This window comes from Streptomyces sp. NPDC005866, from assembly GCF_040629895.1.
Lineage (GTDB): Bacteria > Actinomycetota > Actinomycetes > Streptomycetales > Streptomycetaceae > Streptomyces.
The window spans coordinates 395,128-451,925 of sequence record NZ_JBEXWP010000003.1; the positions used below are offsets into that span (position 1 = coordinate 395,128).

At 70.7% G+C, this 56,798-nt stretch carries 45 protein-coding genes, 1 tRNA gene and 6 pseudogenes (2 of these 52 only partly in view); 26 read left to right on the forward strand and 26 right to left on the reverse strand.

The annotated features are described in order from the left end of the window. Together ABZ396_RS06605 and ABZ396_RS06610 are read right to left on the reverse strand one after the other, a co-directional pair. Position 1, reverse strand: partial view of a Bro-N domain-containing protein gene (locus ABZ396_RS06605; protein ID WP_358921684.1) — a 1-nt sliver only. 977 nt of this gene lie to the left of the window's left edge; only 1 of the gene's 978 nt is visible here; only part of the start codon is in view: it crosses the left edge, with 1 base visible at position 1; the stop codon falls past the left edge of the window. Positions 2–178: 177 nt separating this feature from the next. After that, positions 179–1,078, reverse strand: coding sequence for a D-alanyl-D-alanine carboxypeptidase (locus ABZ396_RS06610; protein WP_358921686.1), 900 nt, complete (start codon positions 1,076–1,078; stop codon positions 179–181). A 193-nt stretch (positions 1,079–1,271) separates the two neighbouring features. On the opposite strand from ABZ396_RS06610, the gene ABZ396_RS06615 reads away from it, so the two are divergent. Further along, the gene (locus ABZ396_RS06615; protein WP_358921688.1) at positions 1,272–1,922 is read left to right on the forward strand and encodes a GntR family transcriptional regulator; all 651 of its coding nucleotides are present in this window, start codon (positions 1,272–1,274) and stop codon (positions 1,920–1,922) included. Then, positions 1,919–3,220 carry an MFS transporter gene (locus tag ABZ396_RS06620; protein WP_358921690.1) on the forward strand — a complete coding sequence of 434 codons (1,302 nt, stop codon included), beginning with the start codon at positions 1,919–1,921 and terminating at the stop codon, positions 3,218–3,220. Before ABZ396_RS06615 ends, ABZ396_RS06620 begins: the two co-directional genes overlap by 4 nt. A 123-nt stretch (positions 3,221–3,343) precedes the next feature. Here ABZ396_RS06620 and ABZ396_RS06625 read toward each other — a convergent pair whose 3' ends face one another. Together ABZ396_RS06625 and ABZ396_RS06630 are read right to left on the reverse strand one after the other, a co-directional pair. Then, positions 3,344–4,108, reverse strand: a complete 765-nt coding sequence (locus tag ABZ396_RS06625; RefSeq protein ID WP_358921692.1) for a class I SAM-dependent methyltransferase — start codon at positions 4,106–4,108, stop codon at positions 3,344–3,346. Positions 4,109–4,195: 87 nt separating this feature from the next. Continuing rightward, entirely contained in the window at positions 4,196–5,020 is an 825-nt protein-coding gene (locus ABZ396_RS06630; protein ID WP_358921694.1) for a maleylpyruvate isomerase family mycothiol-dependent enzyme, read from the reverse strand. Positions 5,021–5,202: 182 nt separating this feature from the next. Here ABZ396_RS06630 and ABZ396_RS06635 point away from each other — a divergent pair, with 182 nt between their 5' ends. After that, positions 5,203–5,997 carry a carbon-nitrogen family hydrolase gene (locus tag ABZ396_RS06635; protein WP_358921696.1) on the forward strand — a complete coding sequence of 265 codons (795 nt, stop codon included), beginning with the start codon at positions 5,203–5,205 and terminating at the stop codon, positions 5,995–5,997. An 84-nt stretch (positions 5,998–6,081) separates the two neighbouring features. Here the strand turns inward: ABZ396_RS06635 and ABZ396_RS06640 are convergent, their stop codons facing one another. Both ABZ396_RS06640 and ABZ396_RS06645 read right to left on the reverse strand, forming a co-directional pair. Next, complete coding sequence (locus ABZ396_RS06640; protein ID WP_358921698.1) at positions 6,082–6,576, reverse strand: LURP-one-related family protein; 495 nt, start codon at positions 6,574–6,576, stop codon at positions 6,082–6,084. After that, a complete protein-coding gene (locus tag ABZ396_RS06645; protein ID WP_358921700.1) occupies positions 6,573–7,571 on the reverse strand; it encodes a helix-turn-helix domain-containing protein in 999 nt (332 codons plus the stop codon). The genes ABZ396_RS06640 and ABZ396_RS06645 overlap by 4 nt, the downstream gene beginning before the upstream one ends. A gap of 53 nt (positions 7,572–7,624) precedes the next feature. On the opposite strand from ABZ396_RS06645, the gene ABZ396_RS06650 reads away from it, so the two are divergent. After that, a complete protein-coding gene (locus ABZ396_RS06650) occupies positions 7,625–8,017 on the forward strand; it encodes a cupin domain-containing protein (RefSeq protein WP_358921702.1) in 393 nt (130 codons plus the stop codon). A 66-nt stretch (positions 8,018–8,083) separates the two neighbouring features. Continuing rightward, complete coding sequence (locus ABZ396_RS06655) at positions 8,084–9,919, forward strand: NHL domain-containing thioredoxin family protein (protein ID WP_358921704.1); 1,836 nt, start codon at positions 8,084–8,086, stop codon at positions 9,917–9,919. An 18-nt stretch (positions 9,920–9,937) separates the two neighbouring features. Here ABZ396_RS06655 and ABZ396_RS06660 read toward each other — a convergent pair whose 3' ends face one another. The 3 genes from ABZ396_RS06660 to ABZ396_RS06670 form a co-directional block, all read right to left on the reverse strand. Next, positions 9,938–10,186 carry a DUF6458 family protein gene (locus ABZ396_RS06660; RefSeq protein WP_358921706.1) on the reverse strand — a complete coding sequence of 83 codons (249 nt, stop codon included), beginning with the start codon at positions 10,184–10,186 and terminating at the stop codon, positions 9,938–9,940. Positions 10,187–10,260: 74 nt separating this feature from the next. Beyond that, a complete protein-coding gene (locus tag ABZ396_RS06665) occupies positions 10,261–11,559 on the reverse strand; it encodes a M18 family aminopeptidase (RefSeq protein WP_358921708.1) in 1,299 nt (432 codons plus the stop codon). A 74-nt stretch (positions 11,560–11,633) separates the two neighbouring features. Beyond that, a complete protein-coding gene (locus ABZ396_RS06670) occupies positions 11,634–13,475 on the reverse strand; it encodes an acyl-CoA dehydrogenase (protein WP_358921710.1) in 1,842 nt (613 codons plus the stop codon). A 177-nt stretch (positions 13,476–13,652) separates the two neighbouring features. On the opposite strand from ABZ396_RS06670, the gene ABZ396_RS06675 reads away from it, so the two are divergent. The 4 genes from ABZ396_RS06675 (at position 13,653) to ABZ396_RS06690 (ending at position 17,063) form a co-directional block, all read left to right on the forward strand. Beyond that, a complete protein-coding gene (locus tag ABZ396_RS06675; RefSeq protein WP_358921712.1) occupies positions 13,653–14,132 on the forward strand; it encodes an SseB family protein in 480 nt (159 codons plus the stop codon). Positions 14,133–14,346: 214 nt separating this feature from the next. Next, entirely contained in the window at positions 14,347–14,559 is a 213-nt protein-coding gene (locus tag ABZ396_RS06680) for a hypothetical protein (protein ID WP_358921714.1), read from the forward strand. 368 nt (positions 14,560–14,927) lie between these two features. Then, positions 14,928–15,905, forward strand: a complete 978-nt coding sequence (locus ABZ396_RS06685; RefSeq protein ID WP_358921716.1) for a pirin family protein — start codon at positions 14,928–14,930, stop codon at positions 15,903–15,905. Positions 15,906–16,016: 111 nt separating this feature from the next. Continuing rightward, entirely contained in the window at positions 16,017–17,063 is a 1,047-nt protein-coding gene (locus ABZ396_RS06690; protein ID WP_358921718.1) for an AI-2E family transporter, read from the forward strand. Here the strand turns inward: ABZ396_RS06690 and ABZ396_RS06695 are convergent. Beyond that, positions 17,060–19,165: a SpoIIE family protein phosphatase gene (locus ABZ396_RS06695; RefSeq protein ID WP_358921719.1), complete on the reverse strand. Its 2,106-nt coding sequence runs from the start codon at positions 19,163–19,165 to the stop codon at positions 17,060–17,062. The two genes, ABZ396_RS06690 and ABZ396_RS06695, sit on opposite strands and share 4 nt — an antisense overlap. A 225-nt stretch (positions 19,166–19,390) precedes the next feature. On the opposite strand from ABZ396_RS06695, the gene aspS reads away from it, so the two are divergent. Beyond that, positions 19,391–21,154 (forward strand): aspartate--tRNA ligase, encoded by a 1,764-nt coding sequence (gene aspS / locus ABZ396_RS06700; protein ID WP_358921720.1) that lies wholly within the window; start codon positions 19,391–19,393, stop codon positions 21,152–21,154. A gap of 105 nt (positions 21,155–21,259) precedes the next feature. On the opposite strand, the gene ABZ396_RS06705 is transcribed toward aspS, so the two are convergent. Then, positions 21,260–21,733, reverse strand: coding sequence for a hypothetical protein (locus ABZ396_RS06705; RefSeq protein ID WP_358921722.1), 474 nt, complete (start codon positions 21,731–21,733; stop codon positions 21,260–21,262). Positions 21,734–21,905: 172 nt separating this feature from the next. Between ABZ396_RS06705 and ABZ396_RS06710 the strand changes: the two are divergent. Both ABZ396_RS06710 and ABZ396_RS06715 read left to right on the forward strand, forming a co-directional pair. After that, a pseudogene (locus ABZ396_RS06710) lies at positions 21,906–22,142 on the forward strand (pectate lyase); the annotation flags it as partial. Between the two features lie 150 nt (positions 22,143–22,292). Beyond that, a pseudogene (locus ABZ396_RS06715) lies at positions 22,293–22,424 on the forward strand (DUF397 domain-containing protein); the annotation flags it as partial. Positions 22,425–22,520: 96 nt separating this feature from the next. On the opposite strand, the gene ABZ396_RS06720 reads toward ABZ396_RS06715, so the two are convergent. Both ABZ396_RS06720 and ABZ396_RS06725 read right to left on the reverse strand, forming a co-directional pair. Beyond that, a complete protein-coding gene (locus tag ABZ396_RS06720) occupies positions 22,521–25,211 on the reverse strand; it encodes an ATP-binding protein (protein WP_358921724.1) in 2,691 nt (896 codons plus the stop codon). 9 nt (positions 25,212–25,220) lie between these two features. Beyond that, positions 25,221–25,706, reverse strand: coding sequence for a hypothetical protein (locus tag ABZ396_RS06725; RefSeq protein WP_358921726.1), 486 nt, complete (start codon positions 25,704–25,706; stop codon positions 25,221–25,223). A gap of 283 nt (positions 25,707–25,989) precedes the next feature. Here ABZ396_RS06725 and ABZ396_RS06730 point away from each other — a divergent pair, with 283 nt between their 5' ends. Continuing rightward, the gene (locus ABZ396_RS06730; protein ID WP_358921728.1) at positions 25,990–26,337 is read left to right on the forward strand and encodes a DoxX family protein; all 348 of its coding nucleotides are present in this window, start codon (positions 25,990–25,992) and stop codon (positions 26,335–26,337) included. 70 nt (positions 26,338–26,407) lie between these two features. Here ABZ396_RS06730 and metG read toward each other — a convergent pair whose 3' ends face one another. Then, positions 26,408–28,123, reverse strand: coding sequence for a methionine--tRNA ligase (metG, locus tag ABZ396_RS06735; RefSeq protein ID WP_358921730.1), 1,716 nt, complete (start codon positions 28,121–28,123; stop codon positions 26,408–26,410). Positions 28,124–28,248: 125 nt separating this feature from the next. Continuing rightward, complete coding sequence (locus ABZ396_RS06740; protein WP_358921732.1) at positions 28,249–30,126, reverse strand: VWA domain-containing protein; 1,878 nt, start codon at positions 30,124–30,126, stop codon at positions 28,249–28,251. 254 nt (positions 30,127–30,380) lie between these two features. Here ABZ396_RS06740 and ABZ396_RS06745 point away from each other — a divergent pair, with 254 nt between their 5' ends. Further along, on the forward strand, positions 30,381–32,453 hold the full coding sequence (locus tag ABZ396_RS06745; protein WP_358921734.1) for a PhoX family protein: 2,073 nt from the start codon (positions 30,381–30,383) through the stop codon (positions 32,451–32,453). Between the two features lie 10 nt (positions 32,454–32,463). Here ABZ396_RS06745 and ABZ396_RS06750 read toward each other — a convergent pair whose 3' ends face one another. From ABZ396_RS06750 to ABZ396_RS06760, 3 genes are read right to left on the reverse strand one after another with little or no spacing between them, the layout of a single operon-like run. Beyond that, complete coding sequence (locus ABZ396_RS06750; RefSeq protein WP_358921735.1) at positions 32,464–34,410, reverse strand: FUSC family protein; 1,947 nt, start codon at positions 34,408–34,410, stop codon at positions 32,464–32,466. Positions 34,411–34,418: 8 nt separating this feature from the next. Continuing rightward, on the reverse strand, positions 34,419–35,384 hold the full coding sequence (locus ABZ396_RS06755) for an endonuclease/exonuclease/phosphatase family protein (protein WP_358921736.1): 966 nt from the start codon (positions 35,382–35,384) through the stop codon (positions 34,419–34,421). Between the two features lie 10 nt (positions 35,385–35,394). Further along, a complete protein-coding gene (locus tag ABZ396_RS06760) occupies positions 35,395–36,183 on the reverse strand; it encodes an alpha/beta hydrolase (protein WP_358921738.1) in 789 nt (262 codons plus the stop codon). A gap of 71 nt (positions 36,184–36,254) precedes the next feature. Between ABZ396_RS06760 and ABZ396_RS06765 the strand changes: the two are divergent. Beyond that, positions 36,255–36,573: pseudogene (locus tag ABZ396_RS06765) on the forward strand (PLP-dependent aminotransferase family protein); the annotation flags it as partial. A gap of 113 nt (positions 36,574–36,686) precedes the next feature. Here the strand turns inward: ABZ396_RS06765 and ABZ396_RS06770 are convergent. Together ABZ396_RS06770 and ABZ396_RS06775 are read right to left on the reverse strand one after the other, a co-directional pair. Then, positions 36,687–37,655 carry a hypothetical protein gene (locus ABZ396_RS06770; protein WP_358921762.1) on the reverse strand — a complete coding sequence of 323 codons (969 nt, stop codon included), beginning with the start codon at positions 37,653–37,655 and terminating at the stop codon, positions 36,687–36,689. A gap of 356 nt (positions 37,656–38,011) precedes the next feature. Then, complete coding sequence (locus tag ABZ396_RS06775) at positions 38,012–38,452, reverse strand: hypothetical protein (protein WP_358921739.1); 441 nt, start codon at positions 38,450–38,452, stop codon at positions 38,012–38,014. 171 nt (positions 38,453–38,623) lie between these two features. On the opposite strand from ABZ396_RS06775, the pseudogene ABZ396_RS06780 reads away from it, so the two are divergent. The 5 genes and pseudogenes from ABZ396_RS06780 to ABZ396_RS06800 all read left to right on the forward strand — a co-directional run. Then, a pseudogene (locus ABZ396_RS06780) lies at positions 38,624–38,881 on the forward strand (serine/threonine-protein phosphatase); the annotation flags it as partial. A 327-nt stretch (positions 38,882–39,208) separates the two neighbouring features. Beyond that, complete coding sequence (locus ABZ396_RS06785; RefSeq protein WP_358921740.1) at positions 39,209–40,264, forward strand: hypothetical protein; 1,056 nt, start codon at positions 39,209–39,211, stop codon at positions 40,262–40,264. 345 nt (positions 40,265–40,609) lie between these two features. Next, on the forward strand, positions 40,610–41,953 hold the full coding sequence (locus tag ABZ396_RS06790; RefSeq protein WP_358921741.1) for a tetratricopeptide repeat protein: 1,344 nt from the start codon (positions 40,610–40,612) through the stop codon (positions 41,951–41,953). Between the two features lie 129 nt (positions 41,954–42,082). Then, positions 42,083–42,805 carry a TIGR03943 family protein gene (locus ABZ396_RS06795; protein WP_358921763.1) on the forward strand — a complete coding sequence of 241 codons (723 nt, stop codon included), beginning with the start codon at positions 42,083–42,085 and terminating at the stop codon, positions 42,803–42,805. Between the two features lie 117 nt (positions 42,806–42,922). Then, complete coding sequence (locus ABZ396_RS06800) at positions 42,923–43,717, forward strand: SDR family oxidoreductase (RefSeq protein ID WP_358921742.1); 795 nt, start codon at positions 42,923–42,925, stop codon at positions 43,715–43,717. Positions 43,718–43,732: 15 nt separating this feature from the next. Here the strand turns inward: ABZ396_RS06800 and ABZ396_RS06805 are convergent, their stop codons facing one another. Together ABZ396_RS06805 and ABZ396_RS06810 are read right to left on the reverse strand one after the other, a co-directional pair. Continuing rightward, the gene (locus tag ABZ396_RS06805; protein WP_358921744.1) at positions 43,733–44,512 is read right to left on the reverse strand and encodes a hypothetical protein; all 780 of its coding nucleotides are present in this window, start codon (positions 44,510–44,512) and stop codon (positions 43,733–43,735) included. 192 nt (positions 44,513–44,704) lie between these two features. After that, a complete protein-coding gene (locus tag ABZ396_RS06810) occupies positions 44,705–45,349 on the reverse strand; it encodes a dihydrofolate reductase family protein (RefSeq protein WP_358921746.1) in 645 nt (214 codons plus the stop codon). A 240-nt stretch (positions 45,350–45,589) separates the two neighbouring features. Between ABZ396_RS06810 and ABZ396_RS06815 the strand changes: the two are divergent. Continuing rightward, positions 45,590–45,754 (forward strand): annotated as a pseudogene (locus ABZ396_RS06815) (GNAT family N-acetyltransferase); the annotation flags it as partial. 138 nt (positions 45,755–45,892) lie between these two features. Here ABZ396_RS06815 and ABZ396_RS06820 read toward each other — a convergent pair. Then, on the reverse strand, positions 45,893–46,768 hold the full coding sequence (locus tag ABZ396_RS06820; RefSeq protein WP_358921748.1) for a bifunctional DNA primase/polymerase: 876 nt from the start codon (positions 46,766–46,768) through the stop codon (positions 45,893–45,895). A gap of 358 nt (positions 46,769–47,126) precedes the next feature. On the opposite strand from ABZ396_RS06820, the gene ABZ396_RS06825 reads away from it, so the two are divergent. The 4 genes and pseudogenes from ABZ396_RS06825 (at position 47,127) to ABZ396_RS06840 (ending at position 50,790) form a co-directional block, all read left to right on the forward strand. Further along, a complete protein-coding gene (locus ABZ396_RS06825; RefSeq protein ID WP_358921750.1) occupies positions 47,127–47,444 on the forward strand; it encodes a hypothetical protein in 318 nt (105 codons plus the stop codon). Positions 47,445–47,655: 211 nt separating this feature from the next. Beyond that, positions 47,656–48,093 (forward strand): annotated as a pseudogene (locus ABZ396_RS06830) (acyl-CoA dehydrogenase family protein); the annotation flags it as partial. A 357-nt stretch (positions 48,094–48,450) separates the two neighbouring features. Further along, positions 48,451–49,008 carry a SigE family RNA polymerase sigma factor gene (locus ABZ396_RS06835; protein WP_358921752.1) on the forward strand — a complete coding sequence of 186 codons (558 nt, stop codon included), beginning with the start codon at positions 48,451–48,453 and terminating at the stop codon, positions 49,006–49,008. Between the two features lie 102 nt (positions 49,009–49,110). After that, positions 49,111–50,790, forward strand: coding sequence for a long-chain fatty acid--CoA ligase (locus tag ABZ396_RS06840; protein ID WP_358921754.1), 1,680 nt, complete (start codon positions 49,111–49,113; stop codon positions 50,788–50,790). Between the two features lie 52 nt (positions 50,791–50,842). Here the strand turns inward: ABZ396_RS06840 and ABZ396_RS06845 are convergent, their stop codons facing one another. Further along, positions 50,843–54,922 (reverse strand): PAS domain-containing protein, encoded by a 4,080-nt coding sequence (locus tag ABZ396_RS06845; RefSeq protein ID WP_359184007.1) that lies wholly within the window; start codon positions 54,920–54,922, stop codon positions 50,843–50,845. A 329-nt stretch (positions 54,923–55,251) separates the two neighbouring features. After that, positions 55,252–55,668, reverse strand: a complete 417-nt coding sequence (locus tag ABZ396_RS06850) for an SSI family serine proteinase inhibitor (protein ID WP_358926955.1) — start codon at positions 55,666–55,668, stop codon at positions 55,252–55,254. Positions 55,669–55,837: 169 nt separating this feature from the next. Between ABZ396_RS06850 and ABZ396_RS06855 the strand changes: the two genes are divergently transcribed. Next, a tRNA-Ser gene (locus ABZ396_RS06855) sits at positions 55,838–55,931 on the forward strand. Positions 55,932–55,991: 60 nt separating this feature from the next. On the opposite strand, the gene ABZ396_RS06860 is transcribed toward ABZ396_RS06855, so the two are convergent. Then, positions 55,992–56,798, reverse strand: the 3' portion of a protein-coding gene (locus ABZ396_RS06860; protein WP_358926956.1) for a site-specific integrase. Its footprint extends 702 nt past the window's final position; 807 of the gene's 1,509 nt are visible here — the last part of the coding sequence; the start codon falls outside the window, past its right edge — the gene reads right to left on this strand; it ends in the stop codon at positions 55,992–55,994.

Here is a 56,798-nt window from a genome sequence, read left to right on the forward strand (position 1 = left end):
CGGGAACCACCTCCGTCGCGGAACTTAGGGCGCAGAAAATCGAATATGCCAGTCAAATACTTCGATGTTCATGAATGCGAGGGAAGAACGCGCATTCTGCTGCGCTGGACCGTTTGGGTATGGCAAAGGCCCGCCGCAGTTGCTGTGGCGGGCCTTCGTCGGCTGTGCGTGGGGCGTGTCAGATCTTCGAGAAGCCGTAGTTCAGGAGCTTCGTGGCGTCGGTCGCGCGCTGGGTGATCGAGGAGGAGGCGAGGACGGTGCCGATGACCGTCTTGCCGTTGCGGGTCGCGGCGAAGACCAGGCAGTACTTGGCCTCGGGGCCGGAGCCGGTCTTCACACCGATCGCGCCGCTGTAGCTGCTGAGCAGGGTGTTGGTGTTGGTCCAGGCACTCATGGTGCGGGTGGAACCCGTCTTGGTGATCGTCTTCGCCGTGTACTTCTTCGTGTTGACGACCGTGCGGAACGTGGAGTTCTTCATCGCGCTGCTGGTGATCTTCGTCAGGTCGCGCGGGGTGGAGTAGTTGCTGCCGTTGCCGATACCGTCGAAGGAGTCGAAGTGGGTGTTCGTCAGGCCCAGGTTCTTCGCGGCGGTGTTCATCTTGGAGATGAAGTTGGCGACACGATTGGCGCGGGTGGAGCCCGTGCCGTACTTGTCGGCGAGCGCGTACGCGGCGTCGCAGCCCGAGGGCAGCATCAGCCCGTAGAGGAGCTGGCGGACGGTGACCTTGTCGCCCACGATCAGGTGCGCCTGAGAGGCGTTGTTGGCGACGACGTAGTCGCTGTACGCCTTCTGGATCGTGACCTTGGCGTCCAGGTTCAGGTTCGACTGCGCGAGCACGACCTTCGCGGTCATGATCTTCGTCGTCGAGCCGGTCGAACGCTTGGTGTCGGCTGCCTTGGTGTACAGCGTCTTCGCGTTCGAGTTGTTCATGACGTAGCCGCCCTGGGCCACGATCGAGGGCGTGCTGACGGCCTGCGCGGGCGCCGCGGTGAGGGCCCCGGTGGCGAGCATCGCGCCGGACGTGATGGCGACGGCGGCAGCTCTGCGGAGACGGGTGCCCTTAATACCGGTAATCAAGTTAAATAACCCCGAGTCGAGTCGTAATGCCTCTGAAGTGCGGCCGAGTTGGGGGTGCCAAAGCAGGTAAGGCCGCAAGTGTGTGACACGTAAGTAGCACACATGGTTGTGCGGTTGCTGGCGGCGACTTGTGTCACGTCCGGATGGTGGACGACGCAGGCACTTGCGTACGTGTTGTATCTATGCTGTAGGCATGAGCCTGGCCGTCAAGCAGCCCCCCGCCGCCGACCGTGTCTACTCCCATGTCAAGCAAGGCGTCCTGGACCGCCACTACGAGGGCGGCACGCTCCTCACCGAGGGCGAGCTGGCCGAGGCCGTAGGGGTCTCCCGCACCCCGGTCCGCGAGGCGCTGCTGCGCCTCGAAGTCGAGGGCCTGATCAGGCTCTACCCGAAGAAGGGCGCCATGGTGCTGCCCGTCTCCGCGCAGGAGATCGCGGACGTGGTGGAGACCCGGATGCTGGTAGAGGAGCACGCGGCCCGCAAGGCCGTACCGCCGTCGGCGGCGCTCGTGGCCCGCCTGGAGGAACTGCTGGACCGGCAGAAGGCCGAGGCCGCAGCAGGCGACCTGGCCGCCGCGGCCGTCACGGACCGCTGCTTCCACGCCGAGATCGTCCGCGACGGCGGCAACGAGATCGTCTCCCGCCTCTACGACCAGCTCCGCGACCGCCAGCTGCGCATGGGTGTCGCGATCATGCACGCCCACCCCGACCGGATCGCCAAGTCGCTGACCGAGCACGAGGAGATCCTGGACGCGCTGCGCGCCGGGGACGCCGACCGCGCGGTCGAGCTGGTGCACCGGCACGTCGACTGGTTCGCGCACCTGGCGCGGGGTGAGGTCCGATGAGCCGCAGCAGCGTCTCGTTGCCCGGTGATCCGCCGGGCGGCCGCCGGGCCGTCGCGGTGTGGTCCATAGGCGTCTCGGTCTACTTCGTCGCCGTCATCTTCCGTACCTCCCTCGGTGTCGCCGGTCTCGACGCGGCCGACCGCTTCCATGTCAACGCCTCGGCCCTGTCCACCTTCTCGATACTCCAGCTGCTGGTCTACGCCGGCATGCAGATACCCGTCGGCCTGCTGGTCGACAGCCTCGGCACGAAGAAGGTGCTGTCCATCGGCGCGGTGCTGTTCACGGCCGGCCAGCTGGGCTTCGCGTTCTCCCCGTCGTACGGCACCGCGCTGGCCTCGCGTGCGCTGCTCGGCTGCGGCGACGCCATGACGTTCATCAGCGTGCTGCGGCTCGGCACCCGCTGGTTCCCGGTGCGGCGCGGGCCGCTCGTCGCACAGCTCGCCGGTCTGGTCGGCATGGCGGGCAACCTCGTCTCCACGCTGGTCCTGGCCCGGCTGCTGCACGGCATCGGGTGGACCCCGGCGTTCGCGGGCAGCGCGCTGGCCGGTGTGGTCGTGCTGGTCCTCGTACTGCTCTTCCTGAAGGACCACCCCGAGGGGCACGAGCCGGAGCCCTTCCCGCACCAGGGCGCGGCGTACGTCCGGAAGCAGATCGCCGCGTCCTGGCGGGAGCCGGGGACACGGCTCGGCCTGTGGGTGCACTTCACCACCCAGTTCCCGGCGATGGTGTTCCTGCTGCTGTGGGGGCTGCCGTTCCTGGTCCAGGCGCAGGGGCTGTCCCGTGCCATGGCCGGTGAGATGCTGACGCTGGTCGTTCTCTCCAACATGGTGATCGGTCTGGTCTACGGCCAGATCGTCGCCCGCCATCACGCGGCGCGGCTGCCGCTGGCGCTGGGCACGGTCGGCGCGACGGCCGTCGTGTGGGCGGCGACGCTGGCGTATCCGGCCGACCATGCGCCGTTGTGGCTGCTGCTGGTGCTGTGTGCGGTGCTGGGGGCGTGCGGGCCGGCGTCGATGCTCGGCTTCGACTTCGCGCGGCCCGCGAACCCGCCCGAGCGGCAGGGGACGGCGTCCGGGATCACCAATATGGGCGGTTTCGTGGCCTCGATGACGACACTGTTCGCGGTGGGTGTGCTGTTGGACGCGACCGGTGACAACTACTCGGTGGCGTTCTCGTGTGTGTTCGTGCTCCAGGCGCTCGGGGTGAGCCAGATCCTGCGGTTGCGGGGGCGGGCGGCTCGGCGGGAGCGGGAACGGTTGGTGGCGAGCCGGGTGGAGACGGTCCACGTGCCTGCGTGATTATTTCTCCCACCTGCGCGCAGTGCCCGTTTCGGGTTGGCAGAAGGATTGCCCGGACCTGTGGGGGCGACCGCCGCCGGCGGCTTTCCATGCGTGTGATCGGCCGGCGGTGTGGGGTTTCGGTTATCGCGGCGCCGGTACGAGGGTGAGGTAGGCCAGGCCCAGTACGCCCCGGTATGTCAGCCAGGCCGCGCGGTGGGTGTCCAGGCGGGCCCGGGTCTCCGTGGCCAGGGGGTGGCCGGGGCTGGTCGCCAGCCACACCTCCTGGTCCGCCTGGTACGCCGACTCGAACTCCTCCCATTCCTCCAGGCTCGCCGTCTCGGTCCACTCCGGCCGGAAGCCGGCCGCCACCGCCAGGCCGACCAGGGTCGCCAGGTCGTGGTGGTCGGCGCTCGATGCGCCCGGCCACATCCCGGAGAGCTCCGCCTCGGTCGGGGGGCGCTGCCAGAAGCCCTCACCGAGCAGGACCCGCCCGCCGTCGGCCACCAGCCGGCGCAGCTCCCGCAGGGCCGTCACGAGGTCGTCGCTCAGCGCGTGGCTCGCCCCGAGGCACAGCACCACGTCGGCCGGGCCACGACCGGTGCCCGCCGCCGACTCCTCGGCGAACTCCACCCGGCCGGCCAGCCCGCGCGCCTCGGCGGCCTGCCGTCCCCGGGCCAGATCCCCGGCGTTCACATCCATGCCGACCCCACGCGCTCGTGGTACGGCGTCCAGCAGCCGGAGCATCAACTCGCCCCAGCCGCAGCCGATGTCGAGCACGCTGGCCGGGCGGGACGCGGCGAGCCGCCGTACCATTGCCGCCGCGCGGGCCTCGGAGAGGGGACCGTGGAAGGTGAGTCGGGTGAGGCGGGGCGGGAGGTCGTCGTGCGGTGTGGTGTCAACTGTCATGGTGGGCAAAGTAGACGCCGACGGCCACCGCGGGACACCGAATTACCGGCGCCCGCCTTTTGACGCTTCTTGCTGCTCCTACTGTTCTTACTGTGTGACCGCGAAGTTCCGCAGGATCGCGGCCGTCAGTTCCGGGTCGCCCTCCGCCTTCACCCGGTCCGCGACCGCGTCCGGAGTGGTACGGCCGCAGGCCAGGCGGACGTAGGTCTCCCAGTCGAGGGTGAGGATGGCGGCGGGGCCGAGGGCGGGGGTGGTCTCCAGGGTGCCGCGGCCCTGGATGTCGATGCGGATGGTGCGCAGGAACTCCACCGGCCCGTGCACATCGAAGATGACGGCGGAACTGCGCGGCGCGTGCGCGTCGTCGGCGACCACCCGCGGCAGCTCGCCGAGCAGCACGTCCCGGGCGATCTGCGCGCCCGGTGAGTCGAGGTTGCCGGGCCGGCCGAGCGCGGCCCGCAGGTCCTGCTCGTGCACCCACACGTCGAACGCGCGGTTGCGCATGGCCTCTTCGAGGGTGATGTCCTTGCCCATCGGCCCGCGCACGATGTGTCCGGGCTCCCGCGATTCGTTGCGCAGCTGGCGGTTGCGGCGGATGACCGTGTACTCCAGCTCGGACGTCATCTCGGGCGCCGTGTGGTGGCGGCGGGCGTCGACCTGCATCTCCATGTAGCGCTGGTGCTCGTTGGTGATGTGGAAGAGGTCGCGCGGCAGGGTGTGGATCGGGCGCGGGTCGCCGAGCATCTCGCAGTCCATGCCGATGACGTGGGAGACCACGTCTCGCACCGACCATCCCGGGCATGGGGTCCGCCGGTTCCACTCGCCCTCGACAAGGGGCGTCACCAGCTCGGATATCGCTTCGATGGAGTGGGTCCAGGCGTCGGCGTAGGGCTGGAGGGTGGGATGCAGACTCACGGAACGGGACCCCTCGGCGGTCGGTACTCGGGCAGGTTGTGGCGGCGCTGCCAGCGGGACGTGGCTGCTGTCGGGCGGGTGTCTTGAAACGCTAAGTTACGCTGCTGTGAGGCACCCCGGCAGTGCTTTCGTGTGACGATCGTAGGCCCTGTGGACGGCTCGAATGCCAGGACGGTGGTAGTGTGCGCGCCTCGCTCATCCAGATCGACGTAAACGAGGGTGAATCGGTCGAATCTCGTCGGCGACGCGTGACCGCACTGGTGCGCGAGCAGGCGGGCGCCGATCTCGTCGTACTGCCCGAGCTGTGGACGACCGGTGCGTTCGCCTACGAGGACTTCGCCACCGAGGCCGAGCCGCTCGAAGGCCCGACGTACGAGGCGATGGCGAAGGCGGCGAGCGACGCGGGCGTCTGGCTGCACGCCGGTTCCATCCCCGAGCGGGACCCGGACGGCCCTCTCTACAACACGGCTCTCATCTTCTCCCCCTCCGGTGAGCTGGCCGCGGCCTATCGCAAGATCCACCGCTTCGGCTTCGACAAGGGCGAGGCGGTGCTGATGGGCGCCGGGCAGGAACCGGTGACCGTACGGCTCCCGCAGACCACGCTGGGCGTGGCCACCTGCTACGACCTCCGCTTCCCCGAACTCTTCCGCGCACTCGTGGACGCCGGCGCCGAGACGATGGTGGTCCCGGCGGGCTGGCCGGAGCGGCGACGCGCGCACTGGACGCTGCTGGCCCAGGCGCGGGCGGTCGAGAACCAGGCGTTCGTGCTCGCGTGTGGAACGGCCGGCACGCATGCCAAAGTTCCACAGGCGGGTCACTCGATCGTGGTCGATCCATGGGGCGAGGTGCTGGCCGAGGCGGGCGCCGACGAGGAGATCCTCACCGTGGACATCGACCCGGCCAAGGTCGCCGTCACCCGCGAACAGTTCCCGGCGCTCAAGGACCGCGTGCTGGGTCTCGACCCGCCGCGCCGTTGATCCTGCGCCAATCCCTCGCCAAGCCTCCCTTTACCCCCCCGCCAAGCGTCCCCCCATCCCTCGCCAATCACCCCTGAACCCCCGCTAATCCTCCTCGCGGTCCTTGTCCGCGAGGTGGATCACGCACACCGCCACCGCGATCAGCAGCGCCGGGTCCGCGTCGTCCCGTACGACGTCCACGCCGTAGGTCTCCCGGACGTGCAGCCAGCGCCGGGACACCACGGCCAGCAGTTCGCCGTCGTACTCCACGGCGAACTCCCGGTCGAGGATCTTGCCGCTGACGTCCAGTTCGGTGCCGTCGACCAGGTGCACGCGATAGTGGTTGCGCAGCAAGGAGAGCCGCTTGCGCCTGATGGTGGCCAGGGGCTCGCCCTCGCGTTCGATCACCATCGTGTCGCGCAGGGCGAACATCTTCTGGTGGAAGTCGACGAGCACGCGCCCGTGCCGGTCCTTCAGCTCGAACGTGTCGCGCACCCGCATGGCCTTGCCGTCGACGAGGAAGACCTTGTCGCCGTGCTCGTCCTCGATCCAGTAGTCCTCGCCGAAGCCGAGGAGCCGGTCGCGTACCAGGAATCTCATGCCTGTACCCCTTCCCGGCCCACCGGCCCGAAACGCCGCCGGTAGTCCGACGGACTGAGCCCGGTCTCGCGCCGCAGCCGCGCCCGCAGGTTGGCCGCGGTGCCCAGGCCACTGCGCGCCGCCACCACGTCCAGGCGTTCCTCCCCGCGTTCGATCAGCCGGCAGGCGAGGGCCACGCGTTCCCCGGTCAGCCAGGCCAGCGGGGTGGTGCCCAGCTGGGCGCGGAACCGGCGGTGCAGGGTGGCGGGGGAGACGGCCGCCCGCGCGGCCAGGTCCGCCACGGTCAACTGCTCGCCCAGCCGCTCCTGCGCCCAGGCCAGCAGCGGGCCGAGCGACTCGTCCGGCACCTCGGGCACCGGTCGCTCCACGAACTGCCGTTGCCCGCCGTCCCGGTGCGAGGCGAACACCAGCCGCCGGGAGACCGCGTTGGCGATCTCGGCGCCGTGGTCCTGCCGCCAGATGTGCAGCCCCAGGTCGAGTGCGGCCGCGCTGCCGGAGGCGGTGAGCAGGTCGCCGTCGTCGACGAAGAGCACGTCCGGCCGGAGCAGCACCCGGGGATGCAGGTGCCGGAAGGCGTCGGCCCAGCGCCAGTGCGTGGTGGCCGGCCGCCCGTCCAGCAGCCCGGCCTCGGCGAGAGCGAAGGTCCCGGTGCAGAAACTCACGACCCGCCCCCCGCGCGCGTGCGCGCGCCGGATGGCGTCGAGGACGTCCGCACCACGCGGTACGACATTGTCCGGGCGCCCCGGAACGACGAGGGTGTCCGCCTCGTCCACCGCCGACAGCCCGGCCACTCCGCTCAGGGTGAAGAACCCGTGGTTCATGCGCACCTCGCGCGTGGGCGCGCACAGCGTCACCTCGTACGGCGGCACGGACAGCCCCAGTTCGGGCCGCGGCAGCCCGAACAGCTCGGTGGCGACACCGACCTCGAACGGATTGGTGCCCGCGTCGACGATCACGGCCACCCGATGAGGCGACTGCGAGGATCCTTGCGCCATATGCGATTTCTAGCACTCACGCGACCGCCTGGCGAGCGCCCAGGATGAGCGCCATGAGCAGCGAACCCATCTCCCTCGCCCACGCCCTCGGCTCCTTCGAGGACCTGTGGAGCCCCCGGATCGTGACCGCCGTCAACGACTACGACGTCCGTGTCGCCAAGGTCGAGGGCGAGCACCTCTGGCACGTCCATGATCACACCGACGAGTTCTTCCTGGTCCTGGAGGGCGAGCTGCACATCGCCCTGCGGGAGCCGGCCGGCGAGCGCACGGTCGTCCTGCCCCGGGGCTCGGTCTTCACCGTCCGCCGCGGCACCGAGCACAAGCCGGCCGCCCCCGCCGGAGCCTCGATCCTCCTCTTCGAACCGACCGGCACCTCCACGGTCGGCGACCGCCACGACCAGATCCCGTGCCACGTGGACGCGACGACGGGCCACACCCTCGCCTGACCAGCGCGGACGCGAGTTATCCACAGGCGTGATCGCCCTCCCGCCGACAAGTGGCACCCTTGATCCATGAGCGAGACATCCCCGGCCCCCACCCCGCGCCGTGCCCGTGTCCGCGCCCCCGAGCTGATCGGCAGGGGCGGCTGGATCAACACAGGTGACAGGAAGCTCAGCCTTGCTGAGCTGCGCGGACGCATCGTAATTGTTGATTTTTGGACATTTTGTTGTGTGAACTGCCTGCATGTCCTGGACGAGCTGCGGGAGTTGGAGGAGCGGCACCGGGACACGGTGGTGATCATCGGAGTGCACTCGCCGAAGTTCGTCCACGAGGCGGAGCATCAGGCGGTCGTCGATGCCGTGGAGCGGTACGGCGTGGAGCACCCGGTGCTCGACGACCCGGAGCTCGCCACCTGGAAGCAGTACGCGGTGCGGGCCTGGCCGACCCTGGTGGTGATCGACCCCGAGGGGTACGTCGTCGCCCAGCACGCCGGCGAGGGTCACGCGCACGCGATCGCGCGGCTGGTCGAGGAGCTGGAGGCGGAGCACCAGGCGAAGGGCACCCTGCGGCGCGGCGACGGCCCGTATGTGCCGCCGGAGCCCGAGCCGACCGCGCTGCGCTTCCCCGGCAAGGCGCTGCTGCTGCCCTCCGGGAACTTCCTGGTCAGCGACACCACCCGGCACCAGCTGGTGGAGCTGGCCGAGGACGCGGAGACGGTCGTACGGCGGGTCGGGTCGGGTGCGCGCGGCTTCGCCGACGGTCCGGCGGCCGAGGCCTCCTTCAGCGAGCCGCAGGGCCTGGCGCTCCTCGACGACGGCTCGGCGGTCGTCGCCGACACCGTGAATCACGCCCTGCGCCGCTTCGACCTGGCCACCGGCGAGGTGAGCACCCTCGCCGGCACCGGCCGGCAGTGGTGGCAGGGCTCCCCGACCTCGGGCCCGGCCCGGGAGATCGACCTGTCCTCCCCCTGGGATGTGGCGGTCTTCGGCGGCAGGGTGTGGATCGCCATGGCGGGTGTGCACCAGCTGTGGGTCTACGACCCGGAGCGCGAGACGGTCTCGGTCGCCGCCGGCACCACCAATGAGGGGCTGGTGGACGGTCCGGCGGCCGAGGCCTGGTTCGCGCAGCCGTCCGGCCTCGCCGCCACCGCCGACCGGCTCTGGCTCGCCGACTCCGAGACCAGCGCCCTGCGCTGGGTCGACCTGGAGGGTCGTGTCCACACGGCGGTCGGCACCGGCCTCTTCGACTTCGGCCACCGGGACGGCGCGGCCGAACAGGCCCTGTTCCAGCACCCGTTGGGCGTGACGGCGCTCCCTGACGGTTCGGTCGCCGTGTCCGACACCTACAACCACGCGCTGCGCCGCTACGACCCGGCGACCGGCCAGGTCACCACGCTGGCCACGGATCTGAGAGAGCCGAGCGACGCGGTGCTGGCCGGCGACGACATCGTGGTGGTCGAGTCGGCCCGCCACCGCCTGACCCGGCTGCGGCTGCCCGAGGAGGCGGTCCGGGTGGAGTCGGTTGCGCATCGCACCCAGCGGGCGGCGACCGAGGTGGCCCCCGGCCGCCTCCGCCTGGACGTGATCTTCCAGGCGCCCGCGGGTCAGAAACTGGACACGCGCTACGGTCCGTCGACGCGGCTCCTGGTGTCCTCGACCCCGCCGGAGCTGCTGCTCAAAGGCGAGGGCGCGGACACCGACCTGACGAGAGAGCTGGACCTTGACCCGGCAGTGCCGGAAGGCGTCCTGCACATCTCGGCGATGGCCGCTTCCTGCGACGACGACCCTGCGAACGAGTACCCGGCCTGCCATGTCCACCAGCAGGACTGGGGAGTCCCGGTAAGGGTCACAGAAGGAGGAGTGAACCGCCTGCCGCTGGTGCTGGCCGGAATGGACCAGGACGCCTAGGGGGTGTCGTCTGGGCCGTCACACGCCGTACCCGTCGCCGTATCCGTCACGGTGGTGATGGTGCCGTTCCTCCTCGACGACCGTCGTGGGCGGCACCATGACCCGCCGGCGGCGGGCGATGTTGGTGAACGTGGCGACCCCGATGATTCCGACGGCCATCAGGATCAGGCCGACGACGTCGAGGTTGACGCCCTGCATGTGCCAGTCGGTCGCGAACGTGAGGATGGCCCCCACGGCGATGAGGATGATGCACCCGCCGAGCCCCATGAGTGTTGCCTCCCCTTCAGGTTCGGTGGTTTCGGTCCACGTCGGGTACCCCGGGGCGGGCGAGACATGTGCAACTAGCCTTCCAGGAAAGCCGTCAGTGCGTTCGCGAGGAGGAACGGGTCGTCGGCGCCGCACAGTTCGCGGGCGCTGTGCATGGACAGGATCGCCGCGCCGATGTCGACGGTCTGGATGCCGTGGCGGGCCGCGGTGATCGGACCGATCGTGGTGCCGCAGGGCATGGAGTTGTTGGAGACGAAGGTCTGGAAGGGGATCCCGGCCTTGTCACAGGCGGCGGCGAAGACGGAGCGGCCCGAACCGTCCGTCGCATAGCGGTTGTTGACGTTGACCTTGAGGATCGGGCCGCCGTTGAGGCGGGGGTGGTGTGTCGGGTCGTGGCGCTCCGCGTAGTTGGGGTGGACGGCGTGGCCGGTGTCGGAGGAGAGACAGACGGTGGCCGCGAAGGCTCTCGCCCGGTCCTCGTAGGATCCGCCGCGCGCGAGCACCGAGCGCTCCAGCACGTTGCCGAGCAGTGGGCCGTCCGCGCCGGTGTCGGACTGGGAGCCGGTCTCCTCGTGGTCGAAGGCGGCGAGCACCGGGATGCAGGGGAGCCGGGGGCCGCCCGCCGCCACGGCCGCGAGGGCCGCCGTACCGGCGTGCACGGACAGCAGGTTGTCCATCCGGGGGCCGGCCAGCATCTCCCGGTCGCGGCCCAGGTAGGCCGGCGGTTCGATGGCGTAGGTCATCAGGTCCCAGCCGGTCACCGAGCCGGGGGGCAGGCCCGACTCCTGCTCCAGGAAGGCGATCAGGTCGCCGTCGCGGATGTCGTCGCCGAGTCCCCAGATCGGCTGCAGATGGCGCTGCTTGTCCAGCTTGAGCCCGTCGCTGCTCACCGCGCGGTCCAGGTGGATGGCGAGCTGGGGGACCCGCAGCAGCGGCCGGCACACGTCGACCAGGCGGGTCGAGCCGTCATGCAGGCTGAGACGGCCGGCCAGGCCCAGGTCCCGGTCGAGCCAGGAGTTCATGAGCGGTCCGCCGTAGACCTCCACGGCGACCTGGCGGAAGCCGTGCGCCCCGGTGTCCGGGAGGGGCTTCACCCGCAGGTTCGGGGAGTCGGTGTGCGCGCCGACGATCCGGAACGGCGTGTGGGGTGCGGCGCCCTCCGGGACGTACCAGGCGATGATCGCGCCGCCGCGCAGCACGTACTTGCCGCCCGCCGTCCCGTCCCAGGCGTCCGTCTCGGCGACCTGCCGGAAACCGGCCTTTTCCAGCCGCTCGCCGGCGTTCGCGACGGCGTGGTACGGCGTGGGACCGGCCGCGAGGAAGGACATCAGGTCGTCGGTGTGGCCGCGATCGAAGCGGGCTGGTGCGCTCATGCTCTTCACCTTAACGACGTACGGTGGCCCGCTCCCCGGCGAGGGAGCGGGCCACCGTGGGCGATCCGGGCCGATCAGAACGCGGCTTCGTCGAGCTCCATCAGGTCGAGGTCGACGTCGGCCGCGACCTTGCGGGCCAGGGTGACGCTCGGGAGCACGTTGGCCGCGAAGAACTTCGCCGCCGCGATCTTGCCGGTGTAGAAGGCCACGTCCTTGGACGACAGAGCCTTGGCGGACGCCGTCTCCAGCTTCTCCGCGGCGACCGCGGCGCCCTTGAGCAGCAGGTAGCCGACGATCACGTCGCCGGAGGCGAGCAGCAGGCGGGTGGTGTTCAGGCCCACCTTGTAGATGTTCTTGACGTCCTGTTCGGTGGCGGCGAGGTCGGTCAGCATCAGGCCGACGATCGCCTCCAGCTCGACGGCCGCCTTGGCGAGGTGCTCGCGGGCGCCGGCCAGTTCCTCGCCGCCCGTGCCGAGCGCCAGGAACTTCTTGATGTCCTCGGCGAGGGAGTTCAGCGCCGCGCCCTGGTTGCGGACGATCTTCCGGAAGAAGAAGTCCTGGCCCTGGATCGCGGTGGTGCCCTCGTAGAGGGTGTCGATCTTGGCGTCGCGGATGTACTGCTCGATCGGGTACTCCTGCAGGAAGCCGGAGCCGCCGAAGGTCTGCAGCGACTGGGCGAGCTGCTCGTAGCCCTTCTCCGAGCCGTAGCCCTTCACGATCGGCAGCAGCAGGTCGTTCAGCGCGTGCTCGGTGGAGGCGTCCTCGCCGGTTGTCTCCTTGACGGCGATGGCGTCCTGGATGGAGGCGGTGTAGAGCACCAGCGCGCGCATGCCCTCGGCGTACGCCTTCTGGGTGATCAGCGAGCGGCGGACGTCGGGGTGGTGGGTGATGGTGACCTTGGGCGCGCTCTTGTCCATGAAGTTCGCGAGGTCGGGGCCCTGGACGCGCTCCTTGGCGTACTCAAGGGCGTTGAGGTAGCCGGTGGAGAGCGTGGAGATCGCCTTCGTGCCGACCATCATGCGCGCGAACTCGATGATCCGGAACATCTGGCGGATGCCATCGTGCTTGTCGCCGATCAGCCAGCCCTTGGCCGGGTGCCGGTCGCCGAAGGTCATCTCGCAGGTGTTGGAGGCCTTGAGGCCCATCTTGTGCTCGACGTTCGTGGCGTAGACGCCGTTGCGCTCGCCCAGCTCGCCGGTCTCGAAGTCGAAGAGGTACTTGGGGACGAGGAACAGCGACAGCCCCTTCGTACCCGGACCGGCGCCCTCGGGCCGGGCCAGCACGTAGTGAAGGATGTTCTCCTCCATGTCGTGCTCACCGGAGGTGATGAACCGCTTCACGCCCTCGATGTGCCAGGAGCCGTCCTCCTGCTGGATCGCCTTGGTCCGGCCGGCGCCGACGTCCGAGCCGGCGTCCGGCTCGGTGAGGACCATGGTCGAACCCCAGGTCCTGTCCACGGCGAGCTGCGCCCACTTCTTCTGCTCCTCGGTGCCCTCCTCGAAGAGGATGCGGGCGAACGCCGGGCCGGAGGAGTACATCCACACGGCCGGGTTGGCGCCGAGGACCAGCTCCGCGTACGACCAGATCAGCGACGGGGGAGCGGTCGTACCACCGATCTCCTCGGGGAGGCCGAGGCGCCAGTACTCGGAGTCCATGAAGGCCTTGTAGCTCTTCTTGAAGGACGCCGGGACCGGCGCGGTGCTGGTCTCCGGGTCGAAGACCGGCGGGTTGCGGTCGGCGTCGGCGAAGGACTCGGCCAGCTCGTTCTCCGCGAGCCGGGTCAGCTCCGCCAGGACGCTCTTCGCGGTGTCGGTGTCCATCTCGGCGAACGGGCCGGTGCCGTACAGCTTGTCGCGACCGAGCACTTCGAACAGGTTGAATTCGATGTCGCGGAGGTTGGACTTGTAGTGCCCCATGGTGACGGCTCCGTATCCGGATTCGGCGAGGCACTGACTCCTCGCGCAAGCGTTCATATACCAACGAGTAGCTACGATGATGCTACCCGTCGGTAATAAGACACAACCCCCATCGGGTGAAGTGTGAGAAGGGTCTACCTTCTCGCGGAGGCGGCGCGCCTCGGTAGGCTTGCGTGCATGTACGGATACGGCCAGCCCACGGACGGTGGCGCCGCTCAGCAGCAGTACGCCTCGCCGCAGCAGACGCCCGGCGGCCCCGGCGGGTACGGCCAGCAGCCTCCGCTCTATCCGGAGCCGTCCCCGCCCTCGCTCGCGGACGCGGTGCGCGCCTTCACCACGGGTCAGCTGACCGCCGAGGACTTCCAGCAGGTCTTCGCCACGTCCAAGGTGTACTGCCCGCGCGGCGACAACCCCGGTTTCCTCGCCCTGCACAACACCCAGCAGCCGGTGATCCCGATGTTCACCTCGCTGAAGGAACTGCGCCGGTACGCGGGCAAGGAGTCCAAGTACTTCGTGATCACGGGCGCGGAGGTGATCGACCTCCTCCCGACCGGCTACGGCTTCGTCCTGGACATGGAGGGCGAGCACCGGATGGTCTTCGACGCGAAGGCGGTCGAGCAGATGGTGGACTTCGCGATGCGGCGGATGTACGGCTAGACGTCGCCTCTCCCTTGGCATGACGGCCTCCCCCGCACGGCGGGCCACCGCCCCCGGGAAGACCCGGTCCCCCTTTGTCGCGGCCATGCCATAGGCTGCCCGGCAGCCGCGCCCCACGCGCAACCGCTCTTCCGCGGTCGTGTGCGGGTGCCGCGCGGCGCTCTCATCCACCCGGCGAACCCGGGTTCTCACTGGGGGTTCAATCACTGTGCGTATGCGCAGCACTTCGGTCGGGACGGCGCTCGTGGTTCTCTTCGGCTCGGCGGCGCTGAGTGTCGTGGCGGCGGGGACCGCCTCGGCAGCCCCCGCCGTCCTCACCACGCCCGTCGGTCTCGTCGCCGACGGCGCAGTGAAGCGTGTCTTCGTCGCCGACGAGGCCAACGGCCGGTCCTGGCCACCGACTGCAACGGCACCCTCGTCGACCTGAACGTCGGCTTCGGTGACGTCAGTGGCCTGGCGCTGTCGGACGACGGTGCCACCCCGTACGCGGCCCAGGCGTCCGGTCACGCGATCCTGGCGCTGGGCGCGGCCACGAACGGCAGGTCGGCCGTGCAGTTCAGCGCCCCCGGCGAGTCCGGCATCCGGGGCGGATGCGTTCGGTGTACGTCAACGGCTCGTCCGGCGACACCGTGAACTCCACGACGTACGGGGCGTGGAAGTACATCTACTTCAGTAACTGATCCACCGATCAGGGGATGACGGGGCCCGGAGGGAATGTCCTCCGGGCTTTCCCTGTTAGGGGTGACAGAAAGTTCAACGCTCAACTAAAGTGGGCGTACCAAGGAGGTACCGACCATGCCTGCAGTGACCGTCGAGAATCCGCTGACCCTCCCCCGGGTGGCCGCGCCGGCCGACGCCGTGGCCCGTCCCGTGCTCGCCGTCACGACCGCGCCGAGCGGTTTCGAGGGCGAGGGCTTCCCGGTGCGCCGGGCGTTCGCGGGGATCAACTACCGCCATCTCGACCCGTTCATCATGATGGACCAGATGGGTGAGGTGGAGTACGCGCCGGGCGAGCCCAAGGGCACGCCGTGGCACCCGCACCGTGGCTTCGAGACCGTCACCTACATCATCGACGGCGTCTTCGACCACCAGGACAGCAACGGCGGCGGTGGCACCATCACCAACGGTGACACCCAGTGGATGACGGCCGGCTCCGGTCTGCTCCACATCGAGGCGCCGCCGGAGTCCCTGGTCATGTCCGGCGGTCTCTTCCACGGCCTGCAGCTGTGGGTGAACCTGCCGGCCAAGGACAAGATGATGGCGCCGCGGTACCAGGACATCAGGGGTGGCAACGTCCAGCTGCTGACGACTCCCGACGGCGGCGCGCTGCTGCGCGTCATCGCCGGTGAGCTGGACGGTCACGCCGGTCCCGGCATCACGCACACGCCGATCACAATGGTCCACGCGACGCTGGCCCCCGGCGCCGAACTCACGCTTCCCTGGCGCGAGGACTTCAACGGTCTGGCGTACGTGCTGGCCGGCAAGGGGTCGGTGGGCGCGGAGCGCCGCCCGGTCCACCTGGGCCAGACGGCCGTCTTCGGCGCGGGTTCGTCGCTGACCGTCCGCGCGGACGAGAAGCAGGACTCGCACACGCCGGACCTGGAGGTCGTGCTGCTGGGCGGCCGGCCGATCCGGGAGCCGATGGCCCATTACGGCCCGTTCGTCATGAACACCAAGGACGAGCTGATGCAAGCCTTCGAGGACTTCCAGAAGGGCCGCCTGGGCACGATCCCGGCGGTACACGGGATGACGGAGACCGGCCCGCAGGCGTAACGGTCCTCGTCGACTTCTCGTCGACCAAGCGGGTGGGTGAGCCGGGATCCGGCTCACCCACCCGGTCGTGTACGGCAGGCACCCACCGGCTCCGCGTGATCGGCTGGTGCCGTGTCGCTGTTGCCCGAGCCCGTGCGCCGGTTCGCCGCCTGGTGTGCCGTGCTGCTGCTGGCCGCGGGCGTCGGCTGGATCGGCATCCGGCTCTGCTCGGAGCTCCGCACCGCGGTGATCCCGGTACTCCTCGCCCTCCTCGGCACCGCCCTGCTCGGGCCGCTGTACCGGCGGCTCGTCGCGTCCGGAGTGCAGCGGTCCCTCGCCGCCGGGCTCACCTGCGTCGCCGTGGTCGCCGTCGTCGGCGGGGCCGTCTATATCGTCGTGGCCGCGCTCATCGACACCGGCGGCCAGATCATCACGTCACTGAAGAACGCGGCGCAGTCGCTCGCCCAGCACTTCGGGGCCGCCGGGACCTCGCTCGACGACCTGGCCGCCAACGCCAAGGAACTGCTGAGCAAGTTCGGCGGGACGGCCGCCTCCAACGTCATCAGCGGCGTGAGCGTGGTCGGCGAGAGCATCGGCATGGCCGTCCTCGCCCTGCTGCTCGTCTTCTTCTTCCTCCGTGACTCGCATCTCGTCGTGGAGTCCATCCGGGCCGTGGCGCCCGGCGGCAGCGCCGATCTGCTGGAGGGCATGGCCCGTCGTGCCTTCGAGGGCATCGAGGGATTCATGCGCGGGACCACCGTCATCGCGTTCATCGACGCCGTCTGTATCACCGTCGGCCTGCTGGTCCTCCGGGTGCCGGGCGCCGTCGGACTCGGCGCGCTCGTCTTCGTCGGCGCCTACATCCCCTACCTGGGCGCCTTCATCTCCGGTGCCGTCGCCGTACTGGTCGCCCTCGCCGACCGGGGTTTCGTCATCGCGTTGTGGGCGCTCGGCGTCGTGCTCGCCGTCCAGGTGCTGGAGGGGCATGTGCTGCAGCCCATGATCCAGAGCCGGACCGTGCAGATGCACCCGGCGGTGGTGATGCTGGCCATCACCGCGGGGGCCTCCGTCGCCGGAATCCTGGGCATGCTGCTCGCCGTACCGCTCACCGCGGCCGCCTTCGGGGTCGTACACGAGCTCAGGGCCAGGTACGCGACCGCGCCCCCCAGCCCTCGCTAGCCCTCGCTCTCGTACAGCTCGAACCAGATGCTCTTGGCCGCCCCGCGCGGGTCGACGCCCCACGCGTCCGCCAGGACTTCGATCAGGACCAGGCCGCGGCCGGAGGAGGCCAGTTCGCCGGGGCGGCGCTTGTGCGGGAGGTCGTCGCCGGCGTCGGTGACCTCGACGCGCAGACGGCGCTCGGCGGGCCGGCCGGAGACCTCGGCGAGCAGCAGGGCATCCGCGTCGGTGTGCACCAGGACGTTCGTGAGCATCTCGGAGACCAGCAGCACCGCCGAGTCGACCTGGTCGGGCGAGCCCCAGTCGTGCAGCAGCTCGCGCAGCTGCTGACGGGCCTCGGCGATCCGCTCGGGCTCGTCCTGGGCCACCGACAGCAGCGTGCGGCGTACCCGGGGCCGTACGGCTATGGGACCGTCGCCGCGCCCGGCGCCCGGCCGGGACAGCAGCAGGACCGCGATGTCGTCCTCGCGACGGTCGGACAGCGGGCCGGTGGTGTGGTGCGAGGAGGGACCCTGCACGGCCTGGACCAGGGCGTCGGCCAGCTTCTCCAGGTCGCCTTCGTGGTCCTCCAGGATCCCCCGGACCCGCTGCCAGCCGGTCTCGATGTCGTGGCCACCGGTCTCGATCAGGCCGTCGGTGCAGATCATCATGATCTCGCCGGGTTCGAGGACGAACCGCGAGGTCGGATAGTCCGCGTCGGGGTCGATGCCGAGTGGCAGCCCGCCCGCCGTCGGCCGCCGCAGCACCGTGCCGTCGGCCATCCGGGTCGCCGGGTCGAGATGCCCCGCGCGGGCGATCTCCAGCATCCCGGTCATCGGATCCGCCTCGACGTACAGGCAGGTCGCGAAGCGCAGGTCGGAGATCTCCTCGTCGGCGGTGATCCCGTGCAGGAAACGGGAGGCGCGGGAGAGGACCGCGTCCGGGCGGTGGCCCTCGGAGGCGTAGGCACGCAGCGCGATCCGGAGCTGGCCCATGATGCCCGCGGCCCGTACGTCATGGCCCTGGACGTCACCGATGACCAGGGCGAACCGGCCGGACGGCAGCGGGATCATGTCGTACCAGTCGCCGCCCACCTGGAGTCCGCCGCCGGTCGGGATGTAGCGGGCGGCCGCGTCCATGCCGGGTATCTCGGGGCCGAGCGTCGGCAGCATGGAGCGCTGGAGGCCGTCCGTCAGTTCCCGCTCCGAGTCGGCGATCCCGGCCCGGGACAGGGCCTGCGCCAGCATCCGGGCCACCGTGGTGAGCACGGACCGCTCGTCGGGCGTGAACGACACCGGGTAGGCGAAGCCGGCCATCCAGGCGCCCATGGTCCGCCCGGCCACCGTCAGCGGCAGGAAGGCCCAGGACCGGCGGCCGAAGCGCTCGGCCAGTGGCCAGGTCACCGGGTAGCGGGACTTGTACTGCTCGGGGGAGGAGAGATAGACGGCCCGGCCGGCCCGCACCACCTCCGCCGCCGGATAGTCGGTGTCCAGCGGCATGCTGGTGAAGAGGCTGTCCTCGTCGATCTGCTGGCCGTGGTGGCCGATCATCACCAGCCGGTCGCCCTTGGCCCCGAAGACGATCAGCCCGTCCGGGGAGAACCCGGGCATCGACAGGCCCCCCGCGACCCGCAGCACCTCCTCGGTGGACCGCGCTTCGGCCAGCGCCCGGCCCGCGTCCAGCAGGAACGCCTCACGCGAGCGCCGCCAGTCGCCGGTGACCGGATGCTGGGCGGCGGTGCCGGGGGACGGCTCGGTGACCTCCTGGAGGGTGCCCGTCACCCGGTAGACGCGCTTCTCCGAGTCGTACACCGGTCTGAAACGGCTGCGTACCGTGCGGATCAGCCGGCCCCGCTCGTCCATGACCCGCAGCCGTACCTCGGCGAGCGTGCCCTCGATGGCGGCCAGCCGGGTGATGCTCGTGTTCTCGTTCCAGTCCACGGGGTGGAAACGGGACCGGACCAGGGCCTCCGACAGGATCGACGGCTCGGCCGGCAGCCCGATGAGCCGCGCGGCCTCCGCGTCGGTGGTGACCAGCCCGGTGGCGGTGTCCCAGTGCCACAGCCCGGTCGCGAGGGCGGCTAGGACGTCCTCCACGGCGGGCAGGGGCTCGCCTGTTCGCATTGCCCCACTTTAAGAAGATGAGATCGAAGAGTGCCACTGTTCCGGAAGGGATTGGTGGGACTGAGACCATCGACACTGTCCGCGGTCAGCACTCACCTTCGCCCGCCATTAATGGTGGGGAGGCGATCTTGGGGTGCCCGGTACCCTTGATGGGTCCGGGCACCATGGCCCGTGCCCGCCGAGGAGAGCACCTCGGCAGAACCCGAAGAAGAGGAACATCCGACGATGCATCGGTACAGGTCCCACACCTGCGGCCAGCTCCGCGCCTCTGACGTCGGCACCGACGTCCGGCTGAGCGGCTGGCTGCACAATCGGCGCGACCTGGGTGGCATCCTCTTCATCGATCTGCGCGACCACTACGGCATCACGCAGCTCGTCGCTCGCCCCGGCACCCCGGCGTACGAGGCCCTGGACAAGTTCTCCAAGGAGTCCACGGTCCGGGTCGACGGCCGCGTTGTTTCACGTGGAACCGAGAACATCAACCCCGACCTGCCCACCGGCGAGGTCGAGGTCGAGGTCGGCGAGGTCGAGCTGCTCGGCGCGGCCGCCCCGCTGCCGTTCACGATCAACACCGAGGACGGGGTCAACGAGGAGCGGCGCCTGGAGTACCGCTTCCTGGACCTGCGCCGCGAGCGCATGCACCGCAACATCATGCTGCGTACGGCCGTGATCTCGGCCATCCGCCACAAGATGGTCGCCCTCGGTTTCAACGAGATGGCCACCCCGATCCTCACCGCGACCTCCCCCGAGGGCGCCCGTGACTTCGTGGTGCCCTCGCGCCTGAACCCGGGCAAGTTCTACGCCCTGCCGCAGGCCCCGCAGCAGTTCAAGCAGCTGCTGATGATCTCCGGCTTCGACCGCTACTTCCAGATCGCGCCCTGCTTCCGCGACGAGGACGCCCGCGCCGACCGCTCGCCGGGCGAGTTCTACCAGCTCGACGTCGAGATGAGCTTTGTCGAGCAGGAGGACGTCTTCCGCCCCATCGAGCAGCTGATGACCGAGCTGTTCACGGAGTTCGGCGGCGGCCGTGAGGTCACCTCGCCGTTCCCGCGGATCCCGTTCCGCGAGGCGATGCTGAAGTACGGCTCCGACAAGCCGGACCTGCGCGCCCAGCTGGAGCTGGCCGACATCACCGACATCTTCGAGGGCTCGGAGTTCAAGGCCTTCGCCGGCAAGCACGTCCGTGCGCTGCCTGTGCCGGCGGTCCAGGACCAGCCCCGCAAGTTCTTCGACCAACTCGGTGACTACGCCGTCTCCCTCGGCGCCAAGGGCCTGGCCTGGGTGCGCGTCGGCGAGGACGGCTCGCTCTCCGGCCCGATCGCCAAGTTCCTCACCGAGGAGAACGTCGCCGAGCTGACCAAGCGGCTCCAGCTGGCCCCCGGGCACGCCGTCTTCTTCGGCGCGGGCGAGTTCGACGAGGTCTCCAAGATCATGGGCGCGGTGCGGGTGGAAGCCGCCCGTCGTGCCGGGCACTTCGAGGAGGACGTCTTCCGGTTCTGCTGGATCGTCGACTTCCCGATGTTCGAGAAGGACGAGGAGACCGGCAAGATCGACTTCTCGCACAACCCGTTCTCGATGCCCCAGGGCGGCATGGAGGCCCTGGAGACCCAGGACCCGCTGGACATCCTGGCCTGGCAGTACGACATCGTCTGCAACGGCGTCGAACTGTCCTCCGGCGCGATCCGGAACCACGAGCCGGACATCATGCTCAAGGCGTTCGGTATCGCGGGCTACGACGAGGAAACCGTCGAGCGTGAGTTCGCCGGCATGCTGCGCGCCCTCCGCTTCGGCGCCCCGCCGCACGGTGGCATCGCCCCGGGCGTGGACCGCATCGTGATGCTCCTCGCCGACGAGCCCAACATCCGCGAGACCATCGCCTTCCCGCTCAACGGCAACGCCCAGGACCTGATGATGGGCGCGCCGACCGAACTGGACGAGGCCCGGCTGCGCGAGCTGCACCTCTCCATCCGGAAGCCGCAGCCGAAGTAGCGAGCCGGCCTGGGAAGGCCGGCGTCGATTTCCAGCCCCCTTGCGCGCGGGAGTGCGCAAGGGGGCCGTTTTCCAGCCGGCTGATCCTCATGGGCGGCCGGTACGTCAGGTGTCGTACCGGCCGTCCCACGGCTCGCCGAAGCCCAGGCGGTCCGGGTACAGCTCGGCCCACGGGCCGTCCTCGTCCTCCTTGGCCACCAGGCCGAACAGCACGCCGTCGACGGTGAGCCGGAACGGGCGGATCGCTATGTCCGTGTACGTGCGCCGGGGCAGGCTGCGCAGCATGGTCGCCAGCCGGGCACGGGCCCGGGACAGCACCGAGTCCGTGCCGTCCGGGTCCCGCTGCTGCTCGGCCCAGCTGCCGGCGCACCAAATCTGCGAGTCGCGGTAGCGGCCCTCGGCGTCGAAGAGATGGAGCACGGAGTAGAGCCGCTTCTCCTCCTCCCAGCCCTCGTCGAGCCGGAACCCCTCGGGGAACGCGTACGTGACCGACGCCAGGAACTGTCCGTCGGAATAGCGGCCGATCGCCTCAGTACGGCCGTGCGGCTCGTAGGCGATCGGGATGAGCTCAGGGGTCATGGCGAAACCATACGGATGTGTCGTGGGCATGCGCAGGTGGGGTCGGGTGAGTGCGGAAAAACTCCCGGCAACCTTTTCGCTCTCAACAACCACAGAGGAACCGGAAGCCCGTTTTCGCCGGGCTCATCCGAAGTAGTCGTCCGTCCAGTAAGCACGTAAGGACTCCCCCGTGGCATCCTCCGGTTCCGGTACGACCGGTGGCGCGAGGGCCGACTCCGCGCACACGTTCACCGTCTCCACCCGCGCCCAGTTGGTGAAGGCCCTCGGGTCCGTCTCGGACACCACCCCGCGCGTCATCAAGGTCAAGGGCACCATCGACGCCAACACCGACGACTCGGGCAAGAAGCTGACCTGCGCCGACTACGCGGCCGGCACCGGGTACTCGCTGTCGGCGTACCTGAAGGCGTTCAGGTCTCCAAGTTGCTGAGCGGCGACGGCACCGGCTCCGTCGCGGGAAGCGGCAACCTCGTCAACGGCACGACGACGGACTGGTCGCGCCTACAACGCCGCGCGGTGACGCCGGGGCCCGAACGGGGGCGGCGGCGGCACCGACGGCGAGTCCTGCGTCGAGATCGCGATAGCCCCCGCCATCATCCACGTCCGCGACTCCAAGCACCGGGACGCCAGCCCACGCCTCGCGCTGGCGCTAGATGCCTGGGCGGACTATGTGGCGTACACGGCGCAGAGCTGACCCCTCAACTGCACTAGTTCCGCGCCTGATTGTCGTGCGGGCGTTGTCGTACCGCTCAGAACGACGTAACAGAGACGGGTGTGGTGACGTAATACGTCACAGCAGCCGTCCGTTGCGCCGAAGCAGGAAGCCCCACACGGGGCCGAGGCTCGCGTCGTCCAAGAGGAGGGTGTCCGACCAGTTGCGCTGCTCGATGGGCGCCAGCAGAGACTCAAGGGTGCACGACCAGGCCTCGCACAGGGAGCGCAGGAAGTACCCGTCGAGATCACCGGAAATGCGCCACCATCTCTTCTGCCAAGTCAAGGTCGTGTCGTTGCGCGCGGACTCGTAGGCGGCGTCGCGGTTTTCCGTGTATGGGAAGACCTCGGACAGGGGTGAGCCTGGGTATTTCTCGCAGATGAGTATCCAGTCGTCAGGGAGCTCTATCCGCTGCCAGGAAAGATAGTGGTAGACCCCTGGCGGTCTGGTGTTCCAGGCCAGGGGGGTTCCGACAGTCAGGAAGATCTGGTCACGCTGCGCGGCCCACTCGGCGATGCCGGACGGGCGCATCGCGCCCTGTGATGTGAGAGCGAAGGCCACATCGTCAGGGAGCGTGCTGAACGCTCGGTACAGAGTGCCTGCCAGTTCCAGCTGGAGGGGTTCCCCGAACTGCTCCGTGTCGCGTAATTGTTGTTCCTGGGTCCGTATCCACTGCCGTACCTGTTCCTGGTTTGCGACCAGGTCGGCTCGGTCCCGTGAGGCACGGCTGGGCCGCCCGGCGAGGTATCCGACGAAATTTACTGACCGGTCGGCCAGGAAACCACTGATCGTCACGATTCCCCAGTATCGGTGACCACCTCGGTAGTACGCGCCGTTCCAGAGCGTGGCAAGCCCGATGCGGGTTCCTGCTTCATCCAGCAGTTCGGTGGCCCGTGCGGCGAACTCGTCGCGCATCTCCAGGCGCTGCTTCTCCTCTCCGATGTTCCAGGTATCGGAGACGGCAGGATAGAGACGGTCGAAGACCTGCTCCGGCGACGCGGTGGCCAAGGAGAATGGGGCGAGGGTGTCACCCGCGACCGAGGCTGGTTCCCAGGTGTGGATGGGCACCGAGTTCTCCAGGACCAGGCGCTGGATCAGCTGGCTGAGCCGATCGTCCTCCGTGTTGTATACGAGGCCCTGTACGTCGTTCGGACTCTTCTTGAGAGTGACGCGAACTGTCGTACCTTCTGGCACCCAGCCGGGCATGGGCATGGGCGTCAGCAGCGGACGGCGCGAAGGGCCATCGAACGTGAGACGTCGGGCGTCCTGGACCGAGTAGTCGTAGCGACGGGTGATCAGTTCGACCTGGTCGCCGAGCAGGAAAACCGAGAAGAAGCCGATGCCAAACCGGCCACTGGGTTTGAAACCGCCACTAGCCAGTCCGGGGAGTCGATTGCGGAGGCCGGGGGAACTCCAACCACTGTTGCCGAAGTCGAGCAGTCCGTGGATGAGTGTCTCCTCGTCCATGCCCACTCCGTTGTCACGGACTTCCAGGCACCAGGAGCCGTCGGTCTCTGTCAGGCGGACTTCGATCCGCCCGTCGGGGAAGTCCGGTTGTAGCGCCTGGCGGGCAACGACGGCGTCCTGGGCGTTCTGAACCAGTTCACGCAACGCCACTTCGGGTTCGTTACCGTACAACTGTTCTCCGCCCAGACTCCTGACCAGGGCGGGGACATCGGAGACCTTGATGGTCGCGTCGATGGGGCGCCAGTCCTGGACACGGAAGTGCTCGGCGAAGCGCTCCGGGGAGTCGACTCCGGCGACGGCGCGGGCTGCGAGCCGGTCCCTGCCGAGGTCGTGGAGAAGGGCGTCGACCGCTTTCAACTCTTGGTCGACCCCGCGCAGATAATCGAGGGCCAGCCACCAGGAGGATGCGTCCTCCGGAAGAAAGGGCCGCTGTGAGGTGTACGTGACGCGGTCACCGTTCAGGTCTGGGCGGCCGACGTAGGTCTGAAAACGCCAGTGCTCGCGGGAGGTCCCCTGCGGATTGCGGAGCGCGAACAGCAGTGTCGGAGCGCGACGGCCGTCGATCTGGGCCGCGTCGGCCAGCCGCAGGATGCAGGCCAGCTTGAGTGGATCGATGGTCCAGTCGCGTGACTGCCACGGCCACGAGTTCAACCTGCGGCGGAACTCGTCGGCGAGCCGGTCCACCGGCCACCAGTGGCTGGCCGCCAGAGTGCCGATCAGCGGGCCGTACGCCTCGCGCAATCGGACATCGTCGATGAGGTAGATCTCGTTGCCCGCGCTGGACCGCCAGGCCTGGTCCACCAGGCGACGTGCCTGCTCAGCGTGTGATTCGCGGATCGCGGTGGCGCGGCAGGCGTCGGCGATCTCGGCAGGTGGCACGTCGAGCTGATCCTGATTCGGCCAGCATCCTTCCTGACGGTAATAGGCCACCGACAGTAGATCGCGCCATCGCTCCTCTCCCAGGGCCGCGGGCACGCCGGTCTCGTATGCGGCCTCGCCCATGGCGGCGTCGTGGAGTACGAAGGCACAGCCCAGCACATACGCCTCCGCGGGATTCAGCGTCACGGCCTCTCCACACACGAGATCGGCCGTTTCCCACAGGGCGTCCACGTGAGTGATGTCGTGCACCGTGAAATCCGGCATGCTGCGCGTGTTCTCCTGGAGGAGCACGGCTGCTTTCGCCCTCAGTTCGAGATACGACGCGCGCAGCCGCTCGCGCTGTTCGGTATGGGGGTCGTCACCCGAGCGTGCGGCAAGGGTGCTCTGCCACAGAGACGTGCTGGTGTAGTCGTGCTCGGACACCGGGGACGATCACCTCATTGCCGGCAGGAGGAAGAACGCGGCGATCAGCCACATCGTGATCACCGAGAAGATGATGAAGAGCAGCACATATGTCTCGTACCAGCGCAAGAAGTTGCCCGGCCGGGGGCGCTTTCGGAATCCTGGGCCTACGACCTCGTCGGTGATGTCGCACTCTTCGTTGCGGTAGTCGAGCCAGTTCATCGCTCCTACCACGATCAGGATGCTGGTGAACGCGGCAACCACCGTGACGAGGGCGAGTAACCCGATGACTCCGCCTCTCGCGGTGGCCGGTGCCAGATCCCACTTTCGGTAGCCGACGAAGAGGGCGAGGGCCGCGCTGACGAGTGCTGTCGCGAGCGTCTGGTAGAGGGCGAGGAAGCGGTACGCGTTCTCGTTCACCGCGTGGATCTGCTGGAGGATGTAGCGGTACCGCTCCAGCGCGAACTCATTACGGACCGAGGCCGTTTCCGGCCTGGTCTCCCCCGGTGCCGCCATCGCCCCCCACCTGTCCGATTCAGCAGCATAGGCAACTCGCGGCTGCCCGGCTTCAGTTTCGCCGACACTCGTGGGACAGGGCCAGGGTGCCGTACGGCCATATGTCGTGGATCACGACTCCCGCGCGGAGACCACCTTCCGTGAGCCCCAGTTCAAAACGACTCCGTCGGCGACCCCTGCGGCTGTCGTACCGGACGGCCGGCGAGTTCCAGCGCATGGCGAATCGCTGCTTCGACAGACGGCTGGGTCCCGCATGTTTTCGTCGCCCTGATCGGAGCCTCTTATGCGCATCGCTCATGACGTCGTCACCGTCCTCGCGGCCCTGCTGGCCGGTTTCTCCGGCACGGTCCTGCTGCCGCGTGCCGAGTGGATCGTCAAGGCGCTCACCGACTACCGGGTGCCGCGCGCCTGGTGGACCCCGTTCGGACTGGCCAGGGCCGCCGGCGCCGTGGGCCTGCTGGCCGGGCTGTTCGTGCCGGTCGTCGGGGTGCTGGCGGCGGTGGGACTGCTGCTCTACTTCACTGGGGCCGTGATCGCCGTGGCCCGGGCGGAGTGGTACTCCCATATCGCGTTCCCGCTGGTCTACGCCGCTCCGGTGGCCGGAGCACTGGTGCTCGGCCTTATGAGCTGACACGCGAACGGCCCCTTGGCTCCGTCGAGCGGAGTCAGGGGGCCGAGGGCGTGCGGCGGTGGTATGGCTGTCAGGCCTCCGTGCCGCCGAAGCGCTCCTTGTACGTCTCCAGGTCCTCGTCCGTGAGCTTGGCGAAGAGGACCGGGGGGACCGTGAAGGGGGTGCCGGAGGGGACCGTGGTGAGGGTGCGGGCCTCTTCGGGGGTGACCCAGGTGGCCGTGTCGTCGGTCAGCGTGAACGCCTCGCGCATGGTCTTCGCCGTCGCCGGGATGAAGGGTTCCGAGACCACCGCGTAGAGGTGGATCAGGTTCATCGCCGTGCGCAGGGTCAGGGCCGCGCCGTCCTTGTCGGTCTTGATCTCCAGCCAGGGGGCCTTCTCCTCCAGGTAGGAGTTGCCGGCCGACCACAGGGCGCGCAGGGCCGCGGCGGCCTTGCGGAACTGGAGGGTCTCCATGTGCGACTCGTACTCGGACAGGAGGGTCGAGATCTCCTCGCCCAGCTTTGCCTCCGCCTCGCCGGGCTCGCCGCCTGCCGGGACCTCCTCGCCGAAGCGCTTCTTCGAGAAGGACAGGACGCGGTTGACGAAGTTGCCGAGGGTGTCGGCCAGGTCCTTGTTCACCGTGGCCGTGAAGTGCTCCCACGTGAAGGAGGAGTCGTCCGACTCGGGGGCGTTGGCGATCAGGAAGTAGCGCCAGTAGTCGGCGGGCAGGATCGCCAGGGCCTGGTCCGTGAAGACGCCTCGCTTCTGCGAGGTCGAGAACTTGCCGCCGTAGTACGTCAGCCAGTTGAAGGCCTTGACGTAGTCGACCTTCTTCCACGGCTCGCGCACGCCGAGTTCCGTGGCCGGGAACATCACCGTGTGGAAGGGGACGTTGTCCTTCGCCATGAACTCCGTGTAGCGGACGTTGTTGTCGACCTCGTACCACCAGGACTTCCAGTCGCGGTTCTCCGGGTCCTGGTCCGCCCACTCCTTTGTGGCGCCGATGTACTCGATCGGGGCGTCGAACCAGACGTAGAAGACCTTGCCCTCCGCCGCCAGCTCCGGCCAGGTGTCGGCCGGGACCGGGACGCCCCAGTCCAGGTCACGGGTGATCGCACGGTCGTGCAGGCCCTCGGTCAGCCACTTGTGGGCGATGGAGGAGGCCAGCTGCGGCCAGTCCTTGTCGTGCTTCGCGACCCACTCGCGGACCTCGTTCTCCAGCTTGGACTGGAGGAGGAAGAGGTGCTTGGTCTCGCGGATCTCCAGGTCCGTGGAGCCGGAGATCGCCGAGCGCGGGTTGATCAGGTCGGTCGGGTCCAGCACGCGGGTGCAGTTCTCGCACTGGTCGCCGCGGGCCTTGTCGTAGCCGCAGTGCGGGCAGGTGCCCTCGACATAGCGGTCAGGGAGGAAGCGGCCGTCGACCGGCGAGTACACCTGGCGGATGGACCGCTCCTCGATGAAGCCGTTCTCATTGAGCTTGCGGGCGAAGTGCTGGGTGATCTCGCGGTTCTCGGGGGAGGAACTCCGGCCGAAGTAGTCGAACGCGAGTGCGAAGCCGTCGTAGACCGCCTTCTGGGCGTCGTGGGCCTGGGCGCAGAATTCGTCCACAGGGACGCCCTGCTCCTTGGCGGCGAGCTCGGCGGGGGTGCCGTGCTCGTCCGTCGCGCAGATGTAGAGGACGTCGTGGCCGCGCTGGCGGAGGTACCGGGAGTACACGTCCGCCGGGAGCATGGACCCCACCATGTTGCCCAGGTGCTTGATCCCGTTGATGTACGGAAGGGCGCTGGTGATGAGGTGTCGAGCCATCGGGGGCTGCTCCCAGGTCGGATGTGTTGCTGCTTTTGCGAACCTTGAAATCGTAGCCGACATGTGTATGCCGCCCGCCTCCCCTTTTACGGGGTGAGAAGCGGGCGGCACAGGAGAGGCAGGTGCTAAGGGCGCCAGTCGATCAGGACGCCGTCGTAGAGCTCCGCGTCCGTGAGCTCCAGGGGGGTCGGGCCCGCGTGGAAGAAGGCCGTGTTGTCGGTCTTCAGCTTGCGGAGGTAGTCGAAGGCCTTGTTCTCGTGCTCGCCGAACGCGACGAACGAGAAGAACACCGAGGGGTGGGTCTTCGCGGCGTCGGTGAGGGACTGGGTGGCGGGGGTCTTGGCGTCGGGGGCGCCGTCGGTCTGGAAGACGACCAGGGCGGGGGTGCCGGGGGTGACGTTCTTGTCGTAGTGCGCGAGCACGGCTTCCACGGCGGCGTGGTAGCTGGTACGGCCCATGCGGCCGAGGCCGGCGTGCGCCTCGTCGATCGCGTTCTCGGGGGAGGCGGGGGTGAGGTCGGTGGTGCCGTCGACCTCCGTGGAGAAGAAGACGACGTGGACGGTGGCGGAGCCCGTGTCCGTGTTCGTGACCTTGGCCGGGGCGAGGTGGGTCGCGAGGGCCAGGGTCTGGTCGGCGAGGGCCTGGGCGGAGCCGTCCTTGTAGTACGGGCGCATGCTCGCGGAGCGGTCGAGGACGAGGTAGGTGGCGGCGCGGGTGCCGGTGAGGCCGGCCTTGGCGAGGGCGGCGGCCGCGGCGTCGTTGTCGGCGGCGGCCTCGGCTTCGCCTTCGGCGTGTTCGTTCCCACCCGCACCACTCGTGACAGTTTCGTTGTCGGGTGCGGGTGGCCCCTGCGGGGCGGATTCGCCGTCGGCGGCTGCGGCTGCGGCGGGTGCCGGGGTGTCGGTCTCGGCTGCCGCCTCGGCCTGGTCCGGAGCGGCTTCGGGGGCGGGCTCCGCGACCGTCTCGGCGACCGGTTCGCGTTCGCCCTCCGGGGAGACCTCGGGCTGGGGGGTCGGCTCGGCCTCGGGCGTCGTCTCGGACACCGGCTCGGGCTTGGGCGTCGCCTCGGCCTCCGGCGCGGGGGCCGCCTCGATCCCCGGCTCGGGGTCGCTGTTCGTCTCGGCGACCGGTTCCGGCGTCGTGGTCTCGGCAGCCGCCTGTACGGGCTCGTCCTCGGCCTCCGCCGCCGAGGCGCTCCCGTGCTCTGCGGCGTTAGCGGGCTCCGGCGCCGTAACCGGCTCGGGCTGGCCCTCCGGCTGGGATTCGGGCGTCGGCTCGACAACCGCCTCGGCGACCGGCTCGGCCTCGGGCTCCGGCGTCGGCTCGATCACGCTCTCCGACTCCGACTCCGGCTTGACCTCGGCCTCCGGCTCAGCCACCGCCTCCGCTTCCGGCGTCGACTCAACAGCCGCCTCGGCCTCCGGCTCCGTGACCGGCTCGACATCGGCTTCCGGTTCAGCCGCTACCTCAGCCTCAGCCTCGGCGTCAGTCACCGGCTCCGCAGTCACCTCAGCCACGTCCTCGGCCTCGGCATCCGGCGCAGCCACCGGCTCGGCCTTGGCCTCCGGCTCAGCTGTCGCCTCCGCCTCGGCCGTCGTCTCAGCGTCCGCCTCAGCCTCAGCCTCAGCGTCCGCCTCAGCCGTCGCCTCAGCCTCAGCGTCCGCCTCGACCGTAGCCTCAGCGCCGACCTCAGCGTCCGCCTCAGCCGTAGCCCCCGCCCCCGCCGGCGCCTCCGGCCTGACCTCGATCTCCGGCTCGATCGTTCGTGACGCCTGCTTCGGCACGGTCACGTTGTCGAATGCCGCAGACACCAGATCGTGCTCGTCGGTCTCCGCCAGGCGGGGTTCCGGGACCACCGCCGGGGCGGCCGGTTCCGGTGTTTCCTGCGTCGGCGCCGGTGCCGGCGCCGGCTGGGAAGGGAGCTGGTCTGCACCCTCCGCCTCGGCGGGGCGCGGCTTTCGCGACCGACCGAATGCGTTCCGCAGGAGAGTGAGAATGCCCATGTGCGCAACCCTTCGCGTGAGTTGATACCCGTCAACCGCTGGCCAGGACGGACACGTAAGGTTAGCGGCCCCAGGTTGCGATCTTGGGGAGGGTCGGCGACTCCTGTCGGGCGTACGGCGGTCGAGTTCCGGCCCGTTCTCAACTCCCCCTCGGTTGCCTTTGGTTCATCTTTCGTTCATTCGACGGCTGTTCGTGCGCACAACCACACCCCTAACGTCACGCTCACATCAAAGGCTTGCAAGGGGAGAGTAAAGTGCGCAAACTGCTGCCGATCGTCGGAGCGTCGTCCGGGTCGCACCCGGGTGGGAGGTCCGCCCTCACCTGCCGGTTCCGGTGTGGTGACGCCTGCTTCCACGAGGTACCCAACACCAGCGCCAACGCATACGTCGGCGACGTCATCGCCGGGGCCCTCAGCCGCCGTACCGCCATGCGGGCCGCCGCCGTCGTCACCGTCGCCGCCGCGGCCGGGAGTGTGAGCGTCGGGGGTGCCCCGGTCGCCGCCGCGGCGACCGGAGAGGCGTCCAGAGGCGCGTCCACCTCCACATCCGGCGCCCGCGGGCTGCGGTTCGACCCCGTCGCCCCCAACACCACCGACGCCGTCGTCGTCCCGGGCGGCTACGCGCAGAACGTCGTCATCCGCTGGGGCGAGCCCATACTCCGCGGCGCCCCCGCCTTCGACCCCGAGAACCAGACCGCCGCCGCCCAGGCCGGGCAGTTCGGGTACAACAACGACTTCCTCGCCCTCCTCCCGATCCCGGGTGAGTGCGACCGGCAGCTGCTCGTCGCCAATCACGAGTACACCGACGAGATTCTGATGTTCCGGGGGTACGACGCCGCCAATCCGACGCGGCAGCAGGTGGAAGTCGCCTGGGCCGCTCACGGGTTGGCCGCCGTCGTCGTGGCGGAGGACCGGCGTACCGGTGCGCTCACCGCCGTACCCCGTCACCACCTCAACCGCCGGGTCACCGCCACCACCGAGTTCCGCCTCACCGGGCCCGCGGCCGGCAGCGACCTGCTGAAGACCTCCGCCGACCCGACCGGCCGCAAGGTGCTCGGGACGCTGAACAACTGCTCCGGCGGGACCACCCCGTGGGGCACCACGCTGCACGGCGAGGAGAACTTCAACCAGTACTTCGCCAACAGCAGCCGGCCGACGGACAAGCGGTACGGCATCGGGACCGGCGCCACCGAGCGCAAGTGGGAGCGGTTCGACAAGCGGTTCGATGTCGCCCAGGAGCCCAACGAGGTGCATCGGTTCGGCTATGTGGTGGAGTTCGATCCTTACGACCCCGACTCCACCCCTCGTAAGCACACCGCCCTCGGACGGTTCAAGCACGAGGCCGCCACCGTGCGGCTCACCGAGGACGGGCGGCCGGTCGTCTACACCGGTGACGACGAGCGCTTCGACTACTTCTACAAGTTCGTCGGCAGCAAGAGGATGAAGAAGGGCTCCAGCAGGGCGGTGCGGGAGCACAATCTCTCGCTGCTCGACGAAGGAACCCTGTACGTCGCCAGGCTCACCGGGGACTCGCCCGCCGCCGAGATCGACGGGACCGGGAAGCTGCCCTCCGACGGGGAGTTCGACGGCAGCGGGGAGTGGATTCCGCTGGCCACCGCCACGGCGGACGGGGCCGTGTCCCACGTCGAGGGCATGAGCGCCGACGAGGTCTTCGTGTTCACCCGGCTCGCCGGTGACAAGGTCGGCGCCACGAAGATGGACCGGCCCGAGGACATCCAGCCCTCGCCGAAGACCGGCAAGGTGTATGTCGTCCTCACCAACAACACCAACCGCGGTGTCGGCTCCAACGCCAAGGCCGACGAGGCCAACCCGCGCAACGCCAACAGGCACGGGCACATCCTGGAGCTGACCGAGCGGCACAATCGCGCGGAGAGCCTGACCTTCGGCTGGTCGCTGTTCCTCGTCGCCGGTGACCCGGACGACCCGGCCACCTACTTCGCCGGGTTCCCCAAGGACGACGTCAGCCCCATCTCCTGCCCGGACAACGTCGCCTTCGACCCGTACGGCAACCTGTGGATCGCCACCGACGGCAACCAGCTCGGCTCGCACGACGGGCTGTTCGGCGTTGCCGCGCGCGGCTCCCGGCGCGGTGAGCTGAAGCAGTTCCTGACCGTGCCGACCGGCGCCGAGACCTGTGGGCCGATCGTGCAGGACCGGCGGGTACTCGTCGCCGTGCAGCACCCGGGTGAGATCGACGGGGCGAGTGTGGAGAAGCCGGCGAGCACCTGGCCGGACGGGGCCGGAAAGATCGTCCGGCCCGCCGTGGTCGCTGTCTGGCGCAAGGACGGCTCCGACATCGGCGTCTGAGACAGAGGAGTCAGTGCGGGGTCGCGATCGCCCTGGCCGCCGCCACCTCCTGGCGCAGTGGTTCCAGGACGCTGTCCGCCGGGCCCGTGAGGTCCGTGCGGACGGCGGTCAGGGTCTCGGCCTCGCGGACCGCCTCCGCCAACTCACGTAGTTGCCGGGCGACCTGGTCCACCTCGGCCCGGGCCGGGGGCGGTGCTCCGTGCCGTACCCGGACCCGGGCCGCCGTCGTCGCGTCGACGATGCGTTCCACGGCGACGACGAGGGGCCACCAGGCCGCCGCCCGGCGTCCCGTCGGCGGCGGCTCGGTCAGGGCGCGCTGGAACTCCGTACGGATGGTGGACAGGTCGCGGTAGAGGCGGCGGCGCATCCGGGCGCGGGCGCCGGGGTCCGCGCTCTCCTCGAAGGCCAGGTCGACATAGTCCGCGGTGTCCGCGACCGCGTCGGCGAGGCGGTCGCCGACCCGGGTGTGCCAGCTCTCCGGCCACAGCAGATACCCGGCGATCAGCGCGATCCCGCAGCCGATCAGGGAGTCCACCAGCCGGGGCAGGAGCAGGCCGGTGCCCTGGTGGTTCAGCACGTCGGACAGGAGCAGGATCACCGGGGTGATCGCGGCGGTCTGGAAGCCGTAGCCCCGGGGAGTCAGGGCCGGGATCAGGGGTGCCAGGACCATCATCACGGGTACGTCCCACCAGCCGCGCGGGACCAGGGCGAGGACCGTCGCCGCCACCACCAGGCCGGCCACCGTGCCCAGCGCGCGCAGCAGCGCCCGGGAGAAGACCGAGCCGAAGTCGGGCTTGAGGACGAAGGTGATGGTGAGGGCGACCCAGTAGGAGCGCGGGACCGGGATGAGGGACACCAGTGCCTGCCCGATGCCGATGCACAGGGCGAGGCGGATGCCGTAGCGCCAGGAGTTGGCGGACAGCACGACGTTGCGGGCGGCGCGGGCGGTGCGGATGCCGAGGGCGGCGGGGCGGCCGAGGCGGTCGTCGATGCCGCGCGGGTCGACCTCGGGCGAGGTGGCGACCTCGGCGACATGCCGCAGGGCGTGGTCCACGGCCCGGGCGGTCTCGTTGACCGGCTCGGGGAGGTCGAGTCCTATCGGACCGGTGTAGCCGGTGTCGATGGCGTCGGCGATGTGCTTGACCGCCGCCGGGACCTCGGGCGGCAGCGGCCTTCCGGCGAGCCGGGCGGCGGGGGCGGCCTCCACCACCGGGGTGATCGCGTTCAGCTGGGCCAGCATGCGGGTGAGTTCGCGGTTGCGGCCGCCGTACCGGGCGCGCCGGGCGAGGATCAGGTCGTACGACTGGTTCAGCGACTGGGTGACGGTGCGCCGGGCGCGGTCGTACTCCTCGGCGTCGGCCGTGCCGATGCCCGTGAGCTGGTCGGCGACCGTGCGGTAGGTGGCGGCGACCGCCGAGCGTTCCGGTACGCCGGAGCGCAACGGCCAGGACAGCAGGGCGAGCAGCAGGACCAGCAGGCCGCCGCCGGTCATCAGGACGGGCGTCAGCCACCAGGCGCCGGGCAGCGGCAGGCCCGCTCCGATCACGGAGTTGAGCAGGAGCAGCAGTCCGGAGACCGAGGAGACCGCGCCGATCGTCGAGATCATCCCGGAGATCAGCGCGACGCCGGTGATGACGGCGACCGTCAGTGCTCCCTGGCCGTAGACCAGGGAACCGACGGTGACGCCGACGGCGCCGAAGAGCTGGGGGACCGCGATGTTGAGGATCCGCATCCGGTAGGCGTCGGCGGTGTCCCCGATGACCCCGGACAGGGCGCCCATGGAGGCGAGGGCGCCGTACGCGGGCTGTCCGACTGCGAGCCCGACGGTGAGCGGGAGGGCCATGCCGACGACGGCACGGGCGAGGGCGGGCCAGTGGAGTGGCGGGGCCTGCTGGGGCCGGAGGTTCCTTACCAGCCAGTCGGGAGGGGTGAGGCCGATGGGGAACTCGCGGGACATGCGGCCCATTATCCGCGCCGGTGCTGGTGGAGCGTGACGTCCACGACGAGGGCGCGGTGGTCGGTGTCCGGCAGGCGCAGGAAACGGGCCCCGGTCGCCGAGAAGTCCCGGGAGAGCAGGACATGGTCGATCTGGGCGCCGAACACAGCGGCGGTGGGGGCGGGCCAGCTGGCGGTGCGGCCGGCGCCGCTGAGCCGGGCGCTGTCCCGCAGCCGCCCGGTGTCGAGGATGCGGCGGAAGGCCGCGTGGTCCTGGGAGGCGTTGAAGTCACCCGCGAGGATGGTCGGGGTCGTGGTGTCGGCGGCGGCGAAGTCGCGGAGGCGGCCCAGCTCGCGGCGCCAGAGGGCGACCTGCCCGGGCAGCGGGGGCATGGGGTGGGCGAGTTGGAGGCGTACGTGGTGACCGTCGACGTCGGCGACGGCTCCGGGCATGCCCATCGTGCCGGGGACGCCGTCGGTGGCGCGCAGCGGGAAGCGGGACAGCAGCAGCGAGCCGGTCGAGCCGCCGGCGACGACGGCCGTGCGGTAGGGGTAGCCGGGCTCCTTCGCCAGTATGGCCTGGCAGGTGTACTCGCACTCCTCCACGAACACGACGTCCGGCTTCCACCGCCGGATCCGCGGGACCAGGGAGGGGGTCGCGGCGCCGAACTCGACGTTCGAGGTGAGGACACGGAGGGAGGCGAGCGGGGTGCCGGCCGGCTCACCGCCGCCGCCGTACGGCTCGGCGAACCAGCCGAGGGCCAGCAGCAGGGCGGCGCCCCAGACCGCACCTGGCCACCAGCGGGCGAGCAGGGTGAGCAGCAGCCCGAGCAGGGCGGGGACCAGCAGCCAGGGGAGGAAGGCGAGGAGCTGGGGGACGGGGGTGAGGGCGTCGGTGTCGGCGACGCGGCACGCGACGACGACGGTCACGCCGAGAAGGAGCAGGGCGGCCGCCCAGATCGCGAGCCGGGTTCCGTGGCCGGGCGCCGTCGTCACCCGGCCGAGACTACGACCCTTCGTCCACCCGCGCGAGGAACTCCCCCAGCGCCCGGTTGAACTCCTCCGGCCGTTCCAGGTTCGGCATATGGGCCGCCGAGTCGATGATCCGGAGGGTGGCGTCGGGGAGGAGGGCGTGCATGGCCTCGGCGTCGGAGACGGGGGTGTACTCGTCGTCCGTGCCGACCACCACCAGCGCCGGGACGGTGACCTTCGTCAGCAGGGGGCGGTAGTCGGGGCGTTCGGCCCGGCCGCGCAGGGCCGCCGCCGCGCCCTCGGGGTCGGTGGCCGTCATCATGCGGTGGACGTGGGCCTTCACATCCGGGTGGGCGTAGGGGGCGACCATCTTCTCCAGGACCTCGTCGGCATAGCCGCGCATGCCCTCGCGCAGCAGGCGGTCGGCCATGGCGTTGCGGGCCCGCTTGCCCTCCGGTGTCTCCGGGGTGGGGAACGTGTCCGCCAGGACCAGGCCCCTCACACGGTCGGCGCCGAAGCGGTCGTAGCACTCCATCGCGATCTGGCCGCCCATGGACAGGCCCGCGAGGACACAGGCCTCCACGTCCAGTGCGTCGAGGAGTTCCTCCAGGTCCGCCGCGAAGCGGGAGAGCGGGGTCAGGCCGGGTGTGACCGGGGAGGCTCCGTAGCCGCGCAGGTCGGGGGCGATGACCCGGCGGGACGGGGCGAAGGCGGTGCGCTGGGGGTGCCACATCGTGCGGTCGAAGGGGTGACCGTGGATGAGCAGCAAGGGGGCGCGCGAGGTTTGTGGGTCATTATCGTCATATGCGAGGAAGGGGGGCATGTGAACGACCCTAGGTGCTGCCAACTCCTCGGTGCAATAAGATCTTTGCTCTCGGTGCAATGCCGACGAGGGACGGGACCGTGGCGCGGCTCGTCGCGGCCGAGCGCGAGCAGGCCGGGCGGCGGCAGGAGCTCGTCCGGGAGCTGCTCGACGGGTTCGCCGTACGGGCGGATCCGTGCGGGTACTTCGCCTGGTGGGTGGGAACTGTTCGCGCCATGGCGGGCGGACGGCTTCACGGCGGCCGCGGCGGCCCACCGGATCGGGGTCACGCCCGGTACCGCCTTCCGCGTCGACCCGAAACGGACGCCGGACGCGGTGCGGCTCGGGCTCGCCTCGGCGGGCGGGCCGGAGCTGGTGGGGGCGCTGCGGACACTGGCGGGACTCGCGGCGCGGCGCCCCTGGAGTGGGTCGGTCCGGGTCGTCGTGGTCGGGCGGCTTGTGTGCGGTGCCGGCGTGACGGCCCGGCAGGACGCCCACCGCGGGTCTCCTGGAGGAGCGGCCGGCTACGTGATGGTGATGTCCTGGCCGGCGGGTTGTGAATCCGCCCCGAGGGAAGCGGACTCGGGTGTGTCGACGGCCGGCTTCCGTACTTTCTCCGGTCGGCGGCGGACGTATCCGCCGAGCCAGGCCAGCGCGGCCACCGTCAGACCCAGGCCCAGCAGCAGCCAGGAGACCGTGCGCAGGGTGGACGTCAGCGCGTCGTAGACGGCGGCCGCGGCCGGGTGTGGGGCGTCGGAGGGCAGACCGGCCAGGGTGAGCCGGCGGCCGACGGTGAGGGCGAGACCCAGCACGGCGCCGCCCAGCGCCGTACCCAGCGCGGTCGCCGTCATCGCACGGCGGCGGTGGACGGCGAGGGCGATGCCGCAGACCGCGAAGACGACGGCCGCGACGGGAAGCCAGAAGCCGGCGACTTCGAGCACGTGGAACCCCTTCCGGAGCTGGTCCAGTTCTTCCGCCGGAAGGACCGCTACGGCCGTGTGCTTGACCGGGATACGGGCCGCGAGCGGCATATGGTCCTGGGTGAGCTGGTCCTTGACCTGGGCGGTGACCGGGGCGAGGTCGACGGTCACGGCCTCCTCACGCTCGTCCTGGAGCGCGCGCAGGACCGCGTCATGGATGGCCCGGTTGCCCGCGTCCCAGGCCAGCCGGAACGCCCGGGTCTGGGTGAAGGAGCGGACCGCCTCGCGTACGAAGGGGGCCACCGTGCCCTGCATCGGCCGGCCGACGTCCACCTCGCGCATGATGCCCTCGCCGACGGTGTCCGCCACGGCGTCCCGGACATCCGGGTCGTCGGCCAGCGGCGCCATCGTGCTGACGTACTGTCCGGTGTCCGCCAGCCCGTAGGCCGCCCAGGCAGCCAGCGCCCCGAACGGCAGCAGCAGGCAGGACAGCGTGACCAGCAGAGCCGAAAGGGCGTTCCGGAGACGTACGGCCCGGGTGGGCCGTACGGGCCGCGCGGGCCCTGTGGGCACTGGCACTGAGGGCACGCTCCCAGGCAAGCCCCTGAGGGCCGGTCAGGCGAGCGGTGCGACTGCATCCGGGGCATGGCGTGGCGTCAGGTCGGGCCGGACGGGCGATACGGCGCCCACGGGCGCCGGAAACCCTTGGGGCGCCACGCTCCGGTGGAAGGCTGACCCGAACGGGTGTTTCCTGGTCGTGAGGAGAACTTCCCCAGGAGCCTGGTGAGAACTCCTCCCCGGCGGAACGGCCGAGTGGCTTCGCAGGGACGTCGTCGGGTGCCCTCAAGCGGCCCCGGCGACCGGTGAGGGGAAAAGGGGAACGCGTGGGCCCCGGCCGTGATGGCCGGGGCCCACGCGTACCCGGGAGGTCAGCGGACGCGATGTCCGGCCACGTCCTCGTGTGTGTAGAACCGGTAGAACATCACGATGAACGTCACCGCCGCGACCGCGAGGGACATGCCGATGGAGCGCAGGACCGAGTCTCCGCTCTGGCTGTACAGGAAGCCGAAGGCGACCCCCATGAACGCCGTCCACATCAGCGCGTGCACCTCCCGCCGCAGCCGTGGGCCGATCGTCAGCACGCCGAGCAGCACCGCCGCGAAGACGATCGCGGTCACGAATCCGAACAGCAGGTTCCAGCCGGTGACGGGCCCGCCGCTGCGCCGGTTCGCGGCCGCCCAGTAGCCGTAGATCAGGCCCGTCACGATCGGGACGGCCAGTCTGCCCATGAGGTGGGTCCGCGGGCCGAAGATGTCGGGCGTACGGCCGTGCTGGGACGTACCGCCGGACGTGGGTGCCGCTTGAGCCATGAGAGTGCTCCTCTCTCCTCGCCCCCGGCTTCCAGGGCACACCTGCGGGTACCTCCTGGCAAGTCGGCCATACGAAGCCCGTACGCCGTCCACGACGTGCGGCGCGCCGCGGCGCGTGTTTCCCTGACTCTCGTGACCGACCACCCGGCCCCCCGGCGGTGGCAGGATCTGCTGCGCCGGCGGCACCCGCTGCGGGCCCGGGGCCGGAGCGTCTCCTGGGCGGCGCCGCTCCTGCTGCTGGCCGGGATCACGGCGGTCGACCTCGCCACCACGGAGCGGTTCCGGATCATGTCGTGGATCGTGCTGGTGCCCGGTATCGCGGCGGCGATCTGCGGGGTGTGGACGACGGCCGTGTTCGCGATGCTATGCGTCGTCGACTACATCGCCGTGGACAGCGTCTGGCCGCAGGAGTACCAGGCGGGAGACCCTCCTCGTCACCACGGACGGCGTGACAGAGGCGAGGAACGGGGACGGCGAGTTCTACGCGCTGCCCGAGGAGGCATCCCGGGCCGCCACAGCCGACCCGGCCCTTCTGGTCGCCTACGTCCGCGACGGCGTACTGCGCCACAGCCAGGGCATCTCTGCGACGACACCACGATCTTCGCGGTTCGCCGCAGCGCGGCATCCCGATAGGAGTGCTCTCCTGCCCCCCGGATCACCCCGTCCCCCCCCAAACCCCTCCCGCACCCCCCGCTTTGCAGGCGCAGCGGTTACGGTGCTGACGTAAGTGGACCTGGGGAACAAAGGGGAGGGCCGATGCCCGGAACCGTGCTGCTGCTCGCGGCCTCGCCGACAGGCAGAGCGTGTCTGGTGGACGCGGCGTCCGTGCTCCCCGTGCTCGCGGCCGTACCCCCGGCGGTACTCTCCGGCACCGACACCGCCAACGTCGTCGAACTCGCCGACCCCTTGCAGCCGCAGGCCGTCCTGACGCGGCTGCGTGCCGCGGCGGCAGCCTCCGGTCCGCTGACCGTGTTCGTCACGGGCCAGCTGCATCTGGACCGCAAGCAGCGGCTGCCGCATCTCGCGCTGGCCCGGACCACGCCCGCCACCGTCCGCTACACCGGCCTGCCCTGGCACTGGATCCGGGAGGAGCTGCGGTTGCGGCCGGCCGGGGCGACCACGCTCGTCCTCGATCTGCACGCCGACCACGAGACCTGGGAGCGGCTGCGTATCGTTCCCCTCGACTCCGGGCGCAACAACGCCGTGCACGGGCGTATCGCACCGCCGCCGGCCCGGCGGGACGTCGCGTCGCCGTCGTACATGAAGGCCGTGGCGACCGTGCTGCGCAGTGGGCACCGGCCGCCGATGGCGCAACTGCACCAGCAGGTGCTCACGCGGCTCGGCGCCGAGGCCGCGAGCTGCATTCTGCTCAGCTCGAACACTCCCGGCAGCGGGGATCCGCATGACGCCATCAGCGCGGCCGCGCGAGACGGGCGGTATGCGGAGGCCGACCAGCTCGCCGCCCGCTGGGAGGAGGCCGCCGCACGGGCGCACGGGCCGGCCTCCGAGGACGCCCTGCACTGGTCCGAAGTGCGGGCGGATCTGGCGATGTTCGCCGGGGACGCGGTGCGCAGCTGCCGTACCTGGCTGACCGTCGCGCACGCCCGGCTTGCCGCCGGGCAGCCGGCCGGCGCACCGGCCGTCGAGGCGGCCGTGGACCGGGCCCACCACCAGTGGGGCGCCATCAACGACGCGGCGCGGGCCCGTGAACTCGGGCCCGCACTCACGGAGTTGAGACTCAGGGTGCCGGGCCGCCGGGAAGGTGCCCTGGACCATGTCCAGCAGCATCTGCGGCAGCTTCAGGCCAGCTGAGTCACTGGTTCGTGAAGGTGAAGTAACTCCACGCGCCGTAGGTCGTGGAGTTGACCGCCGTCAGCGCGGCGCGCGCTCGGCCGTGGCCGGGGCGGTGGAATCGGGGCCGGTGCCCGTCGCTCTCGCCGGGCCCGCGTTGGCGGCCGTGATGAGGGCGGCCACGGCAATCACGGCGGCGGCGACACTACGGGCGTAACGTGCGCTGGGGCGTGCGGATGTGCGTCCGAGCACGGCGACCTCGCAACGACAGGGGCGGGTTAAGCGTGTTTAATTCGCCGTTTAACCTAGGGGCTGCCGGAGCTCAACGGCAAGAGGCCCAGGGGGAGTTGGCGGGGGAGTGACAGAATGCGAAAACGGGACGATCCGGAGACCATCGGACGGCGGGTGCAGCAGCTGCGCGCCGAACGGGGGCTGACGCAGCGGCAGTTGGCCGAACCTGCCTACACGCCGGCCTATATCTCCACGCTGGAGGCCGGGCGAGTGCGGGCCTCCGACGAGGCGCTACGGCATATCGCCGGGCGGCTCGGCGTCGGCTTCGAGGAGCTGGCCAGCGGGCGCCCCGCCCACCTCGCCACCGACCTCAGGCTGCGGCTCACCGAGGCACAGCGCACCCTGGCCACCGGCGCCGCCGAGGAGGCCGCCGCCCAGTACGCCGTCCTCTTCGAGGAGGCGGCGGCGCTCGGGCTCGCGGTCGAGCAGGCCACCGCGCTGCTCGGGATGGGCGAGTGCGCCCTGGACACCGGTGAGCTGGGCCGGGCCAGGGAGTTCTTCGAGCGGGCCGAGCTGGGGACGGCCGACGAGCCGCTGCCGGTGCGCGTACCGGCGATCCGCGGCCGAGCCGTCAGCCACTACCTGGCCGGTGAACTCCGTTACGCCGTCTACCTCCTGGAGACCACGCTCGACGAGTTGAACCGGGGTGGCCTGCACGACCCGGACGCGCTCCTGCTGCTGTACGCCTCCGCCATCGGCCCCTACATGGACATGGGCGCCCACGCCCGCGCCGCCCAGGCCGCCGAACTCGCCCTCGCCCTCGCCCCGCAGGCCGGCGACCCCGCGCTGATCGCCCGGATGCACCGCTCCGTCGCCCGCACCCTGCTCGCCGAGGGCCGGGTCGCCGAGGCCGACGCCTCCCTGGCCAAGGCCGCCGAGCTGTACCGGCAGCTCCAGCTCCGTACCGAACTCGCCAACTGCCACTGGATGCGCGGTTACGTCTACGCCCAGAACGGCGAACTGAAGCGTGCGGAAGTCGAGTTGAGGGAGGCGCTGGCGATGCTGTCGGAGACCCGGGCCGCCCTGTACCGCAGCCAGGCCGCCGTCGAGCTGGCCGACGTACTGCACCGCCGGGGCAAGTCCGAGGAGGCCGCCGAGCTGCTGCACGACGTGCTCGGCGACTTCTCCTCCGAGCGCGGCGCGGTCCACGCGGCCGCAGCGCACCGCCTGCTCGGCATCATCGCCGAGGACGCCCGGGACACCGAGGCGGCGGAGGAGCACTACGTACGGGCGCTGAGCCTGCTGGAGCGGGCGGGCGCGGCCGGCGACCTCGCGGACCTGTGCCGTCTGCTGGGGGACCTGCTGCGCCGCACCGGCCGGGTGGAGGCGGCACTGGACGCGTACCGCACGGGCCTTGGCCACCGTACGGCCCCGGGTACCACGACTCTTGGCCCGGCTCCGGCACAGCCGCCGCTGTAGGCGGGCGGCGGCGACAGGTACTGCCCGGTAGTTGCCGCACGATGTCGCACGATCCATATCGGAGGCCGCTTCCTCAGGGGCGCGGCTGGTGGCGCTGTCGTCCAGCGTCCTGGTGGGGTGGTGGCTGCTGTGAGGCGATACGGCGGCCCGGTCCTGCTCTGCCTCGTCGGCGCGGCGGCCCTGCGGATCACCCTCTTCGGCGACCTGTACCTCCGGTACGTCCAGGCGTCCCTGCGCCCCTACCTGATCACCTCCGGAATCGCCCTGATCCTGCTGGGCATCACGACGGCGGCACTGCGGAGCCGCACCACCGGCCACCACGACGACCGTGGCCATATCCAGGACCACGATCACAACCACGGCCCCCGGATCGCCTGGCTGCTCACCCTCCCCGCCCTCGCCCTGCTGCTCTTCCCTCCGCCCGCGCTCGGTTCGTACAGCGCGGAGCGCGAGGCGGCGCAGCGGGCGGCGCAGGGCGTCGGGGCCTTTCCGGCGCTGCCCGCCGGGAACCCGGTGCGGCTGACGCTCGCCGAGTTCAGCTCACGGGCGATCTACGACAGCGGACGCGCGCTGAAGGGCCGTACGGTCCGGATGACGGGCTTCGCCACGCACGGCGCCGACGGCACCTGGTACCTGACCCGGCTGATGGTCACGTGCTGCGCCGCCGACGCCACCACCAGCAAGGTCGAGATCAGGGGCGAGGACGCGCCGCCCACCGACACCTGGGTCACCGTCACCGGCACCTGGCACCCCAAGGGCGCGCTGGGCTCGGACGCGGCGTGGCCGCCGGTGCTGGACGCGAAGTCGGCGCGCACGGTGAAGCAGCCGTCGGACCCCTACGAGAAGCCATAGCCCATTTGGATCAGACGGTTGGGCCGTGCCGCTTCCCGCATGACGGACGGTGGCATCCGTAGGCACAGGCACACGAACCGCGACATTCACAGGCGTACGAAGGGAACCCTCCCGCCCATGCATATCGATCTGACAGGACGCACCGCACTGGTCACCGGCTCCACGCAGGGAATCGGTGCGGCCATCGCCGTGGGGCTCGCCCGGGCCGGGGCCCGCGTGGGTGTCAACGGCCGTGACGAGCGGCGGGTGGCGGCGAGCGTGGCGTCGTTCGCCGTACAGGCCCCCGGCGCCGACCTGGTGTCCGTGGCCGCCGATGTCTCCACCGACGAGGGCGCGGCCCGGGCGACGGAGCTGCTGCCCGAGGTGGACATCCTCATCAACAACCTGGGTGTCTTCGGGGCCGCCGACCCGTTGGAGCTCACCGACGACGAATGGCGGCGCTATTTCGAGGTCAACGTGCTCGCCGCCGTACGACTGACGCGGCTGTATCTGCCGGGCATGACCGAACGCGGCTGGGGACGCGTGCAGTACATCGCCAGCGACTCGGCGGTGGTCATCCCGGCCGAGATGATCCATTACGGGATGTCGAAGACCGCGCTGCTGGCGGTGAGCCGCGGATTCGCCAAGAAGGCGGCGGGCACGGGCGTGACGGTGAACTCGGTCATCGCGGGCCCCACGCACACCGGCGGCGTCGAGGACTTCGTGTACGGACTCGTGGGCCGGGAGTTGCCCTGGGAGGAGGCGCAGCAAAGGTTCATGCGCGAGTACCGGCCGCAGTCCCTGCTGCAACGGCTGATCGAGCCGGAGGAGATCGCCCATATGGTCGTCTACCTCAGCTCGGAGCAGGCGTCGGCCACGACCGGGGGCGCCCTGCGGGTGGACGGCGGTTACGTCGACGCGATCCTGCCCTGACCGCCGGGGCGGGCTCTAGGCCTGCGCCCGGCCCTGTTCCCGTACCTGGGCGAGGCGCCGGACGCCGATGTCGAGGGTCTGCTCGGTGGTGTCCGTCGGGAGGGTGCCGAGGGCGCCGGCGGTGAGGACGATCGCGTCGTCGCCGACCCGGACGACGGCGATGTCCAGGGTGAGGGTGGTGGGGTCGTCGTCCGGGGAGCTCTGCGCGGTGAGGGTGACCCGCAGCCCCTGCCGGGCCTCGCCGAATTCCGGCAGCCCGGAGTCGGCGACCTGGACGGCCTCGGTCCCGGCCGAGGCGTTCTGCGCGGCGAACTGTCGGCAGACACCGGGCACCGCCCGCAGCCAGGCCAGGGTCCGGTCCACGTCGGCGGCGCGGCTCGCGTAGACCTGGTAGCGGAGCTGGGCGTCGTCGTCGCCGTCGTCGAGGGCGACGACGGCGTGCGGGCCGGCCGGTTCGAGCAACTCGTCGGCGTACACGGCGTCGAGGAGGCGCTGGCAGTCGGGGTGCCCGGTGACGGCCTTGAGCAGGCCGTCGTGCCAGGTGGCGGTGCCGTCGCTCGCCGTCCACGGCACCCCGAGGTCGGCCTCGCCGACCAAAGCGGACTGGGCCTGCTCAGGGGTGAGCGCCGGGATACCGGGCGAGGCCGCCGGGCTGGCGGGGGCGGGGCGCTCGGCGGCTGTCGCGTTCGCCGCCGGGGAGGCGAGGGGAGCGGACGCTTCCGGCGGCCGGCCGGCCGCACATGCGGAGACGGCGAGCAGTCCGACCACGGCAAGACCGGAGGCGGTGACTCTCATGGCGGGGCCTCCCCTGGAACGAAGCGGTGGAACGCGTGAGATCACGCCATCACCCCTGGCGCCCGCCTACCACCGCTCCGGTCCGTCCGGGTGAGGACCCGCGAAAACCGTCCACCGCCCGCCCGGCGTCCAGGCGGGTCCCGGAGACGGCCGCAGCGGTGACCCCTGGCCACCGCGGCGCGTACGAGCGCGTCACCTTCGCCAGAACAGGTGGTGCGTCACCCCGCTCGGGCTGGGCACGACCTCCAGGTGGAACCGGTCGAGCAGCTCATCGGGGGACTGCCAGAGTCGTAGTCCGGACCCGAGCTTTACCGGCGAGACCGCCACATGCATGGTGTCGACGAGGTCAGCGTCAAGGAACTGCCGGACGGTGGTGACCCCGCCGCCTAGTCGGACGTCCTTGCCCTGCGCCGCCTCCCGCGCCCGTTCGAGGACCGCGGCCGGGTCGCCGTCAACGAAGTGGAACGTGGTGTCGGAGAGCGTGAACGACGGACGCTTGTGGTGGGTCAGGACGAACACCGGTGTGTGGAACGGGGGCTCCTCCCCCCACCAGCCGCGCCACTCATGGTTCTGCCATGGCCCACGCTGGGGCCCGAACTTGTTGCGGCCCATGATCTCGGCACCGATGTTGCGTGCGAAATCCCGGGTGAAGTAGTCGTCGAGGCCCCGGCTCCCCCCGGGGTCCGTGCGCATGGGCCAGCTCGCCGTGGCTCCGGCCCAGGCGAACAGCCTCTCGGCATGGTCGAGGCCGAACGGCCGCTCGAGACTCTGGTGGTCACCGGCACCGATTCCGTCACTCGAGACGTTGAAGTTCATGACTCTCAGCAGTTGATCCATCTGTTTCCTCAGCAGGTCCTGTCGCGTCATCGTGTGGCGAGGTGCCACACATCATGACGTCGAACGGGACGTGGCCGGATCGACAGCGGCCCACAACTTTTTTCCCGGGTGTCGCCCGTCCGCGCGCTGCTGGTGACGTAGTCCCGCTGCGTGGACTTGCACTGTCGCGGCAGCGATGTCATCGCGGGTTCACAGGGCACTGGACGGCTGTCGTCGGTTTGGGAAAGTATCGGGCACGTGGTCGAGGTGAGCCGGGCCGCGCGCGCCGCAGGCGCCAAGGAGGTCGTCCTGTACACGAACGCGGCCAACCCCACCAGCAACGCCCTCTACCAACGCCTCGGATACGTCCGGGTCACCGACTGGGCCGTGTACGACTTCTCGGGTGCCGTGCCCGACGCTGGTTGACGGCGCTGCGGAGCAGCGCGGGGGCGTGATCCGCAGCCGATGTCGCGGTCCGCACCCTGACGCAAGGGGTGCCTCCACAGGAACGGGCGAGGCACCCCTTACACATACGGCGTCAGATCACCGGCGGGCAGCCTGGTCTCAAGGCCGGTGGCCCGTCATCCGCGCGGCCGACGCGATCGTCGCGCGGGCCTCGGGTTCCGTCAGGCCCGTGTGGACCGCCGCGTCGATCAGCGGGGCCCGCAGGGCGCGGCCGATGCCGTTCTCGTAGGCGCGGCAGGCCGCCCAGAAGAGGCGGGTGTTGCGCTGGCCCTCGTGAGCGGCGAGGACGAACTGGACCAGGCCCTGGCCGCGGTCGCCGACCGAGGGGTGGGTCGCCGGGTGGGGGGCGCGCGGGGGCGGGAGCAGGAGGCGGAGCAGGGACGGTGGGCAGGGGGCCGGGACCAGGTATTCGGTGCCGGGGGCGGTGGCGTAGACGCCGTGGTCGGTGCGGGAGCCGGGGCCGACCAGGTAGCCGCCCGCGCCCCGGATGTCGATGCCGGGGGCGAGCCGGCCGGCCGAGTTGGGGATCACGGCGTCCGGTGGTCCGGTCAGCCAGAGGTGGCGGCCGCCGCTCGGCGTGAGCACGACGACCGTGGGCGGGATGGTGAACAGGTGCCGCAGCGCCAGTTCGCGCAGCGCGGCGGTGGAGTCCGTACCGGACTTCACGTCGAGGTCGACGCCGATGAGGCGGTACGGGGGCAGTCCGCAGGCGATGCCGTAGCCGGTCGCCCAGGGTGCCGCGGCGAACAGCTCACGGATGCGGGCCGGGTCGGTGGTGGCGTCGTACACCCCGTGGCCGGGGCGGCCGCACTCGCCGTGGCAGGGCGGTAGCGCCCGTTCCGGCTCGCCGCGGTGCGGGGAGCGCAGGGCCGGGAGTTTGGTCCGGGACAGGGGGATGACGGCCAGGCCGCGCTCGGCGGCTGACAGGGCGTGTGCGAGGGCCAGCGTCGTGGCCTGCCGGTCGGTGGTGGCCATGGATCCATGTTCGTACGTATGTTCGAAAAAGGGAAGAGGGGTCCGGTGTGACACGCCGGGAGCGGCAGCTTGGCCGGAAAGGGTGCCGAATCGGTTCTCCCCTTGGGGTGCTTGAAGGGTGATTGTCCGGACTGGTCACGACTGGGGCTGGAGTCAACCAAAGATGGCGAAAGGGGTTTATCGACTTGTCATCACGCTTGAGGGCGAATAAGGCCTTCCGGGGTGGTTCGCCGGGGATTCGGTGGGCAACTCTGGTCTCGCGACGTCGATGACAACCACCGAGGCGGTCGGCCAACTGCCTTGGAAAGAGCCTTACTTGACGTACCCCCGGCATAGCCGGGCTCTGAGAGGAAACAACATGGCAAGCATCCGTACCGCCCGCGTCCTCGCCGCCGTCTCCGCGCTCCCGCTCGCTGCCGCCCTGTTCGCCGGTGTCGCCGCCGCGGACAACGGTGCGATCGCGGACGACGGATCGAGCGCCAACGCCGGTGTGGCAGGCATCATCGGCAGCGGTGTCGGCCACGACAACAAGGGCAACTCCTCGACCACGCAGCAGAACGCGGTGGGCAACGGTGCCTCGAACCAGAGCAACACCGCGCAGGTCAACGGCTCCGCGTGGACGGCCGTCCAGCAGGGCAACGACAACGTCGCCGTCCACTTCACCCAGCTCTGGTAAGTCCCGTCTGAGCCCTTGCGGGGTGCGCTCTGTGGGGAAGTAGCGCGTCGCGCGGCGGTACTCCGGTACCGCCGCGCAGGCGCTTTCCGGCCCCCTCCGGCTCCCGACTGCCTCCCGCTTCCGGTTCACCACCCTCCGGCTCCCCGCGCCGGTTGTTCGGCCTTGACAGGGCCGGATCTGACGGACAGTCAGAAACGGTCAGTCAGAAACCATGCATCTGGCTCCCACCGAACGCCGGCAGCGGCTGCGCGCCGAACTCCGCTCCTGCTTCCGGTCCTTGATCCCGTCACCCGTCCCCGAGACCCCCGGGGAACGCCGTGCCCTGCTGCGCCGCATCGGCACGGACGGCCTGCTGGGCCCCGGCTGGCCCGTCGAGTACGGCGGTCAAGGGCGCGGCGCCGACGAGCAGTTCGTGTTCTTCGACGAGGCGTACCGGGCCGGCGCCCCCGTCTCGGTGGTCACGCTCAACACGGTCGGGCCCACACTCATGAAGTACGGCAGCGACGACCAGAAGGCCCGCTTCCTGCCCGGCATCCTCAGCGGCGACCTGGTCTTCGCCATCGGCTACAGCGAGCCCTCCGCCGGCACCGATCTCGCCGCACTGCGCACCCGGGCGGTGCGGGACGGCGACGGCTGGCGGATCGACGGGGGGACAGCTCGGCGAGGCGTACCTCCATGGATGAACGGGATGGCGGAGGCGCTGCGCCGGCTGCGCGGCACGGGCGTGAACCAGATACCGGGCGCGGGCCGGGTCCTGGTGACGGCCGGCACCGGGGTGCCGACGTCAGGGCTGGTCCTGGCCTCGGACGGGTGAACCCGCAGCCTGCCGGGGAGTGGCCCGCCGCCTCCACCGCACTGCCCCCGCAGGGGTAAACCCGCAGGAGTACCGTCCCCGTACTCCACCTTCAGGAGGTGTAGCCAACCCCACCCCTACAACCTGAGGCGGACTCGCCTTCGGGACCTGCGGCCGATCCGCCGCAATACCGCTCGCTCATAGCGTGGAGCCATGACCACACCCGTCTGCACCAGCGCTTCGGACGCCGCTGTCTCGGCGAGGCAGACCCGGCCGTACCCGTCCTTCGCGTCGTACGTCAGGGCCCGCCAGCCGGTCCTGCTGCGCACCGCCCGGTCGTTGACCGCCAACCCCAGTGACGCCGAGGACCTCCTCCAGACCGCGCTCGCCAAGACGTACGTGGCCTGGGAGCGGATCGAGGACCATCGGGCACTCGACGGCTACGTGCGCCGGGCCCTGTTGAACACCCGGACCTCGCAGTGGCGCAAGCGCCGGGTCGACGAGTTCGTCTGCGACGAAATGCCCGAGCCGGAGCCGGCGGGCGGCGGGGACGACCCGGCCGAGCGGCAGGCGCTGCGCGACGCGATGTGGCGGGCGATCATGAAGCTGCCCGCGCGGCAGCGGGCGATGGTCGTGCTGCGGTACTACGAGGACCTGAGCGAGGTGCAGACGGCCGAGGTGCTCGGGGTGTCGGTGGGCACCGTGAAGTCCGCGGTGTCGCGTGCGCTCGGCAAGCTGCGTGAGGACCCTGAGCTGGTCCTCGCCCGATAGCGACGGAGTGCTGCCGGACGGTGTTGGTCGGCTCTGCCCTAGTGACATACCGCTCGGTATGTGCGCAGAATCAGCGGAGTCCCCTTTACCGCCGAGTAGGCAATGTCGCCCCGGGAGGACGCCGTGCAGAGCACCATGCAGGACGTACCGCTGCTGATCTCCACGATCCTGACGCATGGGTCGAGGGTTCATGGCGAGTCACAGGTGACCACCTGGACGGGCGAGGCCGAGCCGCACCGTCGCAGCTTCGCCGAGGTCGGCGCGCGCGCCGCCCAGTTGGCCCACGCCCTGCGCGACGACCTGGACGTCCGGGGCGACGACCGTGTGGCCACTCTCATGTGGAACAACGCGGAACACACCGAGGCATACTTCGCGATTCCCTCCATGGGTGCGGTTCTGCACACGCTCAACCTTCGGCTGCCCGCCGAACAGCTGGCCTGGATCGTGAACCACGCGGACGACCGGGTCGTGATCGTCAACGGTTCGCTGCTGCCGTTGCTCGCCCCGCTGCTGCCCCACCTGAAGCCGGTGCGGCATGTCGTGGTCTCCGGTCCGGGCGACCGTTCTTTGCTGGACGGCGCCTCCGTGGCCGTACACGAGTACGAGGACCTGATCGCCGGCAAGCCGACGGCGTACGACTGGCCGGAGCTGGACGAACGCCAGGCCGCCGCCATGTGCTACACCTCCGGCACCACCGGCGACCCCAAGGGCGTGGTGTACAGCCATCGTTCGATCTATCTGCACTCCATGCAGGTCAACATGGCCCAGTCGATGGGCCTGACCGACCAGGACATCTCCCTGGTCGTCGTACCCCAGTTCCACGTCAACGCCTGGGGACTGCCGCACGCCACCTTCATGACCGGCGTCAACCTGCTGATGCCGGACCGTTTCCTCCAGCCCGCGCCGCTCGCCGAGATGATCGAGAGCGAGCGGCCCACGCACGCGGCCGCGGTCCCCACCATCTGGCAGGGCCTGCTCGGCGAGCTCACCGCCCGGCCCCGGGACGTCGCCTCGCTCACCCAGGTCACCATCGGCGGCTCGGCCTGCCCGCCCTCCCTCATGGCCGCCTTCGACAAGCTGGGCATGCGGGTCTGCCACGCCTGGGGCATGACCGAGACCTCCCCGCTCGGCACGGTCTCCCGGCCGCCGGCCCACGCGGTCGGCACGGAGGACGAGTTCGCCTACCGCCTCACCCAGGGCCGCTTCCCGGCCGGCGTCGAGGCCCGGCTCACCGGCCCGGACGGCGAACGCCTCCCCTGGGACGGCGAGTCGGCCGGCGAGCTGGAGGTGCGCGGCCCCTGGATCGCCGGCGCCTACTACAACGGCCCCGACGCCGACCCCCTGCGCCCCGCCGACAAGTTCAGCGAGGACGGCTGGCTGAAGACGGGTGATGTCGGCACCATCTCCCCCGACGGCTTCCTCACCCTCACCGACCGAGCGAAGGACGTCATCAAGTCCGGCGGCGAGTGGATCTCCTCGGTGGAACTGGAGAACGCGCTGATGTCCCACCCGGACGTCGCCGAGGCGGCCGTGGTCGCCGTACCCGACGAGAAGTGGGGCGAGCGCCCGCTGGCCACGGTCGTCCTCAAGGAAGGCTCCGGCGCCGACTTCGAGTCCCTGCGCGCCTTCCTCGCGAGCGACGTCTGCAAGATCGCCAAGTGGCAGCTCCCGGAGCGCTGGACGATCGTCGAGGCGGTGCCGAAGACCAGCGTGGGCAAGTTCGACAAGAAGGTGCTGCGGAGGAAGTACGCCGACGGGGAGCTGGACGTCACCCGTATCTGAAACCGCCCGCCCGTCGTGAGCGCGCCCCGAAAAGGGGCGCGCCGACGCTGTCTCAGTTCGTCCCGATCCGCGCCAGCAGGTCCACGATCCGGCTCTGCACCTCCGTGCTCGTGGACCGCTCCGCCAGGAACAGGACCGTCTCACCCGACGCCAGCCGAGGCAGGTCTGCCTGGTCGACGGCCGCCGTGTAGACGACCAACGGCGTCCGGTTCAGCTGGCCGTTCGCGCGCAGCCAGTCGATGATGCCGGCCTGGCGGCGGTGCACCTGCATCAGGTCCATCACCACCAGGTTCGGCCGCAGCTGCCCCGCCAGCGCCACCGCGTCGGCGTCGCTCGCCGCCCGCGCGACCTGCATCCCGCGCCGCTCCAGCGTCGCGGTCAGGGCGAGGGCGATCTCCGCGTGCTCCTCGATGAGCAGCACTCGCGGCGGATGCTGCTCGCTGTCCCGGGGCGCGAGCGCCTTCAGCAGTACGGCGGGATCGGCGCCGTACGCCGCCTCGCGCGTCGCCTGTCCCAGTCCGGCCGTCACCATCACCGGCACCTCGGCCGCCACCGCCGCCTGCCGCAGCGACTGCAGCGCGGTCCGCGTGATCGGTCCGGTCAGCGGGTCCACGAACAGCGCCGCCGGGAACGCGGCGATCTGAGCGTCGACCTCCTCGCGGGAGTGCACGATCACCGGCCGGTAGCCGCTGTCGCTCAGCGCCTGCTGGGTGGTGACGTCCGGCGCGGGCCACACCAGCAGCCGACGCGGGTTGTCCAGCGGCTCCGGGGGCAGCTCGTCGTCCATCCGCTGCGGGCGCGGCGCATCCGCGACCTCGACCGCACCGCCGGGACCGTCCAGCGGCTCCGGGCCCTCGGCGGCGTTCACGTCCGGTGCGCCTATCGCGTACGACCGTCCGGCGCCGTCGGTGGCGGACGCGAGCCGGGACTGCCCGGCCGGCGACGCCTGGGGCATGGGCTGGGCCACCGGCTGCTCGGCCGGCGGATGCTGCCGGGCCGCCAGCTCGGCCCGCTGCTGCTCGTTGCGCGTGCCCAGCTTGCGGCGCCGTCCGTTGCCGCCCGGCTGGTGCGGGGGCGGGGTCGCCGTCGGCTGCTGCACCTGCGCGGCCTGCCGCGAGAACGGCACCCCCTGCCCCAGCGTCCGTACGCTGAACGCCCTGCCCTGCGTGGAGTCCGGGTCGGCCGGCGCGGGCGCCGCCGCCTCCGCGGGCAACGGCTGCGCGGCACGAGCGGGTTGAGGGGCGGGCGCGGGTGCTTGGTCGGCGCCCGGCCACTGCTGCGGTACGGGGGCCACGGGCGCGGCCTCCGCCGGTAGCGGCTGGGCGGGGGCCCGGGTGACTTCAGCGGCCGGGGCGGGCCGCGCGGGCGCCGGCTGGGCCGGGCGGCCCGGGGCCACCGGAGCGGGACCCTGCGGCTGCGGCTGTGCCGGCGCCGGTACGGCCGCACCCGGCAGTGCCTGCGGAACCGGCTCACCGGGCTGACCCGCCTGCACGGGCTGCTGCGGGGCGGCCGCCGGGCCCGCGGGGACGCCGGACGGCGCGGGGACCTGGGGCGCGGGCCCCGCCTGGGCCGGGATGCCCTGGCCGGGCGGAACCGGGTGCCCCGGGGCGGCCGCCTGCGCGGGCACCGTTGGCACCACGGCCGGGGCGCCCTCCGCGGGCTGGCCCACGGCGCGGCGACGGCGGCCCGTCGGCGAGTTCGTGGGGTGCGGCTGCGGCGGGGTGTGGTCCTCGCCCTGGTCGTGCGCCACGGCGTCGTGCCGGCCCTCCTCGGCCGCCACCGCGACCGGGCCGGGGGTGCGGTCGGCCTCGGCGGGCGGCAGCGCGAAGACCGGACGCGGGCCCGCCTGCTGTTGCTCGGCCCGCTCGGCCGCCGCGGCCAGCGCACGGCGTCGGCGCCCGCTCGGCTGCTCCTCGTCGTCCGGTGCGGCTGTGGCAGCGGGGAGCGCCGCCGGCAGCGCCTGTCGCTCGTCGGGTTCACGCCGGGCGCGTCGCCCCGCCGCCGGCGCGGGTACGCCCTGCGGCGGAACGGTGCCACCGAGTCCCGTACCCGAGGCGGCCGTGCCGGCGCCCTGCTCGGCCGCCGTCACCACGGCACCCTCGGCGACACCGGCCACACCGTTGACACCCCCGGAAGCGTCGGCCGGACGCCCGCGCCGCCGTCCGGTACCGCCGGACGCCGAGTCCGCGCTGTCGAAGTTCTCGATGCTCTCGAAGTTCTGCATGTTGTGGTTGTTCCCGATCGCGGCGGGCCCGCTCTCCTGGCCCTCCGCCCCGGCGGCCCGCCGGCGCCGCCGCCCGGTCGGCGCCGCGGCCGGAACCTCACCCTCGCCGGCCTCGCCGCCGGGCACATCGCTGTCCAGGAAGGCGTCCACGGACGACCGCCGGGCCCGCCGCCGCCCACCGGCACCGGTCTCGTCGGTGGCGGGGATCGTGGCCACCGCCGTACCGGGCGGAGGGGGCACGGCCCCGGCGCCACCCCCGATCGGCACCTCCAGGACGAACGCGCTGCCGCTCATGCCCGGCACCTCGTGCGTCTGCAGCACACCGCCGTGAGCGCGCACGATCCCGCGCACGATCGGCTCGTGCACCGGGTCGCCCCCGGGGTAAGGCCCGCGCACCTCGATACGGACGACCTCACCGCGCTGCGCCGCCGCTACCACCACGGTGTTGTCCATGTAGCCGCCGGCGGAGACGGGCGCGTTCCCGGTCGCGTCGACACCCGCCACGTCCGCGACGAGATGCGCGAGCGCGACCGCGAGCCGCTGCGGATCCACCTCGGCCTCGATGGGCGGCGCGTGCACGGCGAACTGGACCCGCCCGGGCCCGATCAGCTCCACTGCCCCGTCCACACCGGCGGCGACAACCGCGTCGAGCATGACCTTGGTGCGGTGGACGTCTTCGGTCCCGGCGTCCAGCGCCTGGTAGCCGAGTACGTTGTCGATCAGCTGGGTGATACGCGAGTAACCGGCCGAAAGGTGATGAAGCACCTGGTTGGCCTCGGGCCACAGCTGCCCGGCGTCGTCGGCGGCGAGCGCGGCCAGTTCCCGGCGCAACTCGTCGAGCGGGCCGCGCAACGACTGCGCGAGCAGGGTCAGCAACTGCTCGTGCCGCCCGGAGAGGGCCTCGTACCGGTCCTTCTCGCGCTCGCCGAGAGCCGCGTACCGCTCCTCGCCGGACGCCAGCTCTTCGGCGTGCCGCTCGCGCAGCTCCTCGACCTCGCTGACGTGCTTCTGGCGCAGCGCGGTCAGGTCGGAGGCGTGCTCCTCGGAGAGCCTCTCCAGCTCTTCGGCGTGCGCCTTCTCCTGCGCGTCCTTCTCCTCGGCGAGGGCGTCGTAGGGCCGCCGGTCGCTGAAGGTCATCACGGCGCCGACGAGCTGGTCGCCGTCGCGCACCGGCGCCGTCGTCAGATCGACCGGCACCTTCTTGTCGCCCTTGGCCCACAGCACCTGTCCGCGCACCCGGTGCTTGCGCCCGGAGCGCAGGGTGTCGGCGAGCGGTGACTCGGCGTACGGGAAGGGTGAGCCGTCCCCGCGCGAGTGCAGCACCAGATTGTGCAGCTCCTTGCCGCCCAGCTCACCGGCCCGATATCCCAGTATCTGAGCGGCGGCCGGGTTCACGAGCACGATCCGCCCGTCGGTGTCGGTCCCCACGACACCCTCGCTCGCAGCCCGCAGGATCATCTCGGTCTGCCGCTGCGAGCGGGCCAGCTCGGCCTCGGTGTCCACGGTCCCGGTCAGGTCGCGCACCACGAGCATCAGCAGCTCGTCGGCGCCGTAGCCGTAACCGTCGTACGCCTGCTGCCCGTTCTCCAGGTTGGCGCTGGTGACCTCGACCGGGAACTCCGAGCCGTCGGTCCGCCGCGCGATCATCCGGGTCGGCTTGGTCCGCCCGCGTGGGTCCATGTGGTCGGGCCGCCGCATGGACCCGGGGATGAGCCTGGAATCAAACTGCGGCAGCAGGTCGAGCAGCCCGCGCCCGACCAGCGCGGTGCCCGGCGCCTCGAACGCCTCCAGGGCGATGGTGTTCGCGTTGACGACGGTTCCGTTGGCGTTGACCAGTACCAACGCATCCGGCAGCGCGTCCAGTATGGCTGCGAGGCGAGCAGCGCCTCGGGATGGCCTGCTGCTCACGAGACGCTTCCTCCCTGTTACCGCACCTTGCCGACCGCTCGGGCCATCTTGCCAACCTGCCCGCGACGTGTCACGCGAGGGAGTCTAAAGCCACCGATTGCGCTCGCGGCGCGGATGAGAGGGAGGTCGCACGACGAAGTGACGGCGAACATGTGACCGACACGTCTCACCTCCGCCGTCCCTTCGCGAGACTTTTACGGGAGCGGGGCTTCCGCCACGAAACGGCTGTGCCGTCTCTATGGGTGGTGCTGTACGGCTCTATGGGTGGTGCTGTACGGCCGTGCTCCAGGACAGGGCTGCCCGGCTCTGCGCATCGGATGGGCCGGGCTCTATGAACCGAGGTCGGGCAGCAGGGGCACCATCCGGTCCCAGCGCCCGATCTCGCAGCCGTTGCTGCGGTCGTAGGTCGCCTCGACCGGGCGGCCGGCCCAGGTGCCGGTGACATGGGCGGTCGCCGGGCCGCCGTAGAGCATGGTGCAGGCGGTCCCGGGGGCAACCGGGGCGAAGGTGTCCCGCCCCCACCGTGTGTTCCGGTCGAGCACCTGGCAGGCCCCGTCCACGTCCGGGTGACTGCCGGCGCCGGGGTGACAGGAGACCTCGTACGTCCCGTCCTTCCCGTCCCCGGCGTGCCGGACGGTGACGGTGAGGTGGTCGGCCTGGACGGCGGCGGAGGCGGGCAGAGCGGGCAGGGATCCGAGAACGGCGGCGACGGCCCCGAGGGCGCCCCGCACGGCGAAGTGAGACATGCCCTGCCCAACGCGCCGCCGGCCCGGACGTTGCGCCGCGCCCTCGACGACGAGAAGGGCTTTGCCCCGCGGCCCGGCTGCCTAGTACCGTGGGAGCCGATTGGTGACAGCGCGCTCGACTGTGTCATCATCTGCACGCACCACTCGCGCTCGCGCGGGCGGATGTGCGGGAGGCGTCGCCTAGTCCGGTCTATGGCGCCGCACTGCTAATGCGGTTTGGGACTTCAATCCCATCGAGGGTTCAAATCCCTCCGCCTCCGCCATCTGACCAGGGAGTTCGGCCGAATACGGCTGGGCTCCCTGAGTTGCTTTCGGAGCCACTTTCAGCCCCCAGATGGCACGGTGTTGGCACCAACCGCCGAAAGGCGATTCTGGCGGGGAATGAAGGCCGAGATTTTGCGCGTGGCGTCCTCCGCCAGCTCCTCGGCAACGACCGCGTACACGTCCTTCGTGAAGCTGACGGATGCATGCCCGAGAACCTCGCTCACGAACTTGTCGTCCACCCCGGCGGCGATCAGCATCGTCGCCGCACCGTGACGCAGATCATGGAAGCGGATAGGCGGCAGCGTCAGCCGAAGCGCCACCTCGACGGCCGCCTCCGTCGTACGGAACTTCCGGGCGATCCGCTCGGCAGACCACTTCTCGGCGGCCTTCGCGCGGATGTTGGCGTACCGCTCCAGCAGGATGCGGAAGCGGCTCGACAGGTACTCCGGCTTCAGCGCGGTGCCGTCCTCGTAGCAGAAGACACGGCCGGCGTCCTGGTACGTCTCGCCCCAGGCCAGGCGCTCCTCAAGCTTCCGCTTGTGCCAGGTCTTCAGGACTCGGACCGTCTCCTCGTCGAGGGGGATCTGCCGGTACCCGGCCTCGGTCTTGGTGTCGTCGAGTTCGTCGTCCGACTGCGCCTGGAGGACGTGCAGCCGGCGCCGGGCGAGGCTGAGGTCTTGCTCTTCGGCGCCGACCAGCTCGCCGCGGCGCGGCCCGTAGTAGGCGTCCAGGTGGAACGCCGGGTACAACCGCTCGCCGGAGGCCTCGGCGAAGTCGAGGAACGCGCCGCACTGGTCCGACGACCAGACCATGACCTTCGCCGGGACGACCCCGGTCTTCTCCCACTGCTCGACACGCTCGGCAGT

Bases quoted from the DNA above. Each gene is read 5' to 3' on its own strand.
- ABZ396_RS06615 (WP_358921688.1), top strand. From the start codon at position 1,272: ATGAGCCTGGCCGTCAAGCAGCCCCCCGCCGCCGACCGTGTCTACTCC.
- ABZ396_RS06665 (WP_358921708.1), bottom strand. From the start codon at position 11,559: ATGAGCGCACCAGCCCGCTTCGATCGCGGCCACACCGACGACCTGATG.
- ABZ396_RS06805 (WP_358921744.1), bottom strand. From the start codon at position 44,512: ATGAGAGTCACCGCCTCCGGTCTTGCCGTGGTCGGACTGCTCGCCGTC.
- ABZ396_RS06685 (WP_358921716.1), top strand. From the start codon at position 14,928: ATGCCTGCAGTGACCGTCGAGAATCCGCTGACCCTCCCCCGGGTGGCC.
- ABZ396_RS06725 (WP_358921726.1), bottom strand. From the start codon at position 25,706: ATGGCGGCACCGGGGGAGACCAGGCCGGAAACGGCCTCGGTCCGTAAT.
- ABZ396_RS06650 (WP_358921702.1), top strand. From the start codon at position 7,625: ATGAGCAGCGAACCCATCTCCCTCGCCCACGCCCTCGGCTCCTTCGAG.
- ABZ396_RS06790 (WP_358921741.1), top strand. From the start codon at position 40,610: ATGCGAAAACGGGACGATCCGGAGACCATCGGACGGCGGGTGCAGCAG.
- ABZ396_RS06680 (WP_358921714.1), top strand. From the start codon at position 14,347: ATGCGCAGCACTTCGGTCGGGACGGCGCTCGTGGTTCTCTTCGGCTCG.
- ABZ396_RS06840 (WP_358921754.1), top strand. From the start codon at position 49,111: ATGTCGCCCCGGGAGGACGCCGTGCAGAGCACCATGCAGGACGTACCG.
- ABZ396_RS06785 (WP_358921740.1), top strand. From the start codon at position 39,209: ATGCCCGGAACCGTGCTGCTGCTCGCGGCCTCGCCGACAGGCAGAGCG.
- ABZ396_RS06750 (WP_358921735.1), bottom strand. From the start codon at position 34,410: ATGTCCCGCGAGTTCCCCATCGGCCTCACCCCTCCCGACTGGCTGGTA.
- metG (WP_358921730.1), bottom strand. From the start codon at position 28,123: ATGGCTCGACACCTCATCACCAGCGCCCTTCCGTACATCAACGGGATC.
- ABZ396_RS06730 (WP_358921728.1), top strand. From the start codon at position 25,990: ATGCGCATCGCTCATGACGTCGTCACCGTCCTCGCGGCCCTGCTGGCC.
- ABZ396_RS06760 (WP_358921738.1), bottom strand. From the start codon at position 36,183: ATGCCCCCCTTCCTCGCATATGACGATAATGACCCACAAACCTCGCGC.
- ABZ396_RS06695 (WP_358921719.1), bottom strand. From the start codon at position 19,165: ATGCGAACAGGCGAGCCCCTGCCCGCCGTGGAGGACGTCCTAGCCGCC.
- ABZ396_RS06810 (WP_358921746.1), bottom strand. From the start codon at position 45,349: ATGGATCAACTGCTGAGAGTCATGAACTTCAACGTCTCGAGTGACGGA.
- ABZ396_RS06740 (WP_358921732.1), bottom strand. From the start codon at position 30,126: ATGGGCATTCTCACTCTCCTGCGGAACGCATTCGGTCGGTCGCGAAAG.
- ABZ396_RS06675 (WP_358921712.1), top strand. From the start codon at position 13,653: ATGTACGGATACGGCCAGCCCACGGACGGTGGCGCCGCTCAGCAGCAG.
- ABZ396_RS06655 (WP_358921704.1), top strand. From the start codon at position 8,084: ATGAGCGAGACATCCCCGGCCCCCACCCCGCGCCGTGCCCGTGTCCGC.
- ABZ396_RS06640 (WP_358921698.1), bottom strand. From the start codon at position 6,576: ATGAGATTCCTGGTACGCGACCGGCTCCTCGGCTTCGGCGAGGACTAC.
- ABZ396_RS06645 (WP_358921700.1), bottom strand. From the start codon at position 7,571: ATGGCGCAAGGATCCTCGCAGTCGCCTCATCGGGTGGCCGTGATCGTC.
- ABZ396_RS06775 (WP_358921739.1), bottom strand. From the start codon at position 38,452: ATGGCTCAAGCGGCACCCACGTCCGGCGGTACGTCCCAGCACGGCCGT.
- ABZ396_RS06820 (WP_358921748.1), bottom strand. From the start codon at position 46,768: ATGGCCACCACCGACCGGCAGGCCACGACGCTGGCCCTCGCACACGCC.
- aspS (WP_358921720.1), top strand. From the start codon at position 19,391: ATGCATCGGTACAGGTCCCACACCTGCGGCCAGCTCCGCGCCTCTGAC.
- ABZ396_RS06705 (WP_358921722.1), bottom strand. From the start codon at position 21,733: ATGACCCCTGAGCTCATCCCGATCGCCTACGAGCCGCACGGCCGTACT.
- ABZ396_RS06825 (WP_358921750.1), top strand. From the start codon at position 47,127: ATGGCAAGCATCCGTACCGCCCGCGTCCTCGCCGCCGTCTCCGCGCTC.
- ABZ396_RS06850 (WP_358926955.1), bottom strand. From the start codon at position 55,668: ATGTCTCACTTCGCCGTGCGGGGCGCCCTCGGGGCCGTCGCCGCCGTT.
- ABZ396_RS06835 (WP_358921752.1), top strand. From the start codon at position 48,451: ATGACCACACCCGTCTGCACCAGCGCTTCGGACGCCGCTGTCTCGGCG.
- ABZ396_RS06625 (WP_358921692.1), bottom strand. From the start codon at position 4,108: ATGACAGTTGACACCACACCGCACGACGACCTCCCGCCCCGCCTCACC.
- ABZ396_RS06670 (WP_358921710.1), bottom strand. From the start codon at position 13,475: ATGGGGCACTACAAGTCCAACCTCCGCGACATCGAATTCAACCTGTTC.
- ABZ396_RS06800 (WP_358921742.1), top strand. From the start codon at position 42,923: ATGCATATCGATCTGACAGGACGCACCGCACTGGTCACCGGCTCCACG.
- ABZ396_RS06660 (WP_358921706.1), bottom strand. From the start codon at position 10,186: ATGGGGCTCGGCGGGTGCATCATCCTCATCGCCGTGGGGGCCATCCTC.
- ABZ396_RS06620 (WP_358921690.1), top strand. From the start codon at position 1,919: ATGAGCCGCAGCAGCGTCTCGTTGCCCGGTGATCCGCCGGGCGGCCGC.